Source organism: Micromonospora sp. NPDC048170 (assembly GCF_040652795.1).
Lineage (GTDB): Bacteria > Actinomycetota > Actinomycetes > Mycobacteriales > Micromonosporaceae > Micromonospora.
In genome coordinates this window covers 57,338-114,506 of the sequence record NZ_JBEZMR010000018.1, presented here as the reverse complement: position 1 = coordinate 114,506, position 57,169 = coordinate 57,338, and the positions used below count along the sequence as shown (strand labels likewise).

The window sequence follows — 57,169 nt, the reverse complement described above, 5'->3', positions numbered from 1 at the left end:
TCGAAGTACGTGTCCGGCCAGGGTTCGTCGCGGTAGCGGTAGTGCCACCACTCGCGGTCGTAGTTGACGAAGCCGCCGTCGGTCATCAACTGCCGCAGCAGCCGTCGATTGTCCCGGGCCACGCCCGTGACCTGCGGCGAGTCGGTGTGCGCGAGCGGGTCGAAACAGTCGAAGCCGGTGCCCGTGTCGACGCCGTTGTCGGCGAACCGCTGCCCCCTGGGGGCGGTGCAGGAGACCAGGGGCTGGCCCGGGGCGTACGGGGGCTGGGTCGGGGTCGGCACGTCGACCAGGGTCAGGTCGACGGTGCTGCCCCGGCTGTGCGCGGTGGGGACGCCGATGTACCCCTCGTCGAACAGGTCGGACTTCGCCACCCGGGGATAGAACTCGGCCTTCATCTGCTGCTCGCCCGGCTGCCTGGCCCAGCTGACGAAGTCGTCGGCGGCCCGTTGGGGGCGGTAGCAGTCGTACACCTTCAGGCTGCGGCCCCGGGCCAGCGCGGCGTCCTGCACCCGGCGCAGCGCCTCGGCGGCCCGGCGGGTGAGCAGGCAGAGCGGTTCGGGGTAGCCGGCGATCGGCCGTCCGACGAAGTTGTGCGCGGTGGCGTACCGGATGTCGGTGCGGATGCGCGGGTCGACGTCGGTGAGGACGACGAAGCCCGGCGGGCTCGGCGCCGCCGCCGGGGCGGACTCCGGCGACGGCGAGACGGACGGCGACGGCGGTGCCGGTGGTGACGGCGACGGCGCGGGTCGGGTGCAGCCGGGCGCGAGCGCCGCGATCACGACGGTCGCCGCGACGGCCCTGGCGCCGGCCCGCCGACGGGCGGTCGCGACGCCCGGAACTCGCCGGCGGATCCGGACTGGCCTGGCCACGCCCCCTGTCTATCAGGCTCCGGGCCGTCGGACGCCCGGTCCGGCGTCGGGCAGGTCGACGACCGCCACCGATCACCCGTCCGACGGCGTGACGGCGAACCGGGGGTGCAGCCGCCGGGTGTGGTCGACGTGCCGGGCGGGGCCGCGCAGCGCGACCGCCGCCACGAGCCGGTGGTCGGCGCTCGACGCGGCGAGCCGCAGCTCCAGCTCGCCCGGCTCGACGACGCGCCGCCCGTCGCGCCCGGTGAACGAGAACAGGTCGGCCGGCACGGCCAGGTCGATCCGGCAGGCCGCACCCGCCTCCAGCGGCACCCGGAGGTAGCCGATCAGCCGCTGTACCGGCTGGACCACGGAGGCCACCGGATCGTGGGCGTACACCTGCACCACCTCGCTGCCCCACCGGGTGCCGGTGTTGCGCACCGTGAAGTGCAGCCGCAACTCCCCGTCGGTCGCCGCGACCGGCACGTCGACCGCCAGGTGCGACCAGTCGAACGTGGTATAGCCCAGGCCGTGCCCGAAGGCGTACGCCGGCGTCGGGTCGACGTTGGAGACGTCGCTGGCCTGGCCCAGTCGCGCCGCCAGGTAGGTGGTCGGCTGCGCGCCCGGCCCGCGGGGCACGCTGACCGGCAGCCGCCCCTGCGGTGCGACCCGGCCGCTGAGCACCCCGGCGATCGCCGGGGTGCCCTCCTCGCCGGGGAAGAACGACTGCACGATCGCCGCCGCGTCGGTCACCGCCCGGCCCAGCGCGTAGGGACGCCCGGCGAGCAGCGTCACCACCACGGGCGTACCGGCGTCCAGCAGCGCGTCGAGCAGGTGCTGCTGCGCCCCGGGCAGGGCCAGCGACTCGGCGTCGCAGCCCTCGCCGCTGGTGCCCCGGCCGAACAGTCCCGCCCGGTCGCCGAGCGCGGCGATCACCACGTCCGCGCCCCGGGCCGCCTCGACCGCCGCGGACACCCCGCCGGTGTCGTCGCCGTCGACGGAGACACCGTCGACGGTGACCACGACGCTGTCGGGGAACTCGGCGCGCAGCGCTGCCGCCAGGGTGGGCAGCTCGACACCGACCGGGACCTCGGGATGCCGGGAACCGACGTGTGCGGGGAACGAGTAGCAGCCCAGGACCGCCGTGGGGCTCTCCGCCTGCGGGCCGACGAGCGCGATCCGGGCCGGTCGGCGCAGCGGCAGGACGCCGTCGTTGGCCAGCAGCACCACGGACCGCTCGGCGACCTCGCGGGCCAGCGCCCGGTTGGCCGGCGGATCCAGGTCGACGGTGCCGCGCAGCGCGTCCGGGTCGGACAGGTCGGCCCCGGCCAGCACCGCCGGCACCGGGCTCCAGTCGGCGTCGAGGAGGCCGAGCTGCCCCTTCTGGGTCAGCACCCGACGCACGGCCCGGTCGACGAGCGCCTCCGGCACCGCCCCGGCCGCGAGCGCCTCGCGCAGCGGCTCGCCGAACGTCTTCACCGTCGGCAGCTCGACGTCCACCCCGGCGGCGAGGGCGGCGCCGGCCGCCTCGGCCCAGCTGCCGGCCACCCCGTGCAGGGTGCGCAGGAAGGCGATGCCGAAGTAGTCGGCCACCACCGTGCCCGGGAAGCCCCAGGCGTCGCGGAGCAGGCCGGTCAGCAACTGCTCGTCGGCCGCCGACGGCACGCCGTCGGTGTCGGTGTAGGCGTGCATCACCGACCGTACGCCGCCCTCGCGTACCGCCATCTCGAACGGCGGCAGCATCACGTCCGCGCGCTCGCGGGGGCCCATCGGCACCGGGGCCAGGTTGCGACCGCCCCGGGAAGCGGAGTAGCCGGCGAAGTGCTTCAGGGTGGCGACCACGCCGGCGGACTCCAGGCCCCGCACGTACGCGGTGGCGATGGTGCCCACCAGGTACGGGTCCTCGCCGATCGTCTCCTCAACCCGCCCCCAGCGGGCGTCGCGCACCACGTCGAGCACCGGTGCGAGTCCCTGGTGCACGCCGACGCTACGCAGGTCGGCGCCGATGGCGGCGGCCATCCGCCCGATCAGCTCCGGATCGAAGGTGGCGCCCCAGGACAGCGGCACCGGATACGCGGTGGCGCCCCAGGCGGCGAAGCCGGCCAGGCACTCCTCGTGGGCCATCGCCGGGATGCCGAACCGGTTCGCGGCGGCGATGCGCTGCTGGGTCCGCAGCAGGGACAGCGCGCCGAGCGCGGGGTCGACCGGGGCGGTGCCGAACGGGCGGGTCAGCTGGCCGAGACCGGTGTCCAGCAGGGTCGCCAGGTCGACCGGTTCCTCCATCTCGTGCTGGTACGGCGCGACCTCGCCCCCGTCCGCGGCGGCACCGACCCAGACGCCGTAGAGCTGTGCCACCTTCTCCGGCAGGGTCATCGCGGCGACCAGTGCGTCCACCCGGGTCGCGAGGTCGAGAGTCGGATCGGTCCAGATCGCGGTGCCGGGGGCGATGTCGAGGGTCACGTTGTCGGTCACTTTCCTCCGACGCCCATCAGCCCCCGCACCAGGGCCCGCCGGGCGAACAGATAGACGAGCAGGACGGGCACCATCGACAGCACGACCGCGGCGAGCAGGCCGGGAATGTTGATCCCGTACTGCGTCTGGAAGTTGTAGAGGCCGAGGGTGATCACCTTGGTGGAGTCGGACTGGGTGAGGATCAGCGGGAAGAGGAACCCGTTCCACGCCTGCAGGGCGGAGAAGACCGCGATGGTGGCGATCCCGCCGCGCGAGAGCGGCAGCACCAACTGGAGGAACACCCGCGCCGGGGTGGCCCCGTCGATGGCCATCGCCTCGTACAGGTCGCCGGTGATGTCCCGCATGACGCCGCTGAGGATCAGCGCGCACACCGGCAGGGAGAAGGCTGCGGTGGGCAGGATGACGCCGATCAGGTTGTCGTAGAGCCCGGCCTTGCTGATCAGGTAGAAGATCGGCACGATGACCGCCTGCGCCGGGATCGCCAGGCCCAGCAGGAACAGCCGGAACACCTGCGAGGTGAGTCGGCTGCGGCTGCGCACGATCGCGTACGCCAACGGCGGCACCAGCAGCAGCACGATGGCCACCACGCTCGCGGTCACCACGAGGGTGTTGAGGAGGTACCGGCCGAAACCCTCGTCGAAGGCGCCGGTGTAGTTCTCCAGGGTGAAGGTGTCGGGCGGGGCGATCGGGCCGTTGCGGCCGTACCCCTCGCGGGTCTGCACGGTGATCGCCAGCATCACGTAGATCGGCAGGCCGACCAGGAGCAGCCAGGCCACGGCGCCGATGCCGGCGAGCCAGTTCGGGCGGTGTCGCTTCACAGGCCCTCCATCGTGGAGCGCATCCTGTCGTAGCCGGAGACCCGGACCACGATCAGCGAGATGACGGTGGCGACGACGACGAGGAGCAGGGCGATGGCCGCGCCAGCACCGACACGGCGGTCGCCGACAGCAGCAGCGGGAGGAAGAAGATGGCGGACAGCACCGCGCGGTTGCGCTGCGGCCCGGCCGCCCACACCCCGATCAGCAGGCTCAGCGGCGTCTGCACCAGCACACCGAGGGCGGTGAGCAGGACACTCAACCACAGACTGTCGATCATGACGGGATCGCGGGCGAGCCGCTGCCAGTTGCCCAGCCCGACGAACTCCGGCGCGCCGAGGCCCGCCCAGCTCGTGAAGCTGAGCACGACCACGAGGACCAGCGGGACGAGCGCGAAGAGCCCGAAGAAGAGGGTCGCGGGGAGGGCCCAGGCGAAGCCCGGGCGGCTGACGGTGGGGCCGCCGCCCGGGCTCCGTCGGGCCCGTCGCCGCTCCGGCACGGTGGGCGCGGCGAGGGTGGTGGTGGGCATGGCCGAGGTCAGCCCGCCTGCAGGGACTGCATGGCCCTGATGAAGCCGGCGGCGTCCAACCGGCCGTTGCAGTACTGCTGCACCGCCTGGTGGATGGTCGTGGTCGCCGCCGGCGGGTACGCCTGATCCCAGGAGAGCTGGAAGTTCGGGGCCCCCTTGACCAGGGTGAACTGGTACTTCAGGTAGCCCGGGTTGGTGGCGCCGTCGAGGAACTTCTCGGTGTTGGTGGTGGTCGGCAGGTTGCCGATGGCGAGCTGGGCCTGGACGAACTCGTCGGAGTACTGGAGCTTGAGGAACTCCGCCACCGCCTCCGGGTGCCGGGTCTTCTTCAGCACGGAGTAGAAGTTGTTGGTGTTGCCGACCACGTTGCGCGGGTCGCCCTTGCCACCCGGGACGCTCGGAAAGGCGCTCCAGCCCAGCTCCTCGGCGGCGAACGTCGGGTTCGCGTCGTGGTGCGTCGAGTAGTTCCAGGAGCCCATCAGCTCGAAGCCGGCCTTGCCGCCCGCCAGCAGCGCGGGCGAGCCGCCGTCGGTGAACTTGACCGAGTCGAAGTTGGTGCCGAACGCGCCCGCGTCGGTCAGCTGCCGCAGCAGTTCCAGGGCGCGGCGGCTCTCCGCGCTCTCCCAGGCGCCCCTGTCGCCGCCGAGCGCCCTGGCGAACAGCTCGGGGCCGGCCACCCGGTCGTAGAGGTACTGGTACCACATCTGGGTCGGCCACTGGTCGCCGCCACCGAGCGCGATCGGCGTGACCCCCTTCGCCTTGAGGGCGCTCACGGCGGCCAGCAGGTCGTCCCACGTCCTCGGCGGAGTGATGCCTGCGTCGGCGAGGACCTTCTTGTTGTGGAACAGCAGCACCGGCTGGGTGCCGCGCATCGGCACCCCGTACGCCTTGCCGTCGATCATGGCGGTGTTGAAGACCGAGGGCAGGAAGTTGCCCTTCAGCCCCGGGTCCTCGGCGATCATGTCGTCCAACGGCAGCAGCAGGTCGGCCTTGACGAACGGGGTGATGCTGCCGCCGCCCCAGTTGAAGAAGACGTCCGGCGCCTGCCTGGTGTTGATGATGGTCTGGAGCTTGGTCTGGTAGTCGGCACCGGGGATGGTGTCCAGCACCGCCTTGACCTTCGAGGTCTTGTTGAACGTGTCGACGAGCTGCTTCTCGACCTTGTTGGTGGCGTCGCCGTACACCAGGATGCGGATCTCGTCCGGGCCTGCGGCCGAGTCGCCGTCGCCGCAGGCGGTCAGTGGCAGCGCCAGCGCGAGGGCGGCGCCCAGCGCGACCGCCCGGGCGAGGCGCGTGCGTACAGTCATGATCGACCTCTCGTGGTGGGGTGTGGTGGGGGACGTCGCCGCCGACGCGACGACCGAAAGGCGTCCGACAAGTTTCCGGAACAGTTCCGTAACTTGTCCGAACGCTAGAACCGACCTGCCATGTCGTCAACCCCCGATCGTGGGGCAAGATGGGCCGGCGGAGCGGTCCCGCCGTTCCGGACGTTTTTCGGTGGTGACGGGTACGGTCGGGCTTCCGACCGGTGAAGGAGACGCGGGTGGACGGCGACGACGGGCGCAGGATCACCATCACCGCCATCGCGCGGGAGGCCGGGGTCTCGGTGCCGACCGTGTCGCGGGTGCTCAACGGGCGCTCGGACGTGGCCCCCGACACCCGCGAGCGGGTGGAGGAGCTGCTACGCCAGCACGGCTACCAGCGCCGCGGCAGCCGCACGGTGAGCCGCGCCGGCCTGGTCGACCTGGTCTTCAACGACCTGGACAGCCCCTGGGCGGTCGAGATCATCCGGGGCGTCGAGGACGTCGGGCACGGCGCGGGCGTCGGCACGGTGGTCTCCGCGATACACCGGCAGTCGACCGCCGCCCGGCAGTGGTTGCAGAACCTGCGGGCCCGGGCCACCGACGGCGTCATCTTCGTGACCTCGCACCTGAGCCCGCCGCTGCACGCGCAGCTGCGCCGCCTCAACGTGCCCGTGGTCGTCGTCGACCCGGCCGGCGTGCCCGCCACCGACGTGCCGACCGTCGGGGCCACCAACTGGGCCGGCGGGCTCGCCGCGACCGAGCACCTGCTGTCGCTCGGGCACCGGCGGATCGGCTTCGTCGCCGGGCCGACGCACCTGCTGTGCAGCCGGGCCCGCCTCGACGGCCACCGGGCCGCGCTGGAGGCCGCCGGGGCGCCGGTGGAGGACCGGCTGGTGCGCCCCGGCGACTTCTACCACGCCTCGGGCTTCGCCGCCGGCGCGGCGCTGCTCGACCTCGACGAACCGCCGACCGCCATCTTCGCGGCCAGCGACCAGATGGCCTTCGGCGTCTACGAGGCCGTCCGCCGCCGGGGGCTGCGGATCCCCGACGACGTCAGCGTCGTGGGCTTCGACGACCTGCCCGAGGCCCGCTGGGCCTCACCGCCGTTGACCACCGTCCGGCAACCACTGGTCGAGATGGGGCGCCTGGCCGCCCGGACGGTGCTGCGGCTGGCGCAGGGCGAGGGCATCGACTCCCCCCGGGTGGAACTCGCCACCAACCTGGTCGTCCGGGACAGCACGGCCCCGCCGCGCCGGCCGTGACGGCCACTCCCCCGCCGACGGCCGTTGCACCGCCTACGGTCGGGCGTCGACGCTCCCGGTAGTGTTTCCGGAAGTTTCAGCCTCCGACTCAGCGGTGATGGTGGTGGTGCCGGTCCGCGCGCCGGATGTCCACCGGCAGGGCGGGCGCGCCGTCGACCGGCGCGGGGTCCTCGACGGTGGGGGCGATGCCGCCCGCGGCGATCCGGTCGAGAGTGGCCAGGCCGGCGGCGTCGATCGAGCCGAACACGGTGTAGTTGGGGCGCAGCGCCGAGTCCGACTGGACCAGGAAGAACTGGCTGCCGTTGGTGTCGGGGCCCGCGTTGGCCATGGCGAGGGTGCCCCGGGCGTAGAGCCGGCGCACGCCGGTCGGGTCGGTCGGCGCCGGCGGCAGGTCGGTGGGCAGTTCGTCGGCGTAGCGGTAGCCGGGACCGCCGGAGCCGGTGCCGGACGGGTCACCGCACTGGAGCACCCGCAACGTCGGGTACGCGGTGAGCCGGTGGCACGAGGTCCGGTCGTAGAAGCGGTGGCGCACCAGGTGCAGGAAGCTCTGCACGGTACAGGGGGCCGCCTCCCGGTCGAGGGACAGCCCGATCGGCCCCTGGTTGGTCCGCAACGTGACCCGCACGGTGCCCCGGTCCGGCGTGCGCCTCGGGTCGGGCGGCAGCGGGACCGGCCGGGCGGCCGGGTCCTCGGGCGTCTCCGTGTAGGCGCACGGGCCGGGCGTGACCCGGCCATCGGCCGAGGTGTCCGCCGGGGACCCGCCGGGCGCGGCGACCGCGGCGGCGCCGCCACCGGTGACCAGCACGCCCGCCACCAGGGCCGCCCCGGCGAGGCGGGTCAGCGTACGGGCCGGTCGACGGCGTGCCGCGATCGACGGCGGAACGGGGTGCGGTCGGGGTTCGCTCGACACGGGGATCCTCCCGGAACTCGTGACACCAGAAAGACCGAAGTCTATGGATCCCGTCGCCGCCTGTCGATCCACCCCTGGGTAAGGAAGGGCCCCTTCTTTACACCCCGGGGTTCAGCTTCGGCGCTGCCTCGATCGGCGTCGCCAGAGCAGCACGGCCCCCAGCAGCCCCACTATCGCCGCCACGAGCGCGGCCACGGGCCACCGTGCCACCAGTCCGTCCTCGATCGGGCCGCTGGCCGCGGCCGGACGCGGTTCGCCGGTGGCGGCGAGTGCGGGCGGCGAGGCGGCCGAGGCGGTCAACTCCCCCGGCTCGACCAGCCGGCCGACGGCGGCGCCCCGGGGCAGCGAGAAGCCCCAGTCGAGCAGGGCGGCACCCTGCTCCCAGCCCCGGGCGGGCTGCGGCTCGGCGCCGAGCAGCGTGACCACCAGCCGCCGGCCGCCCCGCTGGGCCGCCCCGACGTAGGTGTGCCGGGCCAGGTCGGTGAAGCCGGTCTTGCCGCCGAGTGCGCCCGGATAGCGGTAGACCAGCTGGTTCTCGTTCTGGATCTCGAAGCCCTTGGTCCGCTGCGCCGGCTGGGCCGGGATACGGTGCGTCTCGGTGAGCGCGTACCGGCGGAACGTCGGCTCGGCGAAGCAGGCCCGGGCGATCAACGCCAGGTCGTACGCGCTGGTGAACTGGCCCTTTCCGTCGAGGCCGGACGGGGTGACCGCGTGGGTCTGCAGGGCGCCGAGCCGGTGCGCCTCCTCGTTCATCGCCCGCACGCCGCCAGCCATCCCGTCCGACCCGCCGCCGAGGCGGGCCAGTACGTTGGCCGCCTCGTTGCCGGACTGGAGCAGCAGCCCGAGCCAGACGGTCTCGATCCGGTAGCGCCCGCCGGCGACCAGCCCGACGGCCGAGGAGCCGGGTTCGATGTCCATGTCGCCGTCGGTGACGGTGACAACCTGCTGCGGGTCGAGTCGGGGCAGCATGGTGGCCGCCAGCAGCAGCTTCTGCACGCTGGCCGGGGTGCCGTACTCGTGCGGGCCGCAGCCGCCCAGCACCTGGCCGGTGTCCAGGTCGGCGACCAGCCACGAGATCGCGGTGACCGCCGGCGGGCGCGCGCCCCCCGCTGGGACGACGAGACCGGCCGTGTCCAGCGCCGGGCCGCCCACGGCCCGTTCCTGGGGCACGGCCGGCGGCGGCGACGGGCGGGGCGGCCGGGACATCCTGGGCGCAGGCGCCTTCGGACAGGGCACGGGCGGCACGAGGCCGGACGCGGGCGTGCCGGAGACGGCGGGACCGGGCGTCGCGGAGCCGGCGGACGCGGACGTCACGGGGCCGGCGGGACCGGGCAGGCCGGAGACCGCAGGACCGGCCACCGCGGGGACTGGCCCGCCTGCGCCGAGGATGACGGCGGTCGCTGCGGCCGTCAGCAGCCGAACCTTCATGCCCCGCACCCTAGTCGCCGGGTTCGGGGTGCGGGCCGGGTTCCCCATGCCCGCGACGGGTGTCGCCGGGGAGACGGATCCGCACGGGCCGCGTCCGGTGACCACACCCGGAGACCGCCCGAAGCACGCGCGGCAGCACCATGCCGGTACCGCCCGGAACCGCTCGGTGGCACACGCCGGGACCGCCCGGGGCGCGTGCCGCGCCGGGACCGGACCGAGCGCGTGGTGGCACCACGCCGGGACCGGACGGAGCGCGCTGTCGCGGCGTACGCCACCGCGATTCCGGGACCATCGGCCCTGCCGCAGGGCGGGTCGGGGACGGAAGCTGGACAATGAAAGCGGTAGACGATCTTCCGGTTTGCGTGACGGGGCACCGCCGTGACGGGCAACTGGCGTGCCGGCGACCCGCCTCCCGCCGCAGGACACCGATCCGAAAGGACGACCATGGAAGCCCTCTCGCTGACCCGCCTCGCCGACGAGCAGCTCGCCGCCGCGCGGAAGGCCGACAGCGGACGCAGCGCCCGTTCCCTGCACCCGGGCCGGGACCGCCGGCTTCGGCAGACCCTGCTCGCCCTGAGGGGCGGTCGGTCACTTGACGAGCACGACAGCCCGGGCGAGGCGACGTTGCAGGTGCTCGTGGGGCAGGTGCGCCTGGTGGCCGCAGACGAGTCGTGGGAGGGCGACGCCGGGGACCTGGTGGTCATTCCGCCGGTGCGGCACGCACTGCACGCCGTCACGGACGCCGCCGTCCTGCTCACCGTGACACCTCGGCCGTGACCACCGTCCCGGCCCGCCCTTCCGGCCCACCGTCGCCGCCCGACGGTCGGACCGGCCCACCGTCGCCGCCCGGCCGGTTCGGCCCATCGTCGCCTTCCGGCAGCCGGACCGGCCCGCCGTCGTCGACCGGCCGCCGGACCGACAGCCGGACCGGCCGGGCGGCCCACGGCGGGCGGGCCGCGCCGGGCCGGGGCCGGTCGCGGGGCTGGGTGCCGCCGCAGCACGGTGCGTGGGCGATGCTCCTGCTGCCCGTACTGGCGGCGCTGACGGTCACCGGTCCGCACCCGCTGCACCTGCTCCTGCTCGGGGCCGCGCTCGCCGGGTACCCGCTGTCGTACTTCGGGTTGCAGGCGGTCAGGACCGGCCGGTTCCGCCGGGTACGACCGCAGCTCGTCGCGTACGGCCTCGCCACGGCCGTGCTCGCCGCGCCGGTGCTGGCCGCCCGGCCCGCGACGCTCGCCTACGCCCCGCTCTACGCGGCCCTCGCCGCCGTGAACGGCGGCTACGCGCGCTGGGGCCGGGACCGGGCGCTCGGCAACGACCTCGCCTTCGTGGCGCAGTGCGGGCTGCTCGGCCTCGTCGTCGCCACGGTGGCCGAGCTGCCGTGGACCGCGGTGGCGGGGGTGACGGTGGTGGTGCTGGGCTACCTGGTCGGCACCGTCCTGCACGTCAAGACGATGATCCGGGAGCGGGACAGCATCCGGTACCGGTGGGTGTCGTGGACGTACCACGCCGCCGCCGTGGTCGCCGCCGTGCTCTGGGCGTCGGTGCCGGTCGTCGTGCTCTTCGTGGTGCTGCTGGCCCGGGCGGCCGTGCTCGCCGGACGCCGGGTCACGCCGAAGCGGGTGGGGCTGGTCGAGACGGGGTGCGCCCTGCTGGTGCTGGCAGCGGTGACGCTCTGACCGGCCGGCGTACCGCCGCGACGGCATCGACTCGGATACCTTCGTGATACCCCCCGACCGGTCGGACATGGACGGTGTCCTCATGCGCTTCCTCTTCCTCCTGGGCAGCTCCCGCTCCGGCGGCAACACCGAACTCCTGGCCCGGCGCGCGGCAACGTCGTTGCCGGCCGGCGTCGAGCAGCGCTGGCTCCACCTGGCCGACCATCCGCTGGCGCCCTTCAGGGACATCCGGCACGACGAGGAGCGCTACCTGAAGCCGACCGGCAACGAGGCGTTGCTGCTGACGGAGACGCTTGCCGCGACCGACCTGGTGATCGCCTCCCCGCTCTACTGGTACAGCGTCAGCGCGGCCACCAAGCTCTACCTGGACCACTGGTCGGGCTGGCTGCGGGTGCCGGGCGTCGACTTCCGGCAGCGGATGGCGGGGCGCCGGATGTGGGCGGTCAGTGCCCTCAACGACGAGGACCCGGCCACGGCCGAACCGCTGGTGACCAGCCTGCGGCGCAGCGCCGACTACCTCGGCATGCGCTGGGGCGGCGCGCTGCTCGGCCACGCCAACCGGCCCGGCGACGTGCTCCGCGACGCAGCCGCGCTCCGCGCGGCCGACGCCTTCTTCGCCGCGACGCCGCTCGGGTCCGGCGCGCATGACGGGCGGGTCGCCGAGCCCGCATCCTGCTGACCTCGGGTCGCGTCGGACCGCCGCGTCGGTTGGCTCACAAGCCGTTGCCTCCGGCGTCCCCCACCGACTAAAACCGTGGAACGATCGACCGGACCTCCCGGCGACGGTGGTGAGGTGATGGCCGTGGCTCTGATCTCCTACGACGACGCCGACTCGGCGGCCTTCGCCGCGACCCGGGAGCTGCCCCGCGACGGCCTGGAGCGCTGGCGGCACGCGGTGCAGCAGCACCTTCGGCCGCGTACCGGCAGCACCGTGCTCGACCTCGGAGCCGGCACGGGCGCCTGGGCCGCCGCCTTCACCGACTGGTTCGGCGTCCGGGTGGTGGGGGTGGAGCCCGCCGAGGCGATGCGCTCCCACGCCACCCATCGGCCGCTGCTCGCCGGCGACGCCGTCGCGCTGCCGCTGCGCGACTCCGTGGCCGACGCGGCGTGGCTGTCCACGATGGTCCACCACATCGCCGACCTCGACGCGGCGGCACGCGAGCTGCGCCGGGTGCTCCGGCCGGGCGCGCCGGTGCTGATCCGCTCCCCGTTTCCGGGCCGGCACCAGCGGATCACACTGTTTCGCTGGTTCCCGGAGGCGGTACGGGTCCTCCAGACCTACCCGGACCTGGCCCGGGTGCGTGCGGCGTTCGCCACGGCCGGGTTCACCGTCAGCACCGTCGAGCCCGTCGCGCAGACCACCGCGGCGTCGCTGGCCGAGTTCGCCGGGCGCCTCGACCGCCGGGCCCACACCCTGCTCCAGTTGATCACCGACGAGGAGTACGCCGACGGTCTGGCCCGGCTCCGGGCCGCGGCCGGCACGGCGAGCGGCCCGGTCGTCGACCATCTCGACCTGCTGGTGCTGCGCTGAGTCACCCCGGCAGGGCCGGGTCACGGTGCCGCAGGTAGTCGTGCAGGGCCGCCGAGGCGCGCAGCCGTCGCAGGCTACGCCGGTGCAGTTCCTGCTCCCGCTTGGCCAGCTCCGCGTGGACCCGCTGGGCACTGCCGGTGGTGCGCATCTCGTCGAGCACGGCCGCGATGATGTCGAACGGGTACGCGCCCCGGCGCAGCAGCGCGACGACCTGCGCGGCGCGCAACTCGGCCGCGTCGTACACCCGGTAGCCGGTGCCGCGCTCGCGGGCGGGCCGGAGCAGGCCGCGCTGCTCCCAGAGCCGTAGCTGCGAGGTGCGGACGCCGACCAGGTCGGCGACCTCGCCGATGCGGGCCCCGCGCCGGGGCGCCGGCAGGACGGCGGCCGGGCTGGTCACCACGGTCTCGAACGCGCCCAGCACCCGCCGGATGTCGGCCCGCTCGCGGTCCAGCTCGGCGTGGCCGGCGTCGAGCGCCGCCAGCGCCATCGCCAGGTCGCCCCGGTGCACCGCGACCATGACCTCCCGGGTACGCGCCCAGCCGTGCCCTTCGGCCATCCGCCGGACCACGGCCAGCGCCCGCACGTGGTCGGCGGTGAAGACGCGGTAGCCGGCGGGGGTGCGCTCGACCGGCGGCAGCACCCCGAGGTCGACGTAGTTGCGGACCTGCTGCACGGAGATGCCGGCGGTGGCCGCGACCTCAGCCCCCCGCCACCGCCCGGCCCGCCGCCCCGGATCCGTCACCGGGCCACCCTACCGCCTCCCACGTGGTTTGAGACTTTCCCCTCTACTTCGGACACCTGCTACTGCTCGGCGAGGTGAAACCCTCCATGGGCGGTTCAATGAGACGATTGAAGGCGGCCTGGCCTCCGTAGATGTAACTCGGGCGGGACTCCGCCCACGATCTCGCGAAGGGTTCGCATGCAGCAGCAAGCACGGTCCGCCGCCGACAGTCACGACATGATCGAGGTACGCGGGGCCCGGGAGAACAACCTCGCCTCCGTCTCGGTCGACATCCCCAAGCGCCGGCTGACCGTCTTCACCGGGGTCTCCGGCTCCGGGAAGTCCTCCCTGGTCTTCGGGACGATCGCCGCCGAGTCGCAACGGCTGATCAACGAGACCTACAGCGCCTTCCTCCAGTCGTTCATGCCGAACCTGAACCGTCCCGACGTCGACTCGCTGCGCAACCTGAGCGCGGCCATCGTCGTCGACCAGGAACGGATGGGCGCGAACTCGCGCTCCACCGTCGGCACCGCCACCGACGCGTACGCGATGCTGCGGATCGTCTTCAGCCGGCTCGGCACCCCGCAGGTGGGTGGGGCCGGGGCGTTCAGCTTCAACCTGGCCGAGGGCATGTGCCCGACCTGCGAGGGCCTCGGGCGGGTCTCCGACCTCGACGTCGACGAGCTGGTAGACGTGGAGCGCTCGCTCAACGACGGCGCGATCAGGGTGCCCAACTTCGCCGTCGACTCGTGGTACTGGCAGACCATCGTCAACTCCGGCCTGTTCGACCCCGACACCAAGCTCCAGGACTACACACCCCAGCAGTGGGAGGACTTCCTCCACAAACCGTCCACCAAGATCAAGGTGGGCAGCAACAACTGGACGTACGAGGGCCTGGTGGTCAAGGTACGCCGGCTCTACCTGGCGAAGGACCGCGAGTCGATGCAGGCGCACATCCGCGCGTTCGTCGACCGGGCGGTCACCTTCACCACCTGCGCCGACTGCGGCGGCGCCCGGCTCAACCAGGCGGCGCTCTCCGCCCGGATCGACGGGCGCAACATCGCCGAGTGCTCCGCGATGCAGATCAGCGACCTGGCCGGGTTCGTCCACGCGATCGACGACCCGTCGGTCGCCCCGCTGGTCGGCAACCTGCGCGACCTGCTCGACTCGCTGGTCGAGATCGGCCTCGGCTATCTCAGCCTCGACCGCGAGTCCGCCACCCTCTCCGGCGGCGAGGCCCAGCGGGTGAAGATGGTCCGGCACCTCGGCTCCAGCCTCTCCGACGTCACGTACGTCTTCGACGAACCGACGGTGGGCCTGCACCCGCACGACATCGCCCGGATGAACGACCTGCTGCTGCGCCTGCGCGACAAGGGCAACACGGTGCTGGTCGTCGAGCACAAGCCCGAGACGATCGCCATCGCCGACCACGTGGTCGACCTCGGTCCCGGGGCCGGCACGGCCGGCGGCCGGATCTGCTTCACCGGTGACGTCGCCGGCCTGCGCCGCTCCGACACCCTCACCGGCCGACACCTCGACCACCGGGTACGCCTGCGCGAACACGTCCGCCGGCCGGCCGGCCAACTGTCGATCCGCAACGCCGACCTGCACAACCTGCGTGACGTCGACGTCGACATTCCGCTCGGGGTGCTGACCGTGGTGACCGGGGTGGCCGGCTCCGGCAAGAGCTCGCTGATCCACGGCTCGCTGCACCGGCGCGACGGCGTGGTGGTCGTCGACCAGTCGCCGATCCGGGGCTCCCGGCGCAGCAACCCGGCCACCTACACCGGCCTGCTCGACCCGATCCGCACCGCGTTCGCCAAGGCCAACGGCGTCAAGGCGGCGCTGTTCAGCGCCAACTCCGAGGGTGCCTGCCCGACCTGCAAGGGCATCGGCCTGGTCTACACCGACCTGGCGATGATGGCCGGTGTCGCCTCGGTCTGCGAGCAGTGCGAGGGGCGGCGCTTCACCGACGAGGTGCTCACCTACCGGCTGCGGGGCAGGAACATCAGTGAGGTGCTCGCGATGTCCGCCACGGAGGCCCGCGACTTCTTCCCCGGCGGCCCGGCCCGGGCGATCCTCGACCGGCTGGTCGACGTCGGGCTCAGCTACCTCACCCTGGGCCAGCCGCTCAACACGCTCTCCGGCGGCGAACGGCAACGCCTCAAGCTGGCCATCCGGATGGCCGACAGCGGGAGCACGTACGTGCTGGACGAGCCGACCACCGGCCTGCACCTGGCCGACGTGGACCAGTTGCTCGCCCTGCTGGACCGGCTGGTCGACGCCGGCAACACCGTCGTCGTCATCGAGCACCACCAGGCGGTCATGGCGCACGCCGACTGGTTGATCGACCTCGGGCCGGGGGCGGGGCACGACGGCGGCCGGATCGTCTTCACCGGCACGCCGGCCGACCTGGTCGCCCGCGGCGACACGCTGACCGCCCGCCACCTGCGCGAGTACGTGGACCGCTGAGTCCGGCGGCGTCGCGCGGTCCTCCCCTGCCGGGCGCGGGCCGCGCGGCGCCCCGGTCCCGGTCGCCCGGCGCCTCCCGGCCAGCTGAGCCGGCGTCAGGTGAGGCGTCGCAGCCAGCGACGCTGCCAGGGCGTCCCCACGGCCCGTGGCCGGTAGGTGTCGCGCACCCAGTCGACCGCCCGCTCCGGCGGCAGCCGGTCGAGGATCGCCAGCGCCGTGCCCGTACGCCCGGTGCCGCCCCGGCAGGCCGCCCCCACCCCCCACCCCCACCCCTCACCCGCCCCCACCCCTCCCCGCGTCGATCATGGGCTTGGCGGCGATGTCGATCTCCGCTGGTGCCGCCAACCCCATGATCGCCAGGTTGTGAGGGGGCGGGGGCGGGCGGCGGGTGGGTCACCCGTGGCCGGAGGGGGCGGGCGGGGGTTGGGTCCTGGGGCGGGCGCGTAGGTGGGCACGCTCGCCTTGGCGGCCGAAGAGGCTGAGGAACTCGACCGGTTCGGCGTCGGCTGACCCGAACCAGTGCGGCACGCGGGTGTCGAACTCGGCCGCCTCCCCGGGCGTGAGCACGAGGTCCTGGTCGCCGAGGACGACCCGCAGCCGCCCGTTGAGGACGTAGAGCCACTCGTAGCCCTCGTGGGTCTGCGGATCGGGTTCCGCCCTGCGGCCGTCGCCCGGAATCACGAGCTTGTACGCCTGGATGCCGCCGGGCCGGCGGGTCAGGGGCAGCATCGTCATCCCGTGCCGGGTGACCGGGCGCAGATGGATGCGCGGGTCGCCGGTGGGCGGGGCGTCGACGAGTTCGTCGAGCGTGACGCCGTGGGCCCTGGCCAGCGGGAGCAGCAGTTCGAGGGTCGGCCGGCGGGCACCGGACTCCAGCCGGGACAGCGTGCTGACCGAGATGCCGGTCGCCGCCGACAGGTCGGCCAGGGTGGTCTCCCGCTGCCGGCGTAGCGCGCGCAGCCGGGGTCCGACCGCGCCGAGCGCGTGGTCGAGGTCGTTGTCCATGCCGCCAGTTTGCCACTATGGCAACGATGTTTGCCACCACGGCCGCTCCGCGCGCATCGTGGCCGCGGGAGGTGGTCACGGTGACCGGTCAACTGGATGGCAGCTACGACGTGGTGGTGATCGGAGGCGGCGCCGCGGGGTTGAGCGGGGCGCTGACACTGGCCCGGGCCCGGCGGTCGGTGCTGGTGGTCGACGCGGGCGCCCCGCGCAACGCCCCGGCCGGGGGCGTGCACGGGCTGCTGGCCCGCGACGGGATCCGGCCGGCCGAGCTGCTGGAGCGCGGCCGGGCGGAGGTCCGTGGTTACGGCGGCCGGGTGCTGACCGGCGAGGTCGGCGCCGTGGCTCGCGACGACGACGGGTTCGTGGTGACGCTGGGCGACGGCCGGACGGTCCGCGCGAGGCGACTGCTGGTGGCCACCGGGCTGGTGGACGAGTTGCCGGACGTGGCGGGGCTGCGGGACCGGTGGGGCAGGGACGTCCTGCACTGCCCGTACTGCCACGGCTGGGAGGTCCGTGACCGGGCCGTCGGCGTGCTGGCGAGCGGGCCCCTGTCGGTGCACCAGGCGTTGCTGTTCCGGCAGTGGAGCGCCGACGTCACGTACTTCTCCCACACCATGCCGCCCCTCACCGACGAGCAGGCGGAGCAGCTGACGGCCCGGGGCGTCCGCGTGGTGGACGGCGAGGTGGCGTCCCTGGAGATCGTCGAGGACCGCCTCGCGGGCGTACGGCTGGGCGACGGCAGCGTGATCGGGCGCGAGGCGCTGGCCGTCTCGCCCCGGATGGTGGCGCGCGCCGGTTTCCTCGCGGCGCTCGGGCTCCGACCGGCGGAACACCCGGCGGGGATCGGTGAGCACGTCCCGTCCGATGCGACGGGCCGTACCGACGTGCCCGGGGTGTGGGTCGCCGGCAACGTCACCGATCCGGCCGCCCAGGTCGGTGCCGTCGCGGCAGCGGGCGCGGCCGTGGCGGCCCAGATCAACGCCGACCTGGTCGCCGAGGAGACGCGGCGGGCGGTCGCCGCCCGCCGCGACCCGTTCTTTGCGAGGTCCGAGGCGGGAGTCTGCGACCTGGTGGCGGGCGACCGCCGCCACGGCCTGTGACGTGATGTGAGCCACCGGCCGGCCGCCGCGTCGCGGGCGTGGCGGCCCGGCCGGGCGGCGACCCGACGCCGGTACGGGCATTCCTGGCACCCGGGTCGAATTCTGGCCGAGCATCCGATTCCGGCGCTCCCCACCCCTCCCGCTCCCGCTGTCAGTTCGAGGATCCCCCGGGGCATTTCGGTCCGTCCGGTGCCGCCGGAGCGTCCCGCCAGCAGCAGGAGCCCAATATCATGTCCCAGGTCAGATCGTCCACGCGGCGACCGGCGAACCGCCCGGGAGTCACGGTCCGTATCCCGGGACAGTTGGCGGGTAACCCGGCGCGGGTGGTAGCAACAGGGGGCTACCAGCGCAAGTGAAGGGACGTGTCGGCATGCCGGAGACCGTGGAGACGGTGTTCACCAACGTGGTCGCCCGCAATCCGGGTGAGCCGGAGTTCCACCAGGCGGTACGCGAGGTTCTGGAGAGCATCGGCCCGGCGCTGGCCAGGCACCCCGAATACACCGAGGCGCGCATCATCGAGCGGATCTGCGAGCCGGAGCGGCAGGTCATCTTCCGGGTGCCGTGGGAGGACGACCGCGGTCGGATCCAGGTCAACCGTGGCTTCCGGGTGGAGTTCAACAGCGCGCTCGGCCCGTTCAAGGGCGGGCTGCGCTTCCACCCGTCGGTCTACCTCGGGATCGTGAAGTTCCTCGGCTTCGAGCAGATCTTCAAGAACGCGTTGACCGGGCTGTCGATCGGTGGCGGCAAGGGCGGCGCGGACTTCGACCCGAAGGGGCGCTCGGACCGGGAGGTGATGCGGTTCTGCCAGAGCTTCATGACCGAGCTGTACCGGCACATCGGCGCGGAGACCGACGTGCCGGCCGGGGACATCGGCGTGGGTGGTCGCGAGATCGGATACCTGTTCGGCCAGTACAAGCGGATCACCAACCGCTACGAGTCGGGGGTGATCACCGGCAAGGGTCTGGCGTACGGGGGCGCGCAGGTGCGCCGGGAGGCGACCGGCTACGGGGCGGTCTTCTTCGCCGACGAGATGCTCCGGCAGGCCGGGGACAGCCTGGACGGCAAGCGGGTGGTGGTCTCCGGTTCCGGCAACGTGGCGATCTACGCGATCGAGAAGGTGCACCAACTCGGCGGGAAGGTGGTCGCCTGCTCCGACTCGTCCGGCTACCTCGTGGACGAGAAGGGCATCGACCTGGAACTGCTGCGGGAGCTGAAGGAGCAGCGCCGGGCCCGGCTCGACGACTACGCCCGGCACGCGCCACACGCGGTGGCGGTCTCCGGTCGTAGCGTCTGGGAGGTGCCCTGCGAGCTGGCGCTGCCGTGCGCGACGCAGAACGAGATCGGCGGCGCGGAGGCCGCGGCCCTCGTGGCCGGCGGCTGCGTCGCGGTGGTGGAGGGCGCGAACATGCCGACCACCCCCGAGGCGGTACGCATCCTCGGCCGGGCCGGGGTGCGGTTCGCGCCGGGCAAGGCGGCCAACGCCGGCGGGGTGGCGGTGAGCGCGCTGGAGATGCAGCAGAACGCCAGCCGGGACTCGTGGACGTTCGCCGACTCGGAGGAACGGCTGCGCGGGATCATGCGTGACGTCCACGACCGCTGCTGGTCCACCGCCGAGGAGTACGGGCTGCCGGGCGACTACGTGGCCGGGGCGAACATCGACGGGTTCCGCCGGGTGGCGGAGGCGATGCTGGCCCACGGTCTGATCTGACGGGGCGGCGGTCCCTCGCCTCGCCCCGTCAGCGCCGGCAGGCTCAGAAGCTGCTGACCAGCTTCACGAACGCTTCGTCGATCATGGCGGGATCGGTGGCGTCGAACGCCTTGCCCGACGACGCCTTGGCGATCCGGTCCAGCGTGTCGAAGTCCGAATGCTGGTCGAAGGCGATGCAGAAGACCTTGACCGGGCGATCCGGGTCCAGGGCGACGTCGGCGAGCAGCCGGTTCAGGTCGTTGTCCCGGGGGTACTCGTTCTTGCCGTCGGTCAGCACGACGACGGCGTTGATTCGTTGCGGGTCGTACCGCTCGAGCACCTGCTTGTGGGCGGCCCGGACCGTCGCGTAGAGCGCGGTTTCCCCCGCGACGTGCAGGCCTGCGATCCGGTTGTTGATCCGCTTCTCGTCGAAGTTGCCGAGCCGGACCTCCTCCCGGTACGGGCCGTCGGGCCGCCTCTTCGTCTCCGAGGAGAACGACCAGAGCCCGACCCGGTCCTCGGAGTTGAGCAGCGCGAGCCCCTTGGCCGCCGCTGCCGAGGCGACCTGGAAGCGGGTGCTGTTGCCGACAGGGGCCTCCATCGACCCGGAGGTGTCCAGGGCGATCAGGATGTTGGCCTTCTTGCGCAGCGAGCTCCAGCCGTCCAGCATCGCCTCGACCACCGCCGGGTTCGGCGGCGCGAAGTAGTCCAGCCCGCCGGCGGGCTCGGCTCCGACGCTGGCGAGCAGCTCCGCCGAGGCCCGGCGTTCGTGGTCCCGGAAGCCGAGGCGGGCGAAGCTCTTCTGCTGGGCGCTCTCGGTCAGGAACTTCAGGAAGTCGGCCGCCGCCACGCGCTGCCGTTCGTCGGCGGAGGGGAGCACCACGAACGGGTGGTCCAGGTTGAAGGTGCCTTCCTTCGGATGGACGGCGACCAGCGGGACCTTCGGCCGGCTGCCCCGCTCCTGGCCCTCCTGACGCGGGCTCAGTCCGCCCTCGTTGTAGAGGTGGACCAGTTCCTCCTGCATGACGATGGCGCTCATGTCGCCGGTGCTGGCGCCCCCGCCGGCCAGGTCGGCCTCGGCGAGGTCGCGCAGCAGCTCCACCGAGTCGTCGCTGTAGTGCGACACGTTGGCCTCGATCCGCCGGACGAACTGGGTCACCTTCGGGTCCGCCAGGTCGGCGCGGGTCAGGTCGCTGGAGCGGTTCGCCGCGGCGTAGTAGGTGGCGATGGTCGCCGCCAGGCCGGAGGTGGAGAGGTTCGGGTTGTCCTTGCCGAAGGTGAAGCGGCCCCACTCCGACCTGCCGAACTCCGCCCATCCCTCCCGTCCGGACAGGCCGAGGATCTGCCCCCAGCCCAGCGGCCCCTGCTGGCGTACCAGCTCGCCCTTGGGCTGCGGCATCGCGATGACCAACGGGCTGTTGGCGATCGACGGGTACTGGTCCGGGGTCTGCGGCGTCCGCCCGGCGGCCTTGTCGAGCAACTGGAGCTGACCGGTCCACAGGCTCGACGTCGGCAGCCAGACCTGCGGCTCCGGCAGGCCGGTGCCGCGCCAGCCGGCGGCCAGCGTCTCGGTGGCCTTGCCCGAGTTCAGGGCGCTGACGTGCACCTGGGCGCAGCCGCCACCGTCGAGCGACCGGTCGCTGCTGTTGTACCGCTCGGCCAACTCGACCAGCAGCGCCGCCTTCTCGGTCGAGGAGTTGACGTCCAGTCTGGTGGCGCAGTCGGCCCGGGGCCGGTCCGCGCCGGCGTCCCGTTGCCGGACGAGCACGAACGCCCCGGCGATGACCAGCAGCCCCGCGGTGACGGCGGCGGTGTACGGCAACCACTGTCGTACGTGCAACGGGGCTGGGGCCATGGGGACGTCCTCCTCGGCGGTCGACTGATCGCAGTCAACCTATCGGTGCGCTGCCACCGGCGGCGCCGGACCCGGCGCACCGCGGTCAGGGGTGGTCGGAGCGGTTGCCGAGTACCGACGCCATCAGCAGCCGGACCACGTAGACCACGACGAAGGTGGCCGCCCCGGTCGCGGCGGCCACGTCCACCGCAGTCGACGCGACGTAGCCGGCAGCCGCGCCGACCGAGCCGAGGAAGATCGCGATCGAGATGCCCCAGGCGTCGATCGACTCACGGCGGAGCCGCCGCCCCCAGCCGTCGCCCGCCGGGTCGGACGGCACGACGGTACCGGGCGCGGACGCCGCAGGCCCGTAGGGCGGCGATGCCGGAGGGGCTGCCGGGGCTGCCGACGTGGGCATCGGGGCCTCCGGCGCCGTCGCCGGGGCCATCCGGACCTCCGGCGGTGTCGCCGGGGCCTCCGGTGCTGTCGCCGGGGCCTCCGGTGCGAACCGGGGCAACGGCAGTGGCTGGTTCGGCGTCGCCGCGCCGGCGGTCTCGTTGCCCACCTGGAGCACGGTCTCCCGGCGGAGCGGGCCGGTCACCCTGACGTCCTGCCCGAGCAGCCGCATCAGCACGTGCTCGGCCTCCGGCCGGTCCGCCGGCTCCTTGGCCAGGCACTGCCGGATCAGCTCGTCGAGGCCCGGCGGCAGCGGCGGCAGGTCGGGCGGGTCGTTCAGCACCCGGTGCATCACCGCGAAGAGGGAGTCGTTGCCGAACGGTGGCCGGCCACCGGCGGCGAACGCGATGGTGGCGGCCCAGGCGAAGACGTCGCAGGGCGGCCCGACCGAGTCGTTGCGGAACCGTTCCGGAGCCATGTACGCGGTCGTCCCCATCACCCGGCTGGTCACCGTCTCGGTGACGCCCAGGGCGCGGGCGATGCCGAAGTCGATCACCCGGGGGCCGTCCCGGCCGAGGACCACGTTGTCCGGCTTGAGATCGCAGTGCACGACGTCGGAGCGGTGGATCGCGGCGAGCGCGGTGGCGGTGCCGACGGCGAGCCGGTGCAACGCGTTGCCGGCGACCGGGCCGTGCTCGCGGACGTGCCGGTAGAGGGTGGGGCCCTCGATGAACTCGCTGACCACGTAGGGCCGTTCACCGTCCACGTCGGCGAAGAGCACCTGCGCGGTGCAGAACGGGACGACCCGGCGCGCCGCGGCGATCTCCTTCATGAACTGCGACCGCGCCCGGGCGTCGCTCAGGTCCATGTTGATCATCTTGACCGCCACCTGGTAGCCCTGGTCGTCCTCGCCGAGGTAGACCACTCCCTGGCCGCCCGCGCCCAGCCGGCCGACCAGCCGGTAGGGGCCGGCGGCTACGGGGTCGTGCGTCCACAGTGGCACCAGCCCCGGCACCGGCGCACCGGCCAGTCCTGTCATCCCGACTCCATCGATGTCGTGTCCCGGCCGCCCGGCGGCGGCGGACACGGTCATGGTGCCATGTCCCCGCCGGCAGGCCGAGAGGCGCTCGTTCGGGGCAGGCCGCGCCCCGCGCCCCACCGCCCGCCACGAGCACGGCCGGCGCGGCGGAGCAACCAGGGCGACACATGACGCACTGATGCCCGTCGGACGTGTCCAACGGGCATCAGTGCGTTTCGCGGTGTGTCCGGGTCGTACGCGGTGGGAGTCCACGGTCAGCGCGCGGGACACAGTTGACCGGTACGGGATGTCCACTCGCCCTCACCGGACGCCGGTGCGCCCGTCAACCGCCTCGTACAGCAGCCGTTCGATCCGGTCCACACCCGCCGACATCGACATCTCCCGCAGGTACGCCTCCCGGCCACGCCGGCCCATGTCGGCCCGGGCGGGCGGCGGGATGGTGGCGGCCAGCCAGAACCGGTCGGCCAGGCTCGCCCAGTCCTCCGGCGGGCAGGAGAGCCCCGCCCGGGCCCGCTCCACCACGTCGGCGGTGTCGCCGCCGGCCGAGGCCACCACGGGCGCGGCGCAGGAGAACGCCGCCTGGAGCTTCGCCGGCAGGGTGCTGCGCAACTCGGGCAGGTTCCGCAGCATGACGAGCTGGTAGTCGGCGGCGGCGTACAGGTCCGGCATGTCCAGTGGGGAACGTCGCTCGACGAAGCGCACGTTCTCGGCGCGCAGTTCGGCGGCGAGCCCCCGCACCCGCCGCTCGTCCGCACCCGACCCCACCAGGACGAGGTCCACGGTGTGGTCCAGTGCCGCCGCCGCCCGTACCGCGGTCTCCAGGCCCTGCCGCGCGCCGATGGTGCCGGCGTGCATCACCACGCAGCGCTCGTCGCGCCGGACCAGCCTGCGCGCCGCCTGGCTGGGTCGCGCGGGATGGAAGATCCGCTCGTCCGTCCAGTTCAGCACCACCCGCACCCGGGCCGGATCCGCGCCCGCGGCGACGACCCGGTCACGCAGCGACGGCGCGGCGACCGCGATCTGGTCGGCGACCCGGTAGGTGCGCGCCATCGCGGCGGCGATCCGCCCGGCCCACCGCCCGTTCTCGGCCCCGACCGGCTCGTCCTCCGCCCAGACGTCCTGCACGTGCACGACCGTCGGCACCCGGCCCAGCACGCGGAGCAGGCCCGTCGCGGCGAAGGCGTTCGCCGGCGGCAGATGGACGTAGAGGGCGTCGACGTCGGACAGGAACGACCGCCCGGTCAGCGTCGCGCTGCCGGCGAACGACAGGTGCCCGGCCATCCGGCCGCGGACCGACCCGTCACCCGCGGAGTAGCGCGGAACCCGCCGGACGGTCAGCCGCTCGCTGCGGGTCTCGTGCCGCCAGCGCTGCCGCCAGCCCGGGTAGACGTGACCGCCGGGATAGTCGGGGAAGCCGGTCAGCACCTTCACCTCGTGGCCCCGGACGGCGAGTTCCTCGGCGAGGCTGCCCGGGATGAACGCCGGCTCGGGCGGGAAGTGGTACGACAGGATCCCGATCCTCACCGACCCGCCTCCGTCCCGACGGGACGGCCCGGCGCGGCACCGTGACGACGAGGCGTTCGGCCCGCGTACGATGCCGACATCCCCTCCACGTCCGGCCGGCACCGACGGCCGGCGGCCGGCGCGGCGCCACCGCCCGCGACGGCACCGACGAGAGGGGTCCGCATGGTCGACCGGGTGTTGTTCGTCTGCCACGCCAACCTGTGCCGCTCACCGATGGCCGAGTACATCGCCCGCCGCCTGCTGGCCGGGCGTGCGGTGACGGTCGCCAGCGCGGGCACGGACGCCGTCGACGACCTGTCGATGCACCCGCACGCGGCGAAGCTGGCGGTGGAGGCCGGCGGGGATCCCACCGGCTTCCGTAGCCGCAGGCTGCGCCGGGAGCACCTGGTCGGGGCGACGCTGGTGCTGACGGCGACGCGGCGCCAGCGCTCGGTGTGCAACGCGCTCGCGCCGGCCGTGCTGCACCGGACGTTCACCCTCCGCCAGTTCGGCCGGCTGGCCTCGGCCGCCGAGCCGACGCAGGAGCCCGTCGGCGGGCTCCTGCGGGCCGCGGTCGAGGCCGCCGCCCGCGCCCGGGGGCGGTTGCAACCCGCCCCCGGAGACGCGGACGACCTGCGGGACCCGATCGGTGGGAAGTCCGCCGACTTCCGGCGCTGCGCGGAGGAGATCGAGCGGTCGATGCGGCCCCTCGCGGTGCTCATCGGGACAGCCGGGTGAGTTCCTGCGTACGGTCAGTGACGACGCCGTCGATCCGCTCGGCGTGCCGGGCGGCCGGGGCCCGGTCGGCCGGCACGTCCGGAGTCGCGGCAGCGGCGACCACCCGGTAGGCCTCGTACTGGTACGCCTCCGCCTTGGCCACCTTGGCCATGTTCAGCACGCAGCCGAGCAACCGGACGGAGACCGAGTTCAGTGCGCGGGCGGCCTGCGCCACCTGGCTGCGCGAGGTGCGGCCCTGCTGGGAGACCAGGAGCGCACCGTCGGCCTGCACTGCCACCACCACGCCGTCGGTCACCGCCAGCAGCGGGGCGGTGTCGATGATGACGATGTCCGCCGACTCCCGCAGGGCGAGCAGCAGGTCCGCCATCGCCTTGGAGCCCAGCAGCTCGCTGGGGTTGGGCGGCGCCGACCCGCTCGGGAGCACCAGCAGGGACTTGTCGCCCCAGCGCTGCACCACGTCGCCGACCTGGACGTCACCGACCAGCACGTCGGTGAGCCCGATGCCGGCGTCGAGCCCCAGGTAGTCGGCGACCTTCGGGCGGCGCAGGTCGGCGTCGACCAGCAGCACCCGCCAGCCGGCCTCGGCCAGGGCGATCGCCAGGTTGCAGGAGAGCGTGGTCTTGCCCTCGCCCTGCAGTGCGCTGGTCACCGCGATGACCCGGGCGGGCTCGTGCACGTCGACGAAGCGCAGGTTGGTACGCAGCTTGCGGATCGCCTCGGCCCGGGCGGAGTTCGCCGACTCACCGATGATCAACGGCTCCGACTTCGCCGTGCTCTCGAAGGGGATCTCGCCGAGCAGCGGACTGCCGGTGGTGCGCTGGAGGCCGGCGGCGTCGCGCAGGCGTACGTCGGCGACGCCACGCAGGATCGCCAACCCCACACCGGCGAGCAGACCGAGCAGGGTCCCGACGGCGAAGTTGCGGACCGGCTGCGGCGACACGGGGGTCGGGGTGACCCGGGGTCCGCCGACCACCTCGATCTTGATCGGGCCGGCCTGGCCGTCCTGGGTCGTCTCCACCTTCTGCACCAACTCGACGAACTTCACGGAGAGCAGTTCGGCGATCCTCAGGGCCCGGTTCTGGTCCGTGTCGGTCACCGACGCGCGCAGCAGCACCGTGCCGGTCTCGGTGGAGGTGCTCACCCGACGCTGGACCCCTGCGGCGGTGAGCCCGACCGGGTTCCCGGCGACCACGCTCTGCGCGAGGCGGTCGCTGGTCAACAACTCGGCATAGGACTTGACGCGCTGCTGGAGGAAGAGGCCGCCCTGGTAGGCATCCGTGACGCCCTGGCTGGGCGCGGTGACGAAGAAGGTCACCGACGCGCTGTACCGGGGCTGCGCCCGGACGGTGACGAGGGCGGTGACGCCGAGCCCGACCGTGACGGTGAGGAGCACGATCCACCAGTGCCGGCGCACGAGGCGGAGTTGGCGGTACAGGTCCATCAGGCGCGCCTCCGTACCAGGCCGGTAACGCCAAAGAACTTCACGAAAACCCCCAAGGTCGACTAAATCTCGTGAAACCATTAAACCGACTCATACGTCTCATGTCCCGAGTTATCTATTTTCACCCCCTTGACACAAGCGCCCGACCCACCACCGGACAAACGGGCATGCGCCGCACCGGGTAGCGGGGTGAGGCCGACCGGACGTGACATCGCCGGCAACCACCCGACCTGGCTCGCCGGTAGCGGCGGTGCTGGATAGGGTCAGTGACGGTGTGCCGGGAAGCCTGGTCGGCGTCGACCTGTGCTGCCCCAGACCCCGAGGTGACCCCGCGCATGACACCACGCACCCCGCACACCGACCGATCCCGCTCGCCCCGGCGGTTCTTCTCGCGTACGTCCTGGCCAGAGGCCCGGTTCCTGGCCGACGTGCTACGGACCGAGACCGTCGGCGGCGGCCTCCTGCTGCTCGGCGCGGTGCTGGCGCTGATCTGGGCCAACTCGCCCTGGGAGTCCTCCTACGCCGCCCTCGGCGCGTGGGTGCCCTGGCCCGGTGGGGCGGGCCTGCACCTCGACCTCGACCTGGCCGCCTGGGCCGGCGACGGCCTGCTGGCGATCTTCTTCTTCGTCGTCGGACTGGAACTCAAACGCGAGTTCGTCGCCGGCGAGCTGCGTGATCCGCGCCGGGCGGCGCTGCCGGTCGTCGCGGCGGTCGGCGGCATGGCGGCGCCCGCCCTGATCTACGTCGCGGTCAACCTCACCGCCGGCGGCGACGGGCTACGGGGATGGGCCATCCCCACCGCGACGGACATCGCCTTCGCCCTGGCCGTGCTGGCCGTCATCGGCACCCACCTGCCGCAGGGCCTGCGGGCCTTCCTGCTCACCCTCGCGGTGGTCGACGACCTGCTCGCCATCACCATCATCGCGATCTTCTACACCGACGACTTCAGCCCGCTCCCGCTGCTCGCCTCCCTCGCCCCGATCGCCGTCTTCGGCCTGCTCGTGCAGCGGCGCAAGACCTGGTGGTGGGCCCTGATCCCGTTGGCGGCGACCGCGTGGGCCCTCATGCACGCCTCCGGGGTGCACGCCACCGTGGCGGGCGTCCTGCTGGGCTTCACCGTGCCCGTCCTACGGGGCAGGGACAGCGACGCGCACGGGCTCGCCGCACACCTCGAGCACCGCTGGCGTCCGATCTCCGCCGGCTTCGCCGTGCCCGTCTTCGCGTTCTTCGCGGCCGGCGTCTCGCTGCGGGGCGCGGACCTGGGCGCCATCGTCACCGACCCGATCGTGATCGGCGTCGTCGCGGGCCTGGTGCTCGGCAAGGCCATCGGGATCTTCGGCTCGACCTTCCTGCTCGCCCGCTTCACCCGGGCCCAGCTCGACGAGGACATCACCTGGTCCGACCTGCTCGGGGTGGCGCTGCTCGCCGGAATCGGGTTCACCGTCTCCCTGCTCATCGGAGAACTCGCGTTCGGCCCCGGCAGCGCCGCCGACGACAACGTCAAGGCGGCCGTGCTGGCCGGCTCGGTGATCTCCGCGCTGCTCGCCACGGTCGTGCTGGTCCGACGCAACTCCGCCTACCGGCGGATCGCCGAGGCGGAGCGGGTGGACGCCGACCACGACGGCGTGCCGGACGTCTACCAGCGCCGGGAGGGCTGACCCCGGCCGGGCCGGGAGGGTGGCTGGCCGGGTCGGAAGGGCTGGCCGGCCGGGTCGGCCGGCGTGGGCAGGCTCGCTCGGTCGGCCCGCGCGGAGAGGGTCGGCCGCAGGGACGATCCCGGTCGGCTGCCGGGTCATCCGGCCCCGGACGGGCGCGTCCGGGGCCGCGACGGTGGGTGCTGCTCCGGCCCGCCCGGTGCGCCCGGCCCGCCGGCGGTGAGCGCGGCCCAGAGCAGGCGGCGCAGCAGGACGATCGCCGCCGCCGCGGCCAGGTCCGTCCAGCCCTGGGTGCCGGCCAGCCGCAGCAGGCCCGCGGCGGTGAGCAGGTCCAGCAGCACGCGCATCGCCCACCGCCAGGAGCCCGTGCCGAGCAGCACCGCCAGCCCGGCCAGGGCCGCGAAGGCGGTCGTGGCGGTGACCAGGGCACGGATCACTCGCCACGCTCCGCCGCCTGGACCTGCCGCTGCTCCTGACGGATCTCCCGGCCCAGGAAGTAGTTCAGCGCGGTCCGGATCGTGGCGATGGCCGCCAGCTGGCCGATCTGCGCGAAGGTCGGCGAGACCGCCGTACGCAGGATGTCCGCCGCGAGCTGGAACTCCAGCCCGAGGGTGAGGAACCGTCCCAGGGAGAGCCGGATCGGGGTGAAGACAGCGGCGCTGCGGTGCCGTAGCCCCTCGACCACGAACCGCAGCGCCGCCCAGGCCGCCCCGACGAAGATGACCACCGCGCCGGCGACCTCCACCGCGGTGACCAGGGCCTGGTAGCCGTGGCGCAGGACCTCCTCGACACCCACCCGCTGGCGTTACCCGGCCAGCAGGGCGGTAGTCGGCATCAGGTGAGCTGCGTGACGGCCTCCAGGATCAACCAGAGCCCGCAGATCGCGAAGAGGACGGCGGCGCCGTACTTGATCGTCTTCTCCGGCAGCCGCCGGCCGAGCATCCGCCCGACCAGGATGGCGAGCGCGTCCGCCGCCACCATGCCGATCGTCGAGCCGAGCCAGGTGCCGAACCAGCCGTACTGGGTGGCGAGGGTGATGGTGGCGAGCATCGTCTTGTCGCCCAGCTCGGCCAGGAAGAACGCGATCGACACCGCGATGATGGCGGACTTGCTGGTCTTCTCGGCCTTGCGCTTCTCTGCCTCGGTCAGGGTGTCCCCGCGCAGCGTCCACGCGCCGAAGCCGAGGAACGCCACGCCCGCGACGAGTGAGATCCACTCCGTCGGCAGCGCGGCACCGAGCCCGTAGCCGATCGCCACCGAGGCCAGGTGCACCACGGCGGTGGCGATGGTGATCCCGATCAGGACCGGTACGGTTTTGAAGCGGGTGGCGAAGGTCAGGGCCATCAGCTGGGACTTGTCCCCCAGCTCCGCGACGAAGATGACGCCGAAGCTGACCGCCAGCGCGACGAGGAAACCTTCCATGACATCCTTCCGGATCAGGCCGGGAGGAGGTACAGGGGTGCCCTCGACCCGGCTGCAACAGCCTGAGTCGAAGGTCTCGCCCGCCTCGGATGACGAGGCCGCGTGGCCGGATGCGGAACGCACCAGTGTGTCGACCACGACATTGGGGGCTACTCCCCTTCGCGCCGCCAGCCTAGCCGATCACCGACCGGGCCGGCCGCCGCGGGTGAAGATGCTCACCCGGGGAGGGCGCCCCGGGTCACTCGGCGCGGGCCAGGGTGACGCCGAACAGGCCGTCCGGGTCGGTCCAGAAGTCGTGGGCGGCGAAGCTGGCAGCGGCGAGCTCGGCGGCGATCCCCTCGGGCCGGAACTTCGCCGACACCTCCGTGCACAGTTCCTCGCCCTCGGCGAAGGTGACCGCCAGGTCGAGCACCCGCACGCGCATCGGCCGCCGCGCCCGCAGCCGCATCTCGATCCACTCCCGTTCCGGGTCCCAGAGCGCGACGTGGGCGAACCCCTCCGGGTCGAAGTCGGCGCCCAGCTCGCGGTTGACCACCCGCAGCACGTTGCGGTTGAACTCGGCGGTGACCCCGGCCGCGTCGTCGTACGCCGGCACGACCACCGCCGGGTCCTTGACCAGGTCGGTGCCGATCAGCAGCCAGTCCCCCGGCTCCAGCGCGGCCCGCATGGCGGCGAGGAACCGCGCCCGCTCGGCCGGCAGGAGATTGCCGATGGTGCCGCCGAGAAAGAGCACCAGCCGGCGCCCGCCGGTCGGCAGGCGGTCCAGGTGGCGGGTGAAGTCACCCACGATGCCACGCACCCGCAGCCCGGGATAGTCGGCGGCGATCTCGGCGGTGGACTGCCGCAGCGCGCTGACCGACACGTCCAGCGGCACGAACGTGCCGAGCCCGCCCCTGCGGGTGAACGCGTCCAGCAACAGCCGGGTCTTTTCCGACGAGCCCGAACCGAGCTCGATCAGCGTCTTGGCCCCGGTCCGCTCGGCGATCGAGGCCGCCCGCTCGGCCAGCACCGCGCGCTCGGCCCGGGTCGGGTAGTACTCCGGCAACCGGGTGATCTCCTCGAACAGTTCGCTGCCCCGGGCGTCGTAGAACCACTTGGGGGGCAGCCACTTGGGGTCGGCCGTCAGGCCGGTGCGCACGTCCTCCCGCAGGCTACGGCCCAGGTCCTGCTCCTCCAGGTGGATCTCCAGCGGCTCCGCGCTCATGTCTTCCCCTTCGTCGTCGGGTGGAACGTCCCTGTCGGCCGGCGGTCAGACCTCGGCGAGGGCGCGGACGCGCACCCCCGTCGCGGTGGCCTCCACCAGTTGCCCGTCCGGCACCGCTCGCCAGCCGGGGTCGTCGTCGTGCGGCTCGGACGCCAGCAGCACCGAGGCCGGCGTCGCGCGGATCGACAGCGCGTGCCCGGCCACGCTGGCCACCACGGTGTGCCCGTCGGTGAGCAGCAGGTTGAGCCGGGACCCGGGGGCAGCCGCAGCCGCCGCCGTCACGGTCTCGGCGATCGCGCGCGCCGGCTTCACCCCGGCCCGCAACCGGTGCCGCACCAGGGCCCACAGCAGCGCCGAGTCGGTGGACGCGTCGAGGGTGAGCAGGTCGCGTACGGGCAGGGTGGCGGCGAGCGCCACCATCGAGTCGGGCCAGCCCCGCACCACCCCGTTGTGGCTGAACAGCCACCGCCCCTCGGCGAACGGGGCGGCGGCCCCGTCGAGCACCGCCATGCCCACCGTGGCGGAGCGGACGGCGGCCAGCACCGCGCCGGCCGAGGTGACCCCCGCGAGCTGGGCGATGGTCGGGTCGCTCCAGATCGGCTGGGACCGCCGGTAGCGCACCGGTTCGCCGTCGCCCGGGTACCAGCCGACGCCGAAGCCGTCGGCGTTGATCGTCCCGCCGCCGCGCATGTCGCGAGGCGCCCAGGACTGCCGCACGAGGGAGTACGGCGGGTCGAACAGCAGTTCCCGCAGGGTGACCGGCGGCCCCAGGTACGCCAGGTGGCGGCACATCAGCCCGCACCGCCCGACCCGGCGGGACGGCCCGGGTGCCGTCGTCGCCGATGGACGCCGGGCGGGGTGCCGAGGCGGGCTCGCGCGACCTCGCCGCACCCGCCCCGGCGCCCCGGTGGGCTGCGGTCGGCGGCCCGGCCGACGCCGGGCGGGACGTGCGGCGGGCGCGTCCTCACGGCTGCGACTCCTCCGGCCGGGCGTCCCGCGCGCAACGGAAGCCGCTGAAGATCTGCCGCCGGATCGGGTAGTCCCAGTTGCGGAAGGTGCCCCGGCAGGCGGACCGGTCGGTGCCGAACGAGCCGCCGCGCAGCACCCGGTAGTCGTCGCCGAAGAAGACCTCCGAGTATTCGCGGTAGGGGAACGCGGTGAAGCCGGGATGGCCCCGGAACGTGGTGGAGGTCCACTCCCACACGTCCCCGATGAGCTGGTGCACCCCCAGCGGCGAGGCGCCGGCCGGATAGGCGCCCACCGGAGCGGGCCACAGGTGCCGCTGGCCCAGGTTGGCGTGCTCGGCGGTGGGGTCGTCGTCGCCCCAGGGGTACCGGCGGGAGCGGCCGGTCGCCGGATCCCAACGGGCCGCCTTCTCCCACTCCGCCTCGGTCGGCAGCCGCTTGCCGACCCAGGCGGCGTACGCCTGCGCCTCGTGGAAGCAGACGTGCAGCACCGGCTCGTCGTCGCGGACCGGCGCCCATCGCCCGAACCGCCGGTAGGCCCAGCCGTCGCCGTCGGGTCGCCAGTGCATCGGCGCGGAGAGCCCCGCCTCCCGCCGGTGCCGCCAGCCCGCCGGGCTCCACCAGCGCGGGTCGTCGTATCCGCCGTCGGCGATGAACTCGCGGTAGCGCCCGTTGGTCACCGGCGCGGCGTCGATGACGTACGCCGGCAGGTGGACCCGGTGGGCGGGCCGCTCGTTGTCCAGCGCCCACGGCTCGGTGTCGGTGCCCATGGTGAACTCGCCGGCCGGCACCAGCACCTCGGCGGCGAGGCGGGCCCTCGGCTCCGGCGGCGGCGGGGCGTGCAGCACGGCCGGGCCGGCGCGGAGCTGGTGGGTGGCGAGCATCGTCTCGTCGTGCTGCTGCTCGTGCTGCACGATCATGCCGAAGGCGAAGCCGTCCGCGACCAGCGGCCGATCGGTGAACGCGACCCGGTCCAGCAGGTCGAGCACCTTGTCCCGGACGGTGAGCAGATAGCTGCGGGCCTCCTGCGGGGGCAGCAACGGCAGCGTCGGGCGGTCCCGGCGGGGCTGCTTGAACGCGTCGTACAGGTCGTCGATGTCCCGCCGGACGGGCTCCCGCCCACCCACGTCCCGGACCAACCAGAGTTCCTCCTGGTTGCCGACGTGGGCGAGGTCCCAGACCAGCGGGGACATCAACGGCGAGTGCTGCCGCATCAGGTCGGCCTCGTCGACCGCCTCGGTCAGCAGGGCGCTGCGGGCACGGGTGCGTGCCAGCTCCGCCGCGATCTGGCCGCGCAGCTGTTCCGTGCCCGCCCGCGGCATGGTCGCTCCGGTCACCGGTGACTCCTCCCCGCGGCGTCCCGTCGCCGCCGTACGCCTCGGTCGATGTCGTCGTGCAGGGCCGCCGGCAGGTCGAGCCGGGGCAGGCCCGCGAGGGCCAGGTCGAACAGGTCCGCCGCCGCGGCGGCCAGCGCCGGGTCGCGCAGGCCGTGCCGGGCGGCGGCGTGCCAGCGGTGCGCGACCGGCCCGGCGACGGCGCGGGCCGCGCGGACCGCGCCGGGGTCGGCGAGCAGGGCGGCCAGCACCGCGAGCGGGACCACCCAGCCCCGGCCGGGCTGCGTGTCGAGGTAGCGCAACTCCAGATAGCCCCGCGGTCGTACCGGCGGGAAGAGGGTGCTCACGTGATAGTCGAGGTCGTCGGTGGTGGGCGGGCGGGGTAGCGCCCCGTCGATCCAGTCGGCGAACGTGATTCCCGGCGGCGGCGTCCAGTCGGGGCTGTCGTCGCGCACGCAGAGCAGCGGCGCGGCGAGGACGTACCTGGTCCAGGCGGTGACCGGGTCGACCTCCGTCTCCGGCGTCCAGACAGGACGGGTGCGGGCGGGGTCGATGCCGTACCAGGCGGCCATCCGGGCGGACGCCCAGCCGGTGCTGCGGCCGGCGTGCCGGTCGGCCGTGGCGAACGCGGCCAGCAGGGGCGGCCCGAGCGCGTGCACCGCCGCCCAGCGGTCCGGAAGGTGCTCCGGCTCCCCGGCGTCCAGGCAGACCTGGAGGCCGGCGGTGCTGTACATCATCGTCCGGCCGGCCGGGCCACGTCGGTCGAAGACGTGGCGCATGGCCCGGTAGCGGGGGCCTTCGACCACCGGGCGGGGTGGCCGGTGCGGGTCGATGCCGCTGCGCCCGAGGACCAGCCCGGCGGCGTCGAGCAGGCCGCTCAGCTCGGCGATGTCGCCGTCGGTGGCGTGGACGAGAGTGGCGAGCGAGGAGCGCGGTGCGGCGGAGATCTCCAGCTGCCCGCCGGGCTCCACGGTCACGGTGCCGTCGTGTGGGAGCGGTTCGGCGGGGCTCGCGCGATCGAGGGTGTGGGGGCTGTGTCGCCCCAGGGCCGCCCGGAGCCGCTCGCCGTCGACCGGGCGGGCGGGGTCGGCGGCGTCGTGCACGGTCCATTCGAGTTCGACGCCGATGCGGGTCGGTGGGCCGGTCTTGAAGCAGATGCGCGCGAGGTGGCCCTCGGCGGCGGCGGACTCCCGCAGGACGGTGGTCCGGTCGAGCTCCGGCGACGTCACCACAGGACGGGCTCCTTCCCGGCCGACTTCCGGTCTGTGCCACCGTAACGCCACCCACCGTCATCGACGGGGGCGTCGGCGGTCCCATCCACTCCTGTCTAGCAGACGAATTTCGCGTGGCCGACCGGAACGAACAGCGGAAACGGGCGGCCCCGCCCTGCCGGGACGGCCCGGAAACCCGGCTCCCGAAGTCGGGGGCGCAGGGTCGGCCGGCCCGGCCTCGAAGGACCGCGAGGATCCGCCGGGAAGACCGGACGCCGCCGGCGAGGACCGACCGCCGGGAACTCAGTCGGCCGGAGTCGGCGGCGACGGCTGCGTCTTCGGCGCCTGCTTCGGCGACTCCTTCGCCGCCGCCTCGGGCACCAGCTCCCGGCAGAAGTCCTCGACCTGCTCCGGGTCGCCCGCCGCGGTCACCAGGCGGGCGAACGCGGGGGTGCCCAGCGCCTTCTCCCGCTGCTCCGGTTTCTTGGCCAGGTACGCCCGGCAGAGACCGCGCAGCTGCTCGGTGCGCTGCTGCGGCCTCCCCGGCGCGGCACCGGGGGTGGTGCCGGGGGCGGGCGCGCCCGAGGTGACGGCGGCGGAAGGAGGAGACGGGGGCCCGGTGGGGCGGCTCCCGCCGGTGGCGCCGGTCGACCCGCCCCGGTCCGGGTGTGTGGTGGCCGGCGCTGGCGTGGCCGGGCGGGGCGACGGGGCCGGATCGGCGGCACGGTCCAGGGCGACGGCCGCGAAGGCGGCGCCCGCGGTCGCGGTGACCGCGATCCCCGCGCCCCAGGCCGCGGCGCCGGCGGTGAAGCGGCGTCGGCGTGGCGACGGGGCCGGGCCTGCGGAGGGGCCCGCGGCGCGTGCCGCCCGGAAGGAGGCCAGGGCCTCCTCCTCCCCGGCCAGTTCGCCGGGACGGGCGGGGGCTGCGGCGGCGGCGAGCAGCCAGGCGAGCGGCTCGGTCCCGCCGCTGTCCGGCGTACGCGGCGCGCCCGCGCCGGCCGCGTCGAGGAGCCGGTCGGACACGGCGCGGTCGGCGGGCCGCTCGGTCCGGCGGAAGAACATCCTGGATCCCCTCATGTCAGCCGTCCGCCGGCTCGGCGTGCGGCGCCTGCCGCCGGCCGGTACGCGGCCGGGGCGGGGCGGCGGCCTCCGGAGCGGCCGGCGACCGGGTCGGGTCGTAGCGTTCCATCAGGGCGGCGAGCCGGCGCAGCCCCCGGTGGGCAGCGGTGCGCACGGCACCGGGCCGGCGACCGAGCACCCGCCCGGCGGTCTCGGCGTCCAGCCCGACGACCGCGCGGAGCAGGACCGCCTCAGCCTCGCGGGGCGGCAGGGTGGCGATCAACGCGAGCGCCGCCTCGGTGCCGATCGTCTCCCCGGCGCGTTCGGCGGTGTCGGCGTCACCGGCCAACTCGGCGAGCGCCTGCACCGGCACCGGCACCGAGGGGCGGCGGCGTTGCCGGCGCAGGTGGTCCATCGCCCGGTTGCGGGCGATGGTGACGGTCCACGCCCGGAACTCCCCACCGGTGAAGCTGGGCAGGTCACGGGAGATCTGCAGCCAGGCCTCCGAGGCGACGTCCTCGGCGTCCGCGCCGACCAGGGCGGTCAGGTATCGGAGCAGGCCGGGCTGGAGGCTGCGGTAGAGGAAGCGGAAGGCCTCCTCGTCACCGGACTGCGCCGCCACGACAGCCTCGTTCAACTCACCCACCATGGGGCCACCGTTTCCGTACCGAGGACACGCACAGGCGGTTCACGCCGACCCGGGCGCACGCGTCGCAAGCACGGTCCGGCAGCCGGACCCGATCCCGCACCCCTCAGCCCCCCGCTGAATTGATCACGACCGGGACCGCGTCGCCCCGGACGACATGTCGGGACTCCTGCCGTGGCGGCACGGCCGGTTGGCGCAGGTGCCGCGGCGACGCCGTGGGGCGGGCCCGAGTCGGGCTAACGCTAGGAGCGCCGAGCCGATCGGGCAAGGCAGTCATGATGGGCAAAAGAGTGAGAATTATCTAGCCGTTCGGGTGGACTGTCGCTGTAACAGCACAGAGGTCCGAGACGCTCACCCCCTCGACGGGCCCCGAACGGCGACGCATTCGCCCAGCACACGGGAACCGATGGACGAATGCGTCACACATGGTCCACGGGAGGTCACCGGACTTTCCCGGCGGACCCGGGTCCCGCCGTGCCTGCCGGAGGGCCGGCACGGGTCGGGCCGCCGGTACGCAGCGCGCCGATTCCCGCCGATCTGGGTACGGTGGTGCTGTGTTGTCATCGGAGGTCGTACTCAGCGGTCGCTACCGCCTGGACGAGCGTGTCGCCACGGGCGGCATGGGCGACGTCTGGCGGGGCAAGGACCTCGTCCTCGGCCGTCAGGTCGCGGTCAAGATCCTGCTGCCGGCGCTGGTCTCCGACCCCGATTTCATCGCCCGCTTCCGCGCCGAGGCCCGGATCATGGCCGCCCTGCGCCACCCGGGCATCGTCCAGGTCTTCGACTGCGGCGAGGACGACCTGCCCGACGGCGGCCGGGCCGACTACCTGGTCATGGAGTTCGTGACCGGGCAGCCGCTGTCCAGGCGGATCGAGGCCGTCGGTCGCCTCGACGTGGCCGAGACGATGGCGATCGTGGCGCAGGTCGCGCAGGCGCTGCACGCCGCGCACCTGGGCGGGATCGTGCACCGCGACGTCAAGCCGAGCAACCTGCTGGTGCAGGAGGACGGCACCGTCGTGCTGGTCGACTTCGGCGTCGCCCGGTCGACCGACGTCACCAGCATCACCAGCACGAACGCGGTACCCGGCACCGCGCTCTACATGGCGCCTGAGCAGGCCGCCGGACGGCCGGTGTCCGGGGCGACCGACATCTACGCCCTCGGCGCCGTGACCTACTGCTGCCTCAGCGGCAGCCCACCCTTCACCGGCGACAACCCGCTCCAGGTCGCCGTGCGCCACCTCGACGACGAGCCGCCGGAGCTGCCGCACGACGTTCCGGAGGCCGTTCGCGCGCTGGTCTCCCGCGCCCTGGCCAAGGATCCGGCCGACCGGTTCAGCAGCGGGGCGACGATGGCCGAGGCCGCCCGCGCCGCCGTGTCCGATCCGTCCGCGCCGACCGCCATGGTGCCCGCAGCCGCAGCGGTGGGCAGCCTCGACTCGGACACCCGCACGGACATGCCGGTCGTCGCGACCGCCACCCGCCGGAAGCGACGTGGCACGCTGGTCGGCGCGGGCGCGGCGGTGCTGGTGGCGCTGGCGGGGCTCGGCGTGGCGCTCGGCGCGACCGGCGAGCCCGACGCCCCGGCGGTCAAGGTTCCAGAGGCGACCGTCCCGGCGCCGGAGCCGAGCGACGGCGCCGAGGCGCCGGTGAAGCGGAACGACACCCCCGACACCCGTCGGTCGTACCGGCCCACCGGCTCCACTACCAGCCCTTCGCCGACGGCCACCGCGCCTCCGGTCTCGCCCCAGCCGAGCGGGTCGGTGGCCCCGGAGTCACCGCGTCCCACCGCCACGGCCGAACCGTCGGGCACGCCGCCCCCCAGCACCGTTCCGACGCAGACCACGCCGCCGGTGGTGCCGACCGAGTCGCAGAACCCGCCGGGGGACCCGGCCAATCCGCCGGTGGTCTGACCGCCGGCACCCCGGCGGCGTGCTGGTGGTGGAGCGCCTGTAGACCCGGGCGCCGCTGGCCGGTCCCGCCGCCCGGGGTGGGCGACGGGACCGGCCGGCGGATGTCACTGGTCGCCGAGCGCCTCGACGACCGGCCGGGACAGCGCCCGGCGGGCCGGCAGCACCGAGGCGACCAGGGCGGCCACGACCGCGACCCCGAGGATCAGCCCGAGCTGCCCGACCGGCAGCACCACCGCGAAGTCGCCGCTGATCCGGCCCAGCAGGGCCATCGCGGCGGCGCTGACCCCGGTGCCGAGGCCGACCCCGAGCACCGCGCCGACCAGCGCCATCAGCACCGCCTCCACGGCCAGCATGGCCCGCATCCGACCCCGGGTCAGCCCGACCGCCCGCAGCACGGCGTTCTCCCGGGTCCGCTCCACGACCGACAGGCTCAGCGTGTTCGCGACCCCGACCAGCGCGATCACCACGGCCAGGCCGAGCAGCGCGGTGACGAAGGCGAGCAGCATGTCGACCGTGCCCGTGAGCATCTTCTTGTACGCGCCCTGGTCCATCAGGTTGGCTGTCGGATACCGGGCCACCACCGCCTCGATGGCGACCCGGGCCTGGCCGGCGGAGACCCCGTCCGCGGGGTCGATCTCCGCCAGGTAGCCCCGCTCGTCGGGGAAGAGCGCGGCGAAGTCGGCCTCCACGACCTCGATCACGTGACCGTCGGGTACGGGACTCCCGGCCAGTGCCGGCCCGTCGGCGGTGACGACCGCGGCCACCCGGAACGACCTGCCGCGCACGGTGACGGTGGAGTCCGTCGTCCAACCCCGTGCCTTGGCCAACTCCCGGTGCACCAGCACCGACCCGGGCCCGAGCCGGTCGGCGTCGCCCGCCACGACCCCCGTCAGCGTCCGGCCGACCAGGGCGGGGTGCGCGGCCCGGACCTGCACGTCGGCGGTGACGGCGCCGCGCTGCTCGTGCACCACCGCCAGCTCGGGCCGGGCGCGCAGCTCGGCCACGAGTGATGCCGGCAGGTCCCCGCCGATCCCGGTGACCAACCAGTCGACGCCGATCTCGGCGTCCACGCTGCGCTCGATGCCGTCCTTGGTGCTGCGGGCGCCCACCACGAAGGCCGACACGAGACCGATCCCGATCACCAGGGCGGTGGCGGTCGCCGCGATCCGGCGCGGGTTGCGCACGGCGTTCGCCACGGCCAGGCCGGCGGTGGCCCCGAACAGCCTGCGGGCCGGCCAGCCCAGCACCCGGACCAGCGCCGGCACGAGCACCGGGCCGAACAGCACGATCCCGAAGAAGGTGAGCACGCCACCGGCGGCCACCAGCACCACCTGGACGGCGAACGCGGCGCCGACCAGCGCGGCGATCCCGGCGGCGAAGACCAGCACGCCGACGGTCAGCCGGAGCCGGCCGGCACCCCGGGCGGGCTGGACCGCCGCGTCGGTGAGCGCGGCGACCGGGGCGACCCGGGTGCCCCGCCACGCGGGCAGCAGGGCGGCACCCATCGTGATCGCCGTGCCCAGGAGCAGGCTGACCAGCACCGTCGGCGCGGTGACGGTGAGCCCGCCGGAGACCGGCGCGTCGAGTCGCGTCATCAGCTGGTTCATGCCGCCGGCCAGGGCCACGCCGATCAGCACGCCGGCCACGGAGGCGATCAGCCCGACCAGCGCGGCTTCCAGCAGCGCGGCGCGGAACAGCTGGCCCCGGGTCGCGCCGACCAGCCGCAGCAGCGCGGTCCGCCGGGTCCGCTGGGCCAGCACGATGGCGAACGTGTTGGCGATGACGAAGCCGGCGACCACGACGGCGACTCCGGCGAAGGTCAGCAGCACCATGTTGAACTGCTGGAGGTCGCGCACCGCGTCGGTCACGGCATCGTCGAGGATGCGCTGCCGGAACTTGACGGTGGCACCGGCGCCGACTGCCTCGGTGGCCCGGTCGGCCAGTGCCTCGTCGGCCACGCCCGGCCGCGCGGCCACCATGATCCGGTCGAAGCCCCGCTGGCCGGTCACGGCGAGCGCGTCCGCGCCGACCAGGCCGATGAACGGGCCGCCGACGTCCCGGGCGCTGCCGGCCACGTCGACCGTGCCGACCAGCGTGTACGGGCGGGCCGCTCCCCCGCCGCCACCGACGCGTACTCCGGCGCCGAGGGCGAATCCCTCCTCGTCGGCGGTCTCGGCGTCCAGCACCACCTCGCCGGGGCGGTCGGGCAGCCGGCCGGACATCACGTCGTACGAGCGCAGCGCCTCGTCGACGGGGATCGCGGCGAGGACGCCGTAGCCGAGCACGGGGCGGCCGTCGGCGCCGACGATCCCGCCGGAGCCGAGCAGTTCCCCCTCGGCGGCGGCGACCCCGTCTAGGGAACGCACCTTCTCGACCAGCGCCGTCGGCAGCGGGTCGTCGGTCGCGGAGTAGACGGCGAGGTCGGTGTGCCGGTCGAACGCCCCGGCCCGGTCGTACGCGCCGGCCCGCATACCGTCGACGAACATCAGCGTGCCGGCGATGAACGCGACGCCGAGCACGATGGCCAGCGACGAGAGCATCAGGCGCAGCGCCTCGGCGCGGAGCTGGCGCAGGGTCGTCCGGATCACCGGGTCACCGCCTCGCGGCCGGCGGCCGGTACGCGCGCCCGGTCCAGGCCGGCGAGCGCGTCGAGCACCCGCTCGGCGGTCGGCGCGGTGAGGTCGCGCACCGGCCGGCCGTCGGCGAGGAAGACCACCCGGTCGGCGTGCGCGGCGGCCGACGGATCGTGGGTCACCATGATGACCGTCTGGCCGAGGGTGTCGACGGCCTCGCGGAGCAGGCGCAGCACCTCGGCGCCGGACCGCGAGTCCAGGTTGCCGGTCGGCTCGTCGGCGAAGATCACCCACGGCTTGGTGATCAGCGCGCGGGCGACCGCCACCCGCTGCTGCTGGCCGCCGGAGAGCTCGGCGGGACGGTGGCGCAGCCGGTCGGCGAGCCCCACCGCGGCGACGACCTGGCGCAGCCAGGCCTGTTCCGGCCGCCGGCCGGCGATCGCCAGGGGCAGCAGGATGTTCTCCTCGGCGGTCAGCGCCGGCAGCAGGTTGAACTTCTGGAACACGAAGCCGACCCGGTCGCGGCGCAGCAGGGTGAGCCGCCTGTCGTCGAGGCGGGCGAGGTCGGCGTCCCCGATGCGCACGCTGCCGGAGGTGGGCCGGTCCAGTCCGGCGAGGCAGTGCATGAGGGTGGACTTGCCGGAGCCGGACGGTCCCATGATGGCGGTGAAGTGGCCGGCGGCGAAGTCGGCGTCGACGCCGTCGAGGGCGACGACGGCGGCCTGGCCGGAGCCGTACCGCTTGGACAGGCCGCGGGCGGTGACCGCGACGCCGGCGGTGGCGTGGGCGGGAGGTGCGACGGACACGTGGAGCTCCCCGTGCAGATCGTGGCTGGGACGTCTCCGACGCTATGGGCGCCGCCGGCGGGCCGCGTCCACCCGCGCGCGGTGATCCCGCTGCGACCTCGGGAGCCCCTGACGGGGTGGTCCCGTACGACCTGGGTCGTAGATCGGCTCAGCCGCCGGGGGTGACCAGCCCGGTCTCGTACGCCAGCACCACGGCCTGCACCCGGTCGCGGAGTTGGAGCTTGGCGAGGATGCGCCCGACGTGGGTCTTCACGGTGGCCTCCGCGACGTGCACCCGGGCGGCGATCTCCGCGTTGGAGAGCCCCTGCGCGACCAGCAGGAGGATCTCCCGCTCGCGGTCGGTCAACTGGCCGACGCGGGGGTCCTCGGCGGGGCCCGGGCCGAGCCGGCCGGCGAACCGGTCGAGCAGCCGCCGGGTGATGGACGGGGCGACCACCGAGTCGCCCCGGGCGACCACCCGGATGGCCGCCAGCAACTCCTCCGGCGGGACGTTCTTGAGCAGGAATCCGCTGGCGCCGGCCTGGAGCGCGGCGAAGGCGTCCGCCTCGGTGTCGAAGGTGGTGAGCACCAGCACCCGGGGCGGACCGGCGGGACTGTCCAGGCAGATCCGGCGGGTCGCCTCGACGCCGTCCATGGTCGGCATCCGGACGTCCATCACCACGACGTCGGCCTCGACGCGGGCCAGCAGCCGCAGGGCGTCGGCCCCGTCGATCGCCTCGCCGACGACCTCCAGGTCCGGCTGGGAGTCGAGCACCATCCGGAAACCGGCGCGGACCAGCGCCTGGTCGTCCACGATCACCACGCGGACCGTCATGCCGCCGTCACCTCCGTCGTCCCGGACGTCGACGGTAGCGGTAGCCGTGCCTCCACCTGCCAGCCCCCGGCGAGTCGTGGCCCGGCGGTGAGGGTGCCGTCGTACACGCCGACCCGCTCGCGCATGCCCACCAGGCCGTGCCCGCCGGACGGGGCGGGGCTGACCGGCGGTTGGCCGCGCCCGTCGTCGACCACCCGGACCACGACGGCGTCGTCGGCGTTGGCGAGGGTGACCTCGACGCCGGCGCCGACCCCGGCGTGCTTGAGCGCGTTGGTGAGGCCCTCCTGCACCACCCGGTAGACGGTCAGCTCCAGCCCGGGCGGCATCGGCGCCGGCTCCCCGGTGACCGTGTGCCGGATCTGGAGGCCGGCGGCGCGGAAGCGGCCGAGCAGGGCGGGCAGCTCGGCCAGCGCCAGCCGGCGGTGCTCCGGGTCGGCGGTCACCCCGGCACCGCCGGGCCCACCCGCCGCGCCCAGGCCGGCCCCCGTGTCCGGCGCGCTGGGCTCCCGCAGTACGCCGACCAGCCGGCGCATCTCCTCCAGCGCCTGCCGGCCGGTGTCGGCGACCACCTTGACCGCCTGGCGGGCGGTCTCCGGGTCCCGGTCGAGCGTGAACCGCGCCCCGTCGGCCTGCACGATCATCACGGCCATGCTGTGCGCCACCACGTCGTGCAACTCCCGGGCGATGCGGGTGCGTTCCCCGGCGACGGCGGCACGAGCCTCCGCCTCGCGTTCCCGTTCCAGGGTGGCGGCCCGTTCCTCCAGGCTGAGCACGTAGAACCGGCGGGTCCGCACGTTCAGCCCGACCAGCCAGACCGCTCCGGTGACCAGCCCGTAGTAGATCGCCGCGCCCCACCAGCTGATGGCCCCCTGGGTCTGGAGGGCGGCGAGCACGACCCCGACGGCGGCCCCGATCCCGGCGATGACGCCGTCACGGAGCCGGTCGGCGTACTTGACCACGCTGTAGAGGGCGATCAGCACCGCGACGTCGTAGGCCAGCGGCCCCCACCCGGCGGCCACCTGCGCCAGTGCGAGCGTCGCCACCACGGCGGCGACCGCCGACGGGCGGGTACGGCGGAACAGCAGCGCCACCGCCATCGCGGCGCCGACCAGGGTGGCCTTCCAGCCGCCGGGCTGGTTCGCCGCGCCGGCAAGGCCGAGGAGCGCCGGCGAGGCGGCGACGAAGACGTCGAAGGCGACGCTGCGCACGGGACGACCGAGGATCGTGCGGTTCACGGTCACCCAGCGTACGTGCCACAGGTCAGGGGCTCCTCCGCCGCGGGCCCGGCACCCCTCAGGCCAGCAGGTCGCGCATCCGGTCGACCTCGACGGTCTGCTCGGTGGCGACGGAGTTGGCGAACTCCGAGAGGGTGAGGTCGGCGCCGACCTTGAGCAGGTCGGTGGCCATCTGGACCGCGCCCTGGTGGTGCTCCGTCATCATCCGCACGAAGAGCCGGTCGAACTCGGCGCCCCGCGCCGCCGCGAGCTGCCGGAGCGCCTCGGGGGTCTGCATTCCCCGCATGCCGGCGTGGTCGTGCCCGGCCACCTCGGTGGAGAGGCCCCGGGCCTGGAGCCAGCCCCGCATCAGGCTGATCTCCGGCCCCTGGCTGGCCCGGATCCGCTCGGCGAGGGCACGCAGGGCCGGGTTGCCGGCACGGTCGGGGGCCAGCTCCGCCATCTCGAGCGCCTGGGCGTGGTGCGGGATCATCATCCGGACGAACCAGACGTCCATCGAGTTGTGCCGGGCCGTGTTGGCGTCGCGCATCTCCTCGGCGGGCCGGATCGCGGCGGTCTCGCCAGGCCGACCGGGAACGATCACGTCGGGTCGGGGCGGGCCGGTCGGTGTGGCCGTGGGGGCGGGGGTGGCGGCGGATCCCGCCGGGGCGGCGGTCGGGCTGCCACCCGTGAACGACAGGACGACAGCCACCACCGCCAGCACGAGCGCGGATGTGACGACAGCCAGGATCCGGGTGCGGCGGTCGGTCATGGCGACTCCCCCCTCGTAGAGGTCGTGGCGATCGTAACCATCGATACCGAAGCTCAAATGTGATGCGCGTCACATTGATGGAACTCATTGGACTGTAAGGTGTGCCCCAATCGTCATCCCCTCCCGAAGGGCCTCGCCGATGACCAGTCTCCGCACTCTGCGGGCCCGGCGGCTCACCACGGTGAGCCTGGCCGCGGCCGGCCTCCTCCTCGCCAGCGTCGCCGCCGCCCCGCCCGGCAGTGCCGGCGCGACGGCGCGCTCGGCTCCATCGGCCACGGTGGACACCACCAACACCATCCCCGGCGTCGACGAGATCGTCAGCAGCCCCAACCTCCGGCAGGTCGCCAACCTGCCGAAGCAGGCCCCGCTGGACGCCACGAACAGCGATCTCTCGTTCCAGGGCCGCTACGCCTTCGCCGGCAACTACAACGGCTTCGTCATCTACGACATCGCCCGGCCGACCGCGCCGACCGTGGTGGCGCAGGTGTACTGCCCCGGGTCGCAGAACGACATCTCCGTCCACGGTGACCTGCTCTTCCTCTCCACCGACTCCTCGCGCAGCGACGACTCCTGCAACAGCACCAGCGCGCCGGCCACGGCGAAGGAGTCCTGGGAGGGCATCAAGGTCTTCGACATCAGCGACAAGGCCAACCCGCGCTACGTCAAGGCGGTCGAGACGGCCTGCGGCTCGCACACCCACACCCTCGTGCCGGGCAAGGACCGCAAGACGGTCTACCTGTACGTCTCCTCGTACAGCCCGCGGGCGGAGTTCCCCGACTGCCAGCCCCCGCACGACTCCATCTCCATCGTCAAGGTGCCGCTGCGGTCGCCGACCGACGCGGCGGTGGTGGCCACCCCGAACCTCTTCCCCGACGGCGGCTACGAGGGCCGTCCCGGCGGCTCGGCGACCACCGGCTGCCACGACATCACCGCCTACCCGGAGAAGAACCTCGCCGCCGGCGCCTGCATGGGTGACGGCATCCTGATGGACATCTCGAACCGGGAGGCCCCACGGCTGATCAACCGGGTCCGGGACACCGTCAACTTCGCGTTCTGGCACTCGGCCACGTTCAACAACGCCGGCAACAAGGTGATCTTCACCGACGAGCTGGGCGGCGGCGGCGCGGCCACCTGCAACGAGACCATCGGCCCCGACCGGGGCGCCGACGCCATCTACGACATCACCGGTCGCGGTGACGCCCGGAAGATGGTGTTCCGCAGCTACTACAAGATCCCCCGGATGAACGCCGACACCGAGAACTGCGTGGCGCACAACGGCTCGCTGATCCCCGTGCTCGGGCGCGACATCATGGTCCAGGCGTGGTACCAGGGCGGCATCTCCGTCTGGGACTTCACCGACTCGGCCAACCCCAAGGAGATCGCGTTCTGGGAGCGGGGCCCGCTGTCGGCCGACCGGCTGACCGGCGGCGGTTCCTGGTCCGCGTACTACTACAACGGCTACATCTACTCCAACGACATGGTCAAGGGCCTCGACGTCCTGAAGCTGACCGACTGGCGGACCTGGACGGCGAACCTCGTCCGGTACCGCGAGCTGAACGCGCAGACCCAGCCCAGCTACCTGAGCTGGTAGTCGCACCCCGCGCCGACGGGCCCGGCCCCCCACGGGGGCCGGGCCCGTTCGTGTCCACTACGGACGGGGCGGCGGTGCTCAGCCGGCCGGCGGGTACGGATCGTCCTGGTAGGTGTACTCCGTCTCGATCCTGCCGTCGGAGGTGTGCACCACGAGTTGGCTCGGCTCGTTGCCGTGCGCCGCCCGACGCCCCTCCTCGACGGCTCGCTGCTTGGTGTCGAACGTACCGACGACCTGGTTGCCCTGCTCGACCTTCCAGCCGCCACCGTTCGGCACGACGTGGTATTCGTTGCGCTTCATGTCAGTCACCCGCCTCTCGGTCAGCCACGGGGATACCCGGGCCCCCGGGACGGAAAACCCTCCTCGATGGACGACCGTTCGCCGCCGCCGGGGCGTCCAACGGCCAGGCGGCGGCGAGTCCGGTCCGGGGCGGCCGGTCACCCCGGCAGCGGTGCCTCGTCGCCCCGGGTGCGGCGCGGCCCGACCAGCCGGCGCACCATCGGCGCGGCGTTCCACTTCGCCGCCCCCACCAGGTCGCGGGCGTGCTCCAGCACCGTGTAGTCGGGCCGGGCCCGGCCGTCGGCGAGAGCCCGGTCGAGGTCGTTGCCGCACCGGGTAAGCACGCTGTCGAAGTCCCGGCGCACCGGTTCGAGCAGGTGGTAGCCGAACGAGCGGTGCAGTCGGGCGAAGAACGGCTTGTAGAGCCGGGCCCGCTCGTGCAGCCCCGAGGAGTACGACATCGGGTTCTTCGGCCGGCGCCGGACGTAGTCGGGCAGCAGGTCGGCGAAGGCCCGCCGGACGATCCACTTCTCCTGCCCCTCGCGCATCTTCAGCCCGATCGGCAGCCGCATCGCCAGCTCGACCAGGCTCAGGTCGAGGAACGGCACGCGGGCCTCCACCCCGTGCCCCATGCTGGCCCGGTCGACGCGCTGCAACTCCGTACGGCAGAGGTTGCGGATCTTGTGCAGGAAGAGCCTCCGGGACGCCTCGGGGCCGACCTCGTGGTACATCGGGTAGCCGCCGAACAGCTCGTCCGAGCCGTCCCCGGTGAGCACCACCTTCACGCCCAGCTCGCGCAGCCGACGGAACAGCGGCACGGTGACGACCGCGTTGATGATGTCGCCGTACTCGGTCAGCTCGGACATCCGGATGGCGTCCCGGATGTCGGCGAGCCGGATGTCACGGGGACGCACCTCGATCACCTCGTGCGGCACCCCCAGGTCCTTCGCGAGCCGCCGCGCGTACGCCACGTCGGGGCTGTCCGGCACGCCGACCGTGACCGCGACGCAGTCCGGGTGCATCTCGCGCACGTGCAGCAGGGCCAGCGAGCTGTCCAGCCCGCCGGAGAGCACCACCCCCACGGTGAGGTCGGTGTCCACCCGCATCCGGATGCTGTCGGTGAGGGCGGCCCGGACGAGCAGGGCGGCCTCGTCCGGGTCGTCCACCACCGGCAGCCCGTCGCCAAGGGCGAGCAGGTCGACGTACGCGCGCAGCCGGACCGGCCCGTCGGGCTCGGCCCAGCCGTGGTGCCCGGGCGGCACCTCGGCGATCGGTGCGCGATGCCCCACCAGCGCCTTGACCTCGCTGGCGACGTGCAGGCAGCCGGGCGTCCGGGCCCAGTACAGCGGCTTGACGCCGAGCGGGTCGCGGACCAGGTAGGCCCGGCCGGTGGCCCGTTCCACGACGGCGAAGGCGTACTCGCCGCGCAGCCGGGTCACCATGCCCTCGCCCCACCGCAGGAACGCCGCGAGCACCACCTCGGTGTCGCTGGTGCCGCGGAATCGGTGCCCCAGCCCGACCAGTTCCGCGCGCAGCTCGTGGTGGTTGAAGACCTCGCCGTTGTAGCAGAGCAGCCACCGCTCGTCGGCGGAGGCCCATGGTTGCACGGCGCGTTCCCGGTCCACGATCCGCAGCCGTCGGGTGCCGGCGAGCAGGCCGTTCTCGTAGCGAGCCTCGGTGACCTCGCCCCGTGGGGCGAGGGTGGCGAGCATCCGCCGGAAGGTCGTCGGATCGGCTTCGGGGCCGAGGCTCAACGCGATGCCGCACACCGGACTCAGACCCCCATCTCGGCTTCGTACGCCCGGCGCAGCCGCCGCCGCGCCGTCGGCGCGAGGCAGAGGTGCCACGCCTGCCCCTCGTCGACCACGTTGATCTCGCCAGCCTGCTGCCTGGCCAGCAGCAGCTCGGCCAGGGTGTCCCGGACGCCGAACCGGCCGAACCACTCCATCTCGACGTCGACCGCCCAGCCGAGGCAGTGGCCGCTGGGCACCATGGCGGCGTACCCGAGTCGGCGCAGCCGGTGCTGGTGCTCGGCGCTGCGGACCAGGCTGGTCACCCACAGCGGCGGGGTGGCGGGCGGGGCACTGGCGGCGAACTGCCGGGCGACGTCGTTGAGCAGCGCCACCACCTCGCGGCGGGCCCGCCGGAAGCGCAGACCGGCGGTACGCGGCGTGGCGTCGGGCCGCAGCCGGCGCTGTGCCGCCCGCAGCCCGCGCCGCAGCAGTGTCCGCGGCTGCTCGGTGTACCGGAAGCGCAGCAGGTCCCGCCGGCGCAGCCACTCCAGGTCCACCAGGTCGCCGCTCGCGTCGACCTGGGCGTCGGTGAGGAAGGTGGCAGCGTCGCGCCACCACATCACGTCGATGCGGGAGAGCAGGTAGATCCGGACCAGCGCGGTGAGGTCGGCGGCGGAGCTGCGCGCGTTCGGCTCGTATCGGGCCATCTCCAGCAGCAGCGTCTCGCGGGCGCCGACCAGCCCCTGCGGGGTGGCGTCGAGCACGGCGGCGATCGCCGGCTCGCGCAGCCGGTCGTCGATCAGCACCTGCCGGGCGGCGGTGCAGGACGCCCCGGCCAGGGCGCCGACCTCGACCAGCAACTCGGCCACGGCCGCCCGGTACGCGTCGAGGTCCGGCGCGGCGGCGGGCCGCGGCGGCGTGGCGGACGCGCGCCGCCGGGCCGGGGCGGCGGGGGTGACGGAGGAACCGGGCTGCTGTCCCGGGCTTCGGCTGGGCACTCGCATTGGTCGGGTCCTCTCTCCCGTCATGACACCACTGGGTGCATCGCCCTGCACACACGGTAATCACGTCGGACGGGATGAGTGCGAACAATCCTCCTATCTACTTCCAAGGGGCGGCCGACGGTCGCCGCCGGGCACGAACGGTCACGCTCGGGACGCCGTGGACCAGTTCGACCGTACGCACGCCGCCGGGCCAGCCCGCCGGACCTCGCCGGACCCGCGCGGGCGGCTGTGGTGCCGGTCGGCGAAACGGCGTCGCGGCGGTGATGAAAAGCTTGCGGCATGAGTTCCGCACCCGTACGGCACGACCCGACCACCGAGCCCGGCTCCGACACCCTCGACAACACGAGCGCCTTCGCGGATCTCGGGCTGCGCGCCGAGTTGCTGGGCGCGCTGTCCGCCCTCGGCTACGAGGAGCCCACTCCGATCCAACGGGAGGCGATCCCGCCCCTGCTGGCCGGTCGGGACCTGCTGGGCCAGGCCGCGACGGGTACGGGCAAGACGGCCGCCTTCGCCCTGCCGCTGTTGCAGCGGATGCCGGACGACCGGCCCGGCCACGCCCCGGTGTCGCTCGTGCTGGTGCCCACCCGCGAACTCGCGGTGCAGGTCTCCGAGGCGTTCCACCGCTACGGCAAGGACCTGGGCACGCGGGTGCTGCCGATCTACGGCGGGCAGCCGATCGGCCGGCAGTTGCGCGCCCTGGACTCCGGGGTCGACGTCGTGGTCGCCACGCCGGGCCGCGCGCTGGACCACATCGCCCGGGGCACGCTGGACCTGGGCTCGCTGGCCACGGTCGTGCTCGACGAGGCCGACGAGATGCTCGACATGGGTTTCGCCGAGGACATCGAGGCGATCCTGGAGCACGCGCCGGAACAGCGGCAGACGGTGCTCTTCTCGGCGACGATGCCGGCGCGCATCGACGGGCTGGCCCGCAAGCACCTGACGGACCCGGTGCGCATCCTCATCGCCCGCGAGCAGCCGGTGGCCGGCGAGGCGCCCCGGGTGCGGCAGAGCGCGTACATCGTCGCCCGGGCGCACAAGCCGGCGGCACTGGGCCGGGTGCTGGACGTCGAGTCCCCCACCGCGGCGATCGTCTTCTGCCGCAGCCGGGAGGAGGTCGACCGGCTCACCGAGACCATGAACGGCCGGGGCTACCGGGCCGAGGCGCTGCACGGCGGGATGAGCCAGGAGCAGCGCGACCGGGTGATGGGCCGGCTGCGCACGGGCACCGCGGACCTGCTGGTGGCCACCGACGTGGCCGCCCGCGGCCTGGACGTCGAGCAGCTCACCCACGTGGTCAACTACGACGTCCCGTCGGCCCCCGAGTCGTACGTGCACCGGATCGGCCGGGTGGGCCGGGCCGGACGGGAGGGCGTGGCGATCACGCTGGCCGAGCCGCGTGAGCACCGGATGCTCAAGACCATCGAACGGGTCACCGGGCAGCGGATCAGCATCGACAAGATCCCGACGGTGGCGGACATGCGCACCCGACGGTTGGAGCTGACCCAGGGCGCCCTGCGGGAGAGCCTGCTGGAGGACGACCTCGACCCGTACCGGGCGATCGTGGAGTCGCTGACCGACGAGTTCGACCTGGTGGAGGTGGCCCTCGCGGCGGTGAAGCTGGCACACGAGGCGACGTCGCCGGGCTCGGACGACGAGGAGGAGATCCCCCAGATTCCCGTCCGGGGCCCGCGCGAGGGGCGGCCGGAGGCCGGCGGCCGGGGCGAGCGCCGCGCCGGTGGCCGCCCGCGCGCCGGCGGCACCACCCAGGTCTTCATCGGGCTGGGCCGGCGCGCCGGGGTCCGCCCGCAGGATCTGGTGGGCGCGATCACCGGCGAGACCGGAGTCAGCGGCCGGGACATCGGCTCCATCGAGATCGCCGACCGGTTCTCGCTGGTGGAGGTGCCCCAGAGCGTCGCCGACGAGGTGATCGCGGGGCTGCGCGGCAGCACCATCAAGGGCCGCAAGGCGACCGTACGCCGCGACCGTGACGGCGACGGGGGCGGCGAGCGCCGCTTCGACGGGGCCGACCGGCGCGAGCGCCGCGACCGGGACTTCGACCGGCGCGACCGCCGCTGAGCCGGTGCAGGGACAAGCACCTTCCTCACGCCTCGGCGCGGGGACCCCTGCTGGCGCCTGGCGTCAGCAGGGGTCCTTCCGCACGCCTCAGGCGGCGGTGAGGGCCGGGTCGGGGCGGCTGTCGGCGTCGGCCGGGCGCAGCGCCAGGGCGAGCACGTCGGCGACGTCGGCCGGGGTGTGCACGGTCAGTGCCTCCCGGACCTCGGCGGGCAGGTCGTCGAGGTCCGGCTCGTTGCGGGCCGGGATGACGACCTCGGTCAGGCCGGCCCGGTGGGCGGCGAGCAGCTTCTGCTTCACCCCGCCGATGGGCAGCACCCGGCCGGAGAGGGTCACCTCGCCGGTCATCCCGAACTCGGGCCGCACCGGCCGGCCGCTGGCCAGCGACGCCAGGGCGGTGACCATGGTGATGCCCGCGCTGGGGCCGTCCTTGGGCACCGCGCCCGCCGGCACGTGCAGGTGGATCCGCCGCCCGGCCAGGGCGTTCGGGTCGAGTCCGAGCCGGCGCCCGTTGGAGCGCAGGTACGACAGCGCGATGTGCGCGGACTCCTTCATCACGTCGCCGAGCTGGCCGGTCAGGGTCAGCCCCGGCTCGCCCTCCATGCTGGTGGCCTCGATGAAGAGCACGTCGCCGCCGGCCCCGGTGACCGCCAGGCCGGTGGCCACGCCGGGCACCGCCGTCCGCTCCGCCGACTCCGGGGTGAACTTCGGCCGACCGAGGTAGGTGGCGAGGTTGCCGGTGTCGACGCGGACGGGCGCCGGGTCGGTGGCCAGGGCCACCGCGACCTTGCGGAGGATCTTCGCCAGCGCCCGTTCGAGCTGCCGCACGCCGGCCTCCCGGGTGTACTCGCCGGCGATCCGGGCGAGGGCGTCGTCGGCGACGCCGACCTCCTCGGCGGTCAGCCCGGCCCGCTCCCGCTGCCGGGGCAGCAGGTGGTCCCGGGCGATGGCGACCTTCTCCTCCTCGGTGTACCCGTCGAGGGTGACCAGTTCCATCCGGTCCAGCAGCGGGCCGGGGCTGGCCTCCACCACGTTGGCGGTGGCCAGGAAGAGCACGTCGGACAGGTCGAGGTCGACCTCGAGGTAGTGGTCGCGGAAGGTGTGGTTCTGCGCCGGGTCGAGCACCTCCAGCAGGGCGGCGGCCGGGTCGCCGGAGTAGCCGGCGGCGAGCTTGTCGACCTCGTCGAGCAGCACGACCGGGTTCATCGAGCCGGCCTCACGCAGGGCGCGCACGATCCGCCCTGGCAGCGCGCCGACGTAGGTGCGCCGGTGGCCGCGGATCTCGGCCTCGTCGCGCACGCCGCCGAGGGAGACCCGGACGAAGTTGCGACCGAGGGCGCGGGCGATCGACTCGCCGAGGCTGGTCTTGCCGACGCCGGGCGGGCCGGCGAGGGCGAGCACCGCGCCGGAGCCCCGGCCGCCGACGACGCCGAGGTTGCGCTCGGCCCGCCGGTTGCGTACGGCGAGGTACTCCAGGATGCGGTCCTTCACGTCGGCGAGCCCGGCGTGGTCGGCGTCGAGCACGGCGCGGGCCGCGGCCAGGTCCGTGCTGTCCTCGGTACGGGTGCCCCACGGCATCTCCAGCACCGTGTCGAGCCAGGTCCGGATCCAGCCTGCCTCCGGGGAGGCGTCGCTGGCCCGTTCCAGCTTGCCGACCTCGCGCAGCGCCGCCTCGCGGACCTTGTCGGGCAGCTCGGCGGCCTGCACACGGGCCCGGTAGTCGGCGGAGCCGTCCGGTTCCTCCTCGCCGAGTTCCTTGCGGATGGCGGAGAGCTGTTGGCGAAGCAGGAACTCCCGCTGGGACTTCTCCAGCCCCTCGCGGACGTCGGTGCTGATCTGCTCGGCGATCTCCTGCTCGGCCAGGTGATCCCGCACCCAGCCGACGAGCAGTTCCAGCCGGGCCGTGACGTCCCGGGCGGCGAGCAGTTCGGTCTTCTGGGCGAGGCTGAGCCAGGACACGTAGCCGGCCGAGTCGGCCAGCTCGGAGAGGTCGGTCATCCGCTCCATCGCGTCGATGACCTGCCAGGCGCCGCGCTGCTGGAGCACGGACGTCATCAGGGCGCGGTACTCGCGGGCCAGTTCGCGGGCTCGGCCGGCGGGGACGGGCTCGTCGAGCTCGGTCGCCTCGACCCAGAGGGCGGCGCCGGGACCGGGCACGCCGGAGCCGATCCGGGCGCGGGACAGGCCGCGGACGACGGCGGCCGGTTCGCCGCTGGGCAGCCGGCCGACCTTCTCGATGGTGGCGACCGCGCCGACGGGGCCGTACTCGCCGTCGAGGCGGGGCACGGCGAGCAGTTTGTGGTCACCGGTGGCGCGGGCCGCGTCGACGGCGGCCTGGGTGGTCGGGTCGAGGGTCACCGGGATCACCATGCCGGGCAGGAGCACGGCGTCGGTCAGGGGAAGTACCGGGAGAGTTGCCATCGAACACCTGCTATCGCGTTGAGTTGAGCGTGTCCAACTCAAGTAACAAAGCGTTCCCCTTGTTCCGGGTTGTGACCCAGGACACGTAACAGCGGCGCAGTGCCGCCGGGATCACGAGCAGGCACCCGAGCAGAAACGCACGCGAAGCGGATGACGGCAGCGCCGCCACGCGAGTTGCGAAGCTCCACACCGGCCCGAGCGGGTGGCACCGGCCGACCAGGCCGGGCCGATCGGCGACCGAACGGGCTTTGCGCCGAGCCGTTTTCCCGCGATAGCGCGACTCGCCGAAATAAGGACGACGCGCATTGTTGCGGATTCACCATGGGATAGGTCAAACTTTGACCACACCCCGCCCCACACAGGGAGTAATTGACGATGGCGAGAAAAGTAATCACGGTCCTGACCGACGACCTCGACGGTGGAAAGGCAGACCGGACCGTCGAGTTCAGTCTGGACGGCGTGGCCTACACCATCGACGTCTCCGACGAGAACGCGGGTGTGCTGCGCAAGGCCCTCGACCCGTACATCAACGCTGGCCGGCGAATCGGTCGCGGATCCGTCGACACCGGGCGGGGACCTCGCCGGGCAGGCGCGTCGGGCGGCTCGGGAATGGACCGGGAGCAGAACCGGGCCATCCGGGAATGGGCCACCAAGAACGGCTACAAGATTTCCGAGCGCGGCCGCATCCCGGTCGAGGTCGTGGAGGCGTACAAGAACCGCTGACCGGCACCGGGCTCGCGCTCGGGCTCACGCGGGGTCACGCTGAGGAATCAGCGTGACCCCGCCGGTCTTTTCCCACGGCAGTCCATTCGCACGGCCCGCACCCCGTCGCGGCTCATTCTCGGCCGGGTCCATTCGCCGCTTCGACGCAGGCGGGGGGTCAGGCCGCTCCGGATCGGCCGGCATCGAACCCCCATCGGCCGGGCGTCCGTGATCATCGCCACGATCGCACAGACACGACGCAGATCGCCGCACTTCGCGAGTGTAATGAGCGACAGCTTTGTCGAGCATTACATGCACGGATCACGGGGGTGGCGGATGACGCGATGGTGGAGCCAGACAGCCGGCGGGTTGCCCCGCACCTTCTGGCACCTCTGGACGGCCACGCTGATCAACCGCCTCGGCAGTTTCGTCGCCATCTACCTCGGCGTATATCTGGTGACGGTACGCGACCTCAGCCCCGCGTACGCCGGGATCGTGATCGGGTTGCACGGGGCCGGCGGCGCGGCCGGGGGCGTGCTCGGCGGAATCGTCGCGGACCGGTGGGGCCGGCGGCCGGCCATGCTCGGCGGGAACGTGGCCGCCGCGGCGGCGGCGGTGGCGCTCGGCCTGAGCGGGCACCCGGTGACGATCGCGGCCCTGACGCTGCTGCTCGGGCTCTTCCTGGGCGTCGCCCGGCCCGCCTTCACGGCGACCATCATCGACGTGGTGGGCGAACGGGACCGGCTGCGCGCGCTGACGCTCAACTACTGGGCGATCAACATCGGGTTCGCCGTCGCCGCGACCGTTGCCGGCCTGCTGATCCGGGTCGACCCGCTGCTGCTGTTCGCGATCAACGCGGCGGTGCTGCTCGGCACCGCCGCCCTGATCGGCCTGAAGGTGCCCGAGTCGCGCCCCGCCGCGGTGACCGTCGGGCAGTTCACCCGCGCCGACTCCGGCGGGCTCGGCACCGTGCTGCGGGACCGGGTCTTCCTGACCTTCACCGCCCTCACCGGGCTGGCCTGGCTCTGCATCCAGGCCAGCGTGATGCTGCCCGTGGCGTTGCAGGACGACGGCCTGCCGGCATCGGCGTACGGGCCGGTCATCGCGGTCAACGGCGTGATGATCGTGCTGGGGCAGCTCTTCGTGCCCCGGCTGGTCGGCCGCTTCGACCGGTCCCGCACCATCGCGGTCGCAGTCGTGGTGATCGGTGTCGGCTTCGCCCTGACCGCGCTGGCCGACACCGTCTGGTTCTACGCGCTCACGGTGGCCGTCTGGACGCTGGGCGACATGCTCATGACCCCGTCGAACTCGGCGCTGACCGCGGACCTGGCGCCGGCCGCTCAGCGCGGCCGATACCAGGGCGTCTATTCGCTCGGTTTCGCGTTCGCCAGCTTCGCCGGGCCGACGCTGGGCGGGCTGGTCGCCGCCCGGTTCTCCACCGACGCCCTCTGGCTGGGGCTGTTCGGGCTGGCCCTGCTGGTGGCCGCCGGCAACCTCGCGGCGGCCCGGCCCCGGGCCCGGCGGATCGCCGCGCTGCGGGCCGCCGCGACGCCGGCCGCCCCGCGGGAGGCGGCGACGCTGTCGTGAGCGCGTGCCGGGCCGAGAACTGCTGGCGCGAGGCCCGGCCCGCTCCGCATCGGTACCCGCGGTGGGTGGAGGGTCAGTCGGCGCAGAGGTGCGCGAACGCGAAGCCGTCCGTCATCTCGCCGTGCCGCGACTCCAGCCGCCGGATCTCGGCGAGCAGCTCGTCGTGGGGCGTCAACACCGGCTCGGCCTGGTCCGGCGCGCGCATCCGCTCGCCGACGGCCACCGCCGCCAGGTCCTCGGCCAGCCGGCCCGGATCCACCCCGACGGAGACCCGCTGCTCGTGCACCGTCACCCGCTCCACGAGGCAGGCCCCTGGGCGCACCTGCACCCAGCTCCACCCCTCGGCCGGCCCGCCCGACCAGCGCACGTGCAGCCCCCGGACGATCGGGTCGGCCAGCCGCCGCGACACGTACGCCTCCACGGCGGCGGCCCGGGCCAGGGCACCGAGGTCGTTGACGTGACCGGTCCGCCCGTCGGGCAGCCGGCCGAGGATGTCGCGGAACCCGACCGGGGGCACGTCGGCGTCGTCGGGCTCCCCCGCGCCGAGAGCCGCGTACCCGCGCGCGTCGAGCACGTACGCCACGAGCCGGCGCCCGTGCCCGTCGGCTCGCAGCGTCGGCGAACCGATCCGCAGCACCGCCAGGCCGACCGCCTCCGCGACCGCGTTCTTCAGCCGCTCGACCCGCTGCCCGGCGGAGCCGGCTGGCGCGACGGGGCCGATCTCGACGGCGAAGACCGGCCGGCCCGTGTCGGCGGTGCAGACCACCAGGTCGTAGCCCTCCCGGATGGCCGTGCTCCACTGGTTGCCGGTGACGCCCGGCGGGCGGCCCTGCACCAGTTCGCCGAGCCGGTGGGGACCGTGCACGACCTGGCCGCCCCGGGCGAACAGCGGGTCGCGCCCACCGTCCCCGCCGACCGCGCGCAGCCAGGATCCGTCCCCACCACCGGTGCTCGTCATCCGCCCGATCCGTCCGTCCCGCCACCGATCTCGGCCGACGCGTCGGCCGCAGCGAGTCTAGGCCGTCGATCATGCCGGCGCGGTGGTGGTGCCCCTCGGGGCCGTACGGCCGGAATTCGGTTGAGGCCCCCGCTCCACACCGGTGGGATACGCGGGTGAACATCTTCCTGAGCACCGGGCGGCTGGTGCTGCGCGAGTTCACCCCCGACGACGCGGAGCTGCTCGTCGCGCTCGACGGCGATCCCGAGGTGATGCGGTACCTCACCGGCGGGCGCCCCACCGCGCCCGAAACGGTCCGGGAGCGCCAACTGCCCCGGATCCTCGCCCACTACCGGCGACCGCCGGGACTGGGCTGGTGGGCGGCGCAGGACCGGGGCTCGGGCGACTTCCTGGGCTGGTTCGAGTTCCGCCCGACCCGCGACGGCGACGCCGACGAGGTGGAACTGGGCTACCGGCTGCGCCGGGCCGCCTGGGGTGCCGGCCTCGCCACCGAGGGCTGCCGGGCGCTGATCGACAAGGGCT

The 57,169-nt window shown here is 73.8% G+C and carries 48 protein-coding genes and 1 pseudogene (2 of these 49 cut by a window edge); 16 read left to right on the top strand and 33 right to left on the bottom strand.

Annotated elements, in window-relative coordinates:
* The 5 genes from AB0D32_RS21835 to AB0D32_RS21815 all read right to left on the bottom strand — a co-directional run.
* Positions 1-779, bottom strand: partial view of a M15 family metallopeptidase gene (locus AB0D32_RS21835; RefSeq protein WP_357093029.1) — the 5' portion only. Its footprint begins 43 nt before the window's first position; 779 of the gene's 822 nt are visible here — the first part of the coding sequence; the start codon lies at positions 777-779; the stop codon falls past the left edge of the window.
* A 162-nt stretch (positions 780-941) separates the two neighbouring features.
* A complete protein-coding gene (locus AB0D32_RS21830) occupies positions 942-3,320 on the bottom strand; it encodes a glycoside hydrolase family 3 N-terminal domain-containing protein (protein WP_357092972.1) in 2,379 nt (792 codons plus the stop codon).
* Complete coding sequence (locus tag AB0D32_RS21825) at positions 3,317-4,138, bottom strand: carbohydrate ABC transporter permease (RefSeq protein WP_357092969.1); 822 nt, start codon at positions 4,136-4,138, stop codon at positions 3,317-3,319. The genes AB0D32_RS21830 and AB0D32_RS21825 overlap by 4 nt, the downstream gene beginning before the upstream one ends.
* 52 nt (positions 4,139-4,190) lie before the next feature.
* Positions 4,191-4,664 carry a hypothetical protein gene (locus AB0D32_RS21820; RefSeq protein ID WP_357092966.1) on the bottom strand — a complete coding sequence of 158 codons (474 nt, stop codon included), beginning with the start codon at positions 4,662-4,664 and terminating at the stop codon, positions 4,191-4,193.
* A gap of 8 nt (positions 4,665-4,672) precedes the next feature.
* Positions 4,673-5,971, bottom strand: a complete 1,299-nt coding sequence (locus AB0D32_RS21815) for an extracellular solute-binding protein (RefSeq protein WP_357092963.1) — start codon at positions 5,969-5,971, stop codon at positions 4,673-4,675.
* 236 nt (positions 5,972-6,207) lie between these two features.
* Here AB0D32_RS21815 and AB0D32_RS21810 point away from each other — a divergent pair, with 236 nt between their 5' ends.
* Positions 6,208-7,230: a LacI family DNA-binding transcriptional regulator gene (locus AB0D32_RS21810; protein WP_357092960.1), complete on the top strand. Its 1,023-nt coding sequence runs from the start codon at positions 6,208-6,210 to the stop codon at positions 7,228-7,230.
* Between the two features lie 88 nt (positions 7,231-7,318).
* Here AB0D32_RS21810 and AB0D32_RS21805 read toward each other — a convergent pair whose 3' ends face one another.
* Both AB0D32_RS21805 and AB0D32_RS21800 read right to left on the bottom strand, forming a co-directional pair.
* Positions 7,319-8,101: a peptidylprolyl isomerase gene (locus AB0D32_RS21805; protein ID WP_357093027.1), complete on the bottom strand. Its 783-nt coding sequence runs from the start codon at positions 8,099-8,101 to the stop codon at positions 7,319-7,321.
* Between the two features lie 150 nt (positions 8,102-8,251).
* Positions 8,252-9,568, bottom strand: coding sequence for a D-alanyl-D-alanine carboxypeptidase (locus tag AB0D32_RS21800; RefSeq protein ID WP_357092957.1), 1,317 nt, complete (start codon positions 9,566-9,568; stop codon positions 8,252-8,254).
* A gap of 444 nt (positions 9,569-10,012) precedes the next feature.
* Between AB0D32_RS21800 and AB0D32_RS21795 the strand changes: the two genes are divergently transcribed.
* From AB0D32_RS21795 to AB0D32_RS21780, 4 genes are all read left to right on the top strand, one after another.
* Positions 10,013-10,345, top strand: a complete 333-nt coding sequence (locus AB0D32_RS21795) for a cupin domain-containing protein (RefSeq protein WP_357092954.1) — start codon at positions 10,013-10,015, stop codon at positions 10,343-10,345.
* Between the two features lie 236 nt (positions 10,346-10,581).
* Positions 10,582-11,247, top strand: coding sequence for a YwiC-like family protein (locus AB0D32_RS21790; protein WP_357092951.1), 666 nt, complete (start codon positions 10,582-10,584; stop codon positions 11,245-11,247).
* 67 nt (positions 11,248-11,314) lie between these two features.
* Positions 11,315-11,926 carry an NAD(P)H-dependent oxidoreductase gene (locus AB0D32_RS21785; protein ID WP_357092948.1) on the top strand — a complete coding sequence of 204 codons (612 nt, stop codon included), beginning with the start codon at positions 11,315-11,317 and terminating at the stop codon, positions 11,924-11,926.
* Positions 11,927-12,049: 123 nt separating this feature from the next.
* Positions 12,050-12,778 carry a methyltransferase domain-containing protein gene (locus AB0D32_RS21780; protein WP_357092945.1) on the top strand — a complete coding sequence of 243 codons (729 nt, stop codon included), beginning with the start codon at positions 12,050-12,052 and terminating at the stop codon, positions 12,776-12,778.
* Position 12,779: 1 nt separating this feature from the next.
* Here AB0D32_RS21780 and AB0D32_RS21775 read toward each other — a convergent pair whose 3' ends face one another.
* A complete protein-coding gene (locus AB0D32_RS21775) occupies positions 12,780-13,520 on the bottom strand; it encodes a MerR family transcriptional regulator (RefSeq protein ID WP_357092942.1) in 741 nt (246 codons plus the stop codon).
* A gap of 177 nt (positions 13,521-13,697) precedes the next feature.
* Between AB0D32_RS21775 and AB0D32_RS21770 the strand changes: the two genes are divergently transcribed.
* Complete coding sequence (locus AB0D32_RS21770; protein WP_357092939.1) at positions 13,698-15,971, top strand: excinuclease ABC subunit UvrA; 2,274 nt, start codon at positions 13,698-13,700, stop codon at positions 15,969-15,971.
* A 95-nt stretch (positions 15,972-16,066) separates the two neighbouring features.
* Here the strand turns inward: AB0D32_RS21770 and AB0D32_RS21765 are convergent.
* Both AB0D32_RS21765 and AB0D32_RS21760 read right to left on the bottom strand, forming a co-directional pair.
* A pseudogene (locus AB0D32_RS21765) lies at positions 16,067-16,219 on the bottom strand (protein phosphatase); the annotation flags it as partial.
* Between the two features lie 145 nt (positions 16,220-16,364).
* Positions 16,365-16,976, bottom strand: a complete 612-nt coding sequence (locus tag AB0D32_RS21760) for an XRE family transcriptional regulator (RefSeq protein ID WP_357092936.1) — start codon at positions 16,974-16,976, stop codon at positions 16,365-16,367.
* Between the two features lie 80 nt (positions 16,977-17,056).
* On the opposite strand from AB0D32_RS21760, the gene AB0D32_RS21755 reads away from it, so the two are divergent.
* On the top strand, positions 17,057-18,076 hold the full coding sequence (locus tag AB0D32_RS21755) for an NAD(P)/FAD-dependent oxidoreductase (protein WP_357092932.1): 1,020 nt from the start codon (positions 17,057-17,059) through the stop codon (positions 18,074-18,076).
* Between the two features lie 370 nt (positions 18,077-18,446).
* Positions 18,447-19,784: an NADP-specific glutamate dehydrogenase gene (gene gdhA, locus AB0D32_RS21750; RefSeq protein WP_357092930.1), complete on the top strand. Its 1,338-nt coding sequence runs from the start codon at positions 18,447-18,449 to the stop codon at positions 19,782-19,784.
* 43 nt (positions 19,785-19,827) lie between these two features.
* Here the strand turns inward: gdhA and AB0D32_RS21745 are convergent, their stop codons facing one another.
* The 3 genes from AB0D32_RS21745 to AB0D32_RS21735 all read right to left on the bottom strand — a co-directional run bounded on the left by AB0D32_RS21745 (position 19,828) and on the right by AB0D32_RS21735 (position 24,556).
* Positions 19,828-21,618, bottom strand: coding sequence for an extracellular solute-binding protein (locus AB0D32_RS21745; RefSeq protein WP_357092927.1), 1,791 nt, complete (start codon positions 21,616-21,618; stop codon positions 19,828-19,830).
* 85 nt (positions 21,619-21,703) lie between these two features.
* Positions 21,704-23,032, bottom strand: coding sequence for a serine/threonine-protein kinase (locus AB0D32_RS21740; protein WP_357092925.1), 1,329 nt, complete (start codon positions 23,030-23,032; stop codon positions 21,704-21,706).
* A gap of 300 nt (positions 23,033-23,332) precedes the next feature.
* A complete protein-coding gene (locus AB0D32_RS21735; RefSeq protein ID WP_357092922.1) occupies positions 23,333-24,556 on the bottom strand; it encodes a glycosyltransferase family 4 protein in 1,224 nt (407 codons plus the stop codon).
* 162 nt (positions 24,557-24,718) lie between these two features.
* Here AB0D32_RS21735 and AB0D32_RS21730 point away from each other — a divergent pair, with 162 nt between their 5' ends.
* Complete coding sequence (locus AB0D32_RS21730) at positions 24,719-25,273, top strand: low molecular weight phosphatase family protein (RefSeq protein WP_357092920.1); 555 nt, start codon at positions 24,719-24,721, stop codon at positions 25,271-25,273.
* On the opposite strand, the gene AB0D32_RS21725 is transcribed toward AB0D32_RS21730, so the two are convergent.
* A complete protein-coding gene (locus tag AB0D32_RS21725) occupies positions 25,254-26,714 on the bottom strand; it encodes a polysaccharide biosynthesis tyrosine autokinase (protein WP_357092917.1) in 1,461 nt (486 codons plus the stop codon). The genes AB0D32_RS21730 and AB0D32_RS21725 overlap by 20 nt on opposite strands.
* Before the next feature lie 335 nt (positions 26,715-27,049).
* On the opposite strand from AB0D32_RS21725, the gene nhaA reads away from it, so the two are divergent.
* On the top strand, positions 27,050-28,372 hold the full coding sequence (gene nhaA, locus AB0D32_RS21720) for a Na+/H+ antiporter NhaA (protein ID WP_357092914.1): 1,323 nt from the start codon (positions 27,050-27,052) through the stop codon (positions 28,370-28,372).
* Between the two features lie 134 nt (positions 28,373-28,506).
* On the opposite strand, the gene AB0D32_RS21715 is transcribed toward nhaA, so the two are convergent.
* The 9 genes from AB0D32_RS21715 to AB0D32_RS21675 form a co-directional block, all read right to left on the bottom strand.
* Positions 28,507-28,806: a hypothetical protein gene (locus tag AB0D32_RS21715; RefSeq protein WP_357092911.1), complete on the bottom strand. Its 300-nt coding sequence runs from the start codon at positions 28,804-28,806 to the stop codon at positions 28,507-28,509.
* A complete protein-coding gene (locus AB0D32_RS21710; protein WP_357092908.1) occupies positions 28,803-29,165 on the bottom strand; it encodes a DUF1622 domain-containing protein in 363 nt (120 codons plus the stop codon). Before AB0D32_RS21710 ends, AB0D32_RS21715 begins: the two co-directional genes overlap by 4 nt.
* Positions 29,166-29,203: 38 nt before the next feature.
* Entirely contained in the window at positions 29,204-29,791 is a 588-nt protein-coding gene (locus AB0D32_RS21705) for a TMEM165/GDT1 family protein (protein WP_357092905.1), read from the bottom strand.
* Positions 29,792-30,029: 238 nt separating this feature from the next.
* Positions 30,030-30,995 (bottom strand): L-histidine N(alpha)-methyltransferase, encoded by a 966-nt coding sequence (egtD, locus tag AB0D32_RS21700; RefSeq protein ID WP_357092902.1) that lies wholly within the window; start codon positions 30,993-30,995, stop codon positions 30,030-30,032.
* Positions 30,996-31,040: 45 nt separating this feature from the next.
* Positions 31,041-31,787, bottom strand: coding sequence for an ergothioneine biosynthesis protein EgtC (egtC, locus tag AB0D32_RS21695; RefSeq protein ID WP_357092899.1), 747 nt, complete (start codon positions 31,785-31,787; stop codon positions 31,041-31,043).
* Between the two features lie 172 nt (positions 31,788-31,959).
* Positions 31,960-33,282 (bottom strand): ergothioneine biosynthesis protein EgtB, encoded by a 1,323-nt coding sequence (gene egtB / locus AB0D32_RS21690; protein WP_357093025.1) that lies wholly within the window; start codon positions 33,280-33,282, stop codon positions 31,960-31,962.
* An 11-nt stretch (positions 33,283-33,293) separates the two neighbouring features.
* The gene (gene egtA / locus AB0D32_RS21685) at positions 33,294-34,526 is read right to left on the bottom strand and encodes an ergothioneine biosynthesis glutamate--cysteine ligase EgtA (RefSeq protein WP_357092896.1); all 1,233 of its coding nucleotides are present in this window, start codon (positions 34,524-34,526) and stop codon (positions 33,294-33,296) included.
* A 282-nt stretch (positions 34,527-34,808) separates the two neighbouring features.
* Complete coding sequence (locus AB0D32_RS21680) at positions 34,809-35,567, bottom strand: hypothetical protein (protein WP_357092893.1); 759 nt, start codon at positions 35,565-35,567, stop codon at positions 34,809-34,811.
* Positions 35,568-35,583: 16 nt separating this feature from the next.
* Positions 35,584-36,213, bottom strand: coding sequence for an RNA polymerase sigma factor (locus AB0D32_RS21675; protein ID WP_357092890.1), 630 nt, complete (start codon positions 36,211-36,213; stop codon positions 35,584-35,586).
* A gap of 551 nt (positions 36,214-36,764) precedes the next feature.
* Between AB0D32_RS21675 and AB0D32_RS21670 the strand changes: the two genes are divergently transcribed.
* Complete coding sequence (locus AB0D32_RS21670; RefSeq protein WP_357092887.1) at positions 36,765-38,120, top strand: protein kinase; 1,356 nt, start codon at positions 36,765-36,767, stop codon at positions 38,118-38,120.
* Between the two features lie 104 nt (positions 38,121-38,224).
* On the opposite strand, the gene AB0D32_RS21665 is transcribed toward AB0D32_RS21670, so the two are convergent.
* The 5 genes from AB0D32_RS21665 to AB0D32_RS21645 all read right to left on the bottom strand — a co-directional run bounded on the left by AB0D32_RS21665 (position 38,225) and on the right by AB0D32_RS21645 (position 44,299).
* On the bottom strand, positions 38,225-40,708 hold the full coding sequence (locus AB0D32_RS21665) for an FtsX-like permease family protein (protein ID WP_357092884.1): 2,484 nt from the start codon (positions 40,706-40,708) through the stop codon (positions 38,225-38,227).
* Entirely contained in the window at positions 40,705-41,499 is a 795-nt protein-coding gene (locus AB0D32_RS21660) for an ABC transporter ATP-binding protein (RefSeq protein ID WP_357092881.1), read from the bottom strand. The genes AB0D32_RS21665 and AB0D32_RS21660 overlap by 4 nt, the downstream gene beginning before the upstream one ends.
* A 148-nt stretch (positions 41,500-41,647) precedes the next feature.
* Complete coding sequence (locus AB0D32_RS21655; RefSeq protein ID WP_357092878.1) at positions 41,648-42,313, bottom strand: response regulator transcription factor; 666 nt, start codon at positions 42,311-42,313, stop codon at positions 41,648-41,650.
* Positions 42,310-43,554 carry a histidine kinase gene (locus AB0D32_RS21650; RefSeq protein ID WP_357092875.1) on the bottom strand — a complete coding sequence of 415 codons (1,245 nt, stop codon included), beginning with the start codon at positions 43,552-43,554 and terminating at the stop codon, positions 42,310-42,312. The genes AB0D32_RS21655 and AB0D32_RS21650 overlap by 4 nt, the downstream gene beginning before the upstream one ends.
* A gap of 52 nt (positions 43,555-43,606) precedes the next feature.
* Entirely contained in the window at positions 43,607-44,299 is a 693-nt protein-coding gene (locus tag AB0D32_RS21645; RefSeq protein WP_357092872.1) for a DUF305 domain-containing protein, read from the bottom strand.
* A 139-nt stretch (positions 44,300-44,438) separates the two neighbouring features.
* On the opposite strand from AB0D32_RS21645, the gene AB0D32_RS21640 reads away from it, so the two are divergent.
* Entirely contained in the window at positions 44,439-45,890 is a 1,452-nt protein-coding gene (locus AB0D32_RS21640) for a hypothetical protein (protein ID WP_357092869.1), read from the top strand.
* Between the two features lie 78 nt (positions 45,891-45,968).
* Here the strand turns inward: AB0D32_RS21640 and AB0D32_RS21635 are convergent, their stop codons facing one another.
* The 3 genes from AB0D32_RS21635 to AB0D32_RS21625 form a co-directional block, all read right to left on the bottom strand.
* Positions 45,969-46,190 carry a DUF2188 domain-containing protein gene (locus tag AB0D32_RS21635; protein ID WP_357092866.1) on the bottom strand — a complete coding sequence of 74 codons (222 nt, stop codon included), beginning with the start codon at positions 46,188-46,190 and terminating at the stop codon, positions 45,969-45,971.
* A gap of 137 nt (positions 46,191-46,327) precedes the next feature.
* Positions 46,328-47,938: an asparagine synthase-related protein gene (locus AB0D32_RS21630; protein WP_357092863.1), complete on the bottom strand. Its 1,611-nt coding sequence runs from the start codon at positions 47,936-47,938 to the stop codon at positions 46,328-46,330.
* A gap of 5 nt (positions 47,939-47,943) precedes the next feature.
* Positions 47,944-48,906, bottom strand: coding sequence for a DUF5715 family protein (locus AB0D32_RS21625; protein WP_357092860.1), 963 nt, complete (start codon positions 48,904-48,906; stop codon positions 47,944-47,946).
* 279 nt (positions 48,907-49,185) lie between these two features.
* On the opposite strand from AB0D32_RS21625, the gene AB0D32_RS21620 reads away from it, so the two are divergent.
* A complete protein-coding gene (locus AB0D32_RS21620; protein WP_357092858.1) occupies positions 49,186-50,982 on the top strand; it encodes a DEAD/DEAH box helicase in 1,797 nt (598 codons plus the stop codon).
* A gap of 87 nt (positions 50,983-51,069) precedes the next feature.
* Here AB0D32_RS21620 and lon read toward each other — a convergent pair whose 3' ends face one another.
* Positions 51,070-53,400: an endopeptidase La gene (gene lon, locus AB0D32_RS21615; protein ID WP_357092855.1), complete on the bottom strand. Its 2,331-nt coding sequence runs from the start codon at positions 53,398-53,400 to the stop codon at positions 51,070-51,072.
* A gap of 375 nt (positions 53,401-53,775) precedes the next feature.
* On the opposite strand from lon, the gene AB0D32_RS21610 reads away from it, so the two are divergent.
* A complete protein-coding gene (locus tag AB0D32_RS21610) occupies positions 53,776-54,123 on the top strand; it encodes an Lsr2 family protein (RefSeq protein ID WP_357092852.1) in 348 nt (115 codons plus the stop codon).
* A 315-nt stretch (positions 54,124-54,438) separates the two neighbouring features.
* Positions 54,439-55,689, top strand: a complete 1,251-nt coding sequence (locus AB0D32_RS21605) for an MFS transporter (protein ID WP_357092849.1) — start codon at positions 54,439-54,441, stop codon at positions 55,687-55,689.
* Between the two features lie 73 nt (positions 55,690-55,762).
* Here the strand turns inward: AB0D32_RS21605 and AB0D32_RS21600 are convergent, their stop codons facing one another.
* Positions 55,763-56,647 (bottom strand): hypothetical protein, encoded by an 885-nt coding sequence (locus AB0D32_RS21600; RefSeq protein WP_357092846.1) that lies wholly within the window; start codon positions 56,645-56,647, stop codon positions 55,763-55,765.
* Between the two features lie 155 nt (positions 56,648-56,802).
* On the opposite strand from AB0D32_RS21600, the gene AB0D32_RS21595 reads away from it, so the two are divergent.
* Positions 56,803-57,169, top strand: partial view of a GNAT family N-acetyltransferase gene (locus AB0D32_RS21595; protein ID WP_357092843.1) — the 5' portion only. The gene runs 263 nt beyond the window's last position; 367 of the gene's 630 nt are visible here — the first part of the coding sequence; the start codon lies at positions 56,803-56,805; the stop codon falls past the right edge of the window.

What these genes read in the sequence shown, in the direction of transcription:
- AB0D32_RS21820 (WP_357092966.1), bottom strand. Translation starts at nt 4,664, where the DNA reads ATGCCCACCACCACCCTCGCCGCGCCCACCGTGCCGGAGCGGCGACGG.
- AB0D32_RS21815 (WP_357092963.1), bottom strand. Translation starts at nt 5,971, where the DNA reads ATGACTGTACGCACGCGCCTCGCCCGGGCGGTCGCGCTGGGCGCCGCC.
- AB0D32_RS21800 (WP_357092957.1), bottom strand. Translation starts at nt 9,568, where the DNA reads ATGAAGGTTCGGCTGCTGACGGCCGCAGCGACCGCCGTCATCCTCGGC.
- AB0D32_RS21795 (WP_357092954.1), top strand. Translation starts at nt 10,013, where the DNA reads ATGGAAGCCCTCTCGCTGACCCGCCTCGCCGACGAGCAGCTCGCCGCC.
- AB0D32_RS21790 (WP_357092951.1), top strand. Translation starts at nt 10,582, where the DNA reads ATGCTCCTGCTGCCCGTACTGGCGGCGCTGACGGTCACCGGTCCGCAC.
- AB0D32_RS21785 (WP_357092948.1), top strand. Translation starts at nt 11,315, where the DNA reads ATGGACGGTGTCCTCATGCGCTTCCTCTTCCTCCTGGGCAGCTCCCGC.
- AB0D32_RS21770 (WP_357092939.1), top strand. Translation starts at nt 13,698, where the DNA reads ATGCAGCAGCAAGCACGGTCCGCCGCCGACAGTCACGACATGATCGAG.
- AB0D32_RS21760 (WP_357092936.1), bottom strand. Translation starts at nt 16,976, where the DNA reads ATGGACAACGACCTCGACCACGCGCTCGGCGCGGTCGGACCCCGGCTG.
- gdhA (WP_357092930.1), top strand. Translation starts at nt 18,447, where the DNA reads ATGCCGGAGACCGTGGAGACGGTGTTCACCAACGTGGTCGCCCGCAAT.
- AB0D32_RS21745 (WP_357092927.1), bottom strand. Translation starts at nt 21,618, where the DNA reads ATGGCCCCAGCCCCGTTGCACGTACGACAGTGGTTGCCGTACACCGCC.
- AB0D32_RS21740 (WP_357092925.1), bottom strand. Translation starts at nt 23,032, where the DNA reads ATGACAGGACTGGCCGGTGCGCCGGTGCCGGGGCTGGTGCCACTGTGG.
- AB0D32_RS21730 (WP_357092920.1), top strand. Translation starts at nt 24,719, where the DNA reads ATGGTCGACCGGGTGTTGTTCGTCTGCCACGCCAACCTGTGCCGCTCA.
- AB0D32_RS21725 (WP_357092917.1), bottom strand. Translation starts at nt 26,714, where the DNA reads ATGGACCTGTACCGCCAACTCCGCCTCGTGCGCCGGCACTGGTGGATC.
- nhaA (WP_357092914.1), top strand. Translation starts at nt 27,050, where the DNA reads ATGACACCACGCACCCCGCACACCGACCGATCCCGCTCGCCCCGGCGG.
- AB0D32_RS21705 (WP_357092905.1), bottom strand. Translation starts at nt 29,791, where the DNA reads ATGGAAGGTTTCCTCGTCGCGCTGGCGGTCAGCTTCGGCGTCATCTTC.
- egtD (WP_357092902.1), bottom strand. Translation starts at nt 30,995, where the DNA reads ATGAGCGCGGAGCCGCTGGAGATCCACCTGGAGGAGCAGGACCTGGGC.
- egtC (WP_357092899.1), bottom strand. Translation starts at nt 31,787, where the DNA reads ATGTGCCGCCACCTGGCGTACCTGGGGCCGCCGGTCACCCTGCGGGAA.
- egtB (WP_357093025.1), bottom strand. Translation starts at nt 33,282, where the DNA reads ATGCCGCGGGCGGGCACGGAACAGCTGCGCGGCCAGATCGCGGCGGAG.
- AB0D32_RS21680 (WP_357092893.1), bottom strand. Translation starts at nt 35,567, where the DNA reads ATGTTCTTCCGCCGGACCGAGCGGCCCGCCGACCGCGCCGTGTCCGAC.
- AB0D32_RS21675 (WP_357092890.1), bottom strand. Translation starts at nt 36,213, where the DNA reads ATGGTGGGTGAGTTGAACGAGGCTGTCGTGGCGGCGCAGTCCGGTGAC.
- AB0D32_RS21655 (WP_357092878.1), bottom strand. Translation starts at nt 42,313, where the DNA reads ATGACGGTCCGCGTGGTGATCGTGGACGACCAGGCGCTGGTCCGCGCC.
- AB0D32_RS21645 (WP_357092872.1), bottom strand. Translation starts at nt 44,299, where the DNA reads ATGACCGACCGCCGCACCCGGATCCTGGCTGTCGTCACATCCGCGCTC.
- AB0D32_RS21640 (WP_357092869.1), top strand. Translation starts at nt 44,439, where the DNA reads ATGACCAGTCTCCGCACTCTGCGGGCCCGGCGGCTCACCACGGTGAGC.
- AB0D32_RS21635 (WP_357092866.1), bottom strand. Translation starts at nt 46,190, where the DNA reads ATGAAGCGCAACGAATACCACGTCGTGCCGAACGGTGGCGGCTGGAAG.
- AB0D32_RS21625 (WP_357092860.1), bottom strand. Translation starts at nt 48,906, where the DNA reads ATGCGAGTGCCCAGCCGAAGCCCGGGACAGCAGCCCGGTTCCTCCGTC.
- AB0D32_RS21620 (WP_357092858.1), top strand. Translation starts at nt 49,186, where the DNA reads ATGAGTTCCGCACCCGTACGGCACGACCCGACCACCGAGCCCGGCTCC.
- lon (WP_357092855.1), bottom strand. Translation starts at nt 53,400, where the DNA reads ATGGCAACTCTCCCGGTACTTCCCCTGACCGACGCCGTGCTCCTGCCC.
- AB0D32_RS21610 (WP_357092852.1), top strand. Translation starts at nt 53,776, where the DNA reads ATGGCGAGAAAAGTAATCACGGTCCTGACCGACGACCTCGACGGTGGA.
- AB0D32_RS21605 (WP_357092849.1), top strand. Translation starts at nt 54,439, where the DNA reads ATGACGCGATGGTGGAGCCAGACAGCCGGCGGGTTGCCCCGCACCTTC.
- AB0D32_RS21600 (WP_357092846.1), bottom strand. Translation starts at nt 56,647, where the DNA reads ATGACGAGCACCGGTGGTGGGGACGGATCCTGGCTGCGCGCGGTCGGC.